This window comes from Niabella hirudinis (assembly GCF_051201075.1).
GTDB classification, from domain to species: domain Bacteria; phylum Bacteroidota; class Bacteroidia; order Chitinophagales; family Chitinophagaceae; genus Niabella; species Niabella hirudinis.
This window is the reverse complement of record NZ_JBPEHJ010000005.1, coordinates 346028-403698: the sequence shown is the minus strand read 5'-3', so window position 1 is coordinate 403698 and position 57671 is coordinate 346028. Positions and strand designations below refer to the sequence as shown.

Annotated in this window: 51 protein-coding genes (2 of these 51 running past the window's edge); 13 read left to right on the top strand and 38 right to left on the bottom strand. The window is 45.8% G+C overall.

Going from position 1 to position 57671, the window contains the following annotated elements:
- Both GGU45_RS12570 and GGU45_RS12565 read right to left on the bottom strand, forming a co-directional pair.
- On the bottom strand, positions 1-1654 hold the 5' portion of the coding sequence (locus tag GGU45_RS12570; RefSeq protein WP_435225209.1) for a C45 family autoproteolytic acyltransferase/hydrolase. 11 nt of this gene lie to the left of the window's left edge; 1654 of the gene's 1665 nt are visible here — the first part of the coding sequence; its start codon is at positions 1652-1654; the stop codon falls past the left edge of the window.
- 189 nt (positions 1655-1843) lie between these two features.
- Entirely contained in the window at positions 1844-2071 is a 228-nt protein-coding gene (locus tag GGU45_RS12565) for a UPF0175 family protein (protein ID WP_435225207.1), read from the bottom strand.
- A gap of 147 nt (positions 2072-2218) precedes the next feature.
- Between GGU45_RS12565 and GGU45_RS12560 the strand changes: the two genes are divergently transcribed.
- Positions 2219-2452: a hypothetical protein gene (locus GGU45_RS12560; RefSeq protein WP_435225205.1), complete on the top strand. Its 234-nt coding sequence runs from the start codon at positions 2219-2221 to the stop codon at positions 2450-2452.
- Entirely contained in the window at positions 2442-2762 is a 321-nt protein-coding gene (locus tag GGU45_RS12555; protein WP_435225203.1) for a type II toxin-antitoxin system RelE/ParE family toxin, read from the top strand. Before GGU45_RS12560 ends, GGU45_RS12555 begins: the two co-directional genes overlap by 11 nt.
- Positions 2763-2781: 19 nt before the next feature.
- Here the strand turns inward: GGU45_RS12555 and GGU45_RS12550 are convergent, their stop codons facing one another.
- The 14 genes from GGU45_RS12550 to GGU45_RS12485 form a co-directional block, all read right to left on the bottom strand.
- Positions 2782-4284: a phytoene desaturase family protein gene (locus tag GGU45_RS12550; protein ID WP_435225201.1), complete on the bottom strand. Its 1503-nt coding sequence runs from the start codon at positions 4282-4284 to the stop codon at positions 2782-2784.
- Positions 4285-4334: 50 nt separating this feature from the next.
- Complete coding sequence (locus tag GGU45_RS12545; protein WP_435225200.1) at positions 4335-4820, bottom strand: hypothetical protein; 486 nt, start codon at positions 4818-4820, stop codon at positions 4335-4337.
- Between the two features lie 7 nt (positions 4821-4827).
- The gene (locus GGU45_RS12540; RefSeq protein ID WP_435225198.1) at positions 4828-5343 is read right to left on the bottom strand and encodes a hypothetical protein; all 516 of its coding nucleotides are present in this window, start codon (positions 5341-5343) and stop codon (positions 4828-4830) included.
- Positions 5344-5903: 560 nt separating this feature from the next.
- Entirely contained in the window at positions 5904-7091 is a 1188-nt protein-coding gene (locus tag GGU45_RS12535; RefSeq protein WP_435225196.1) for an ATP-binding protein, read from the bottom strand.
- A 90-nt stretch (positions 7092-7181) separates the two neighbouring features.
- The gene (locus GGU45_RS12530) at positions 7182-11030 is read right to left on the bottom strand and encodes a 1-acyl-sn-glycerol-3-phosphate acyltransferase (RefSeq protein ID WP_435225194.1); all 3849 of its coding nucleotides are present in this window, start codon (positions 11028-11030) and stop codon (positions 7182-7184) included.
- A gap of 338 nt (positions 11031-11368) precedes the next feature.
- Positions 11369-12574: a DUF2062 domain-containing protein gene (locus tag GGU45_RS12525; RefSeq protein ID WP_435225192.1), complete on the bottom strand. Its 1206-nt coding sequence runs from the start codon at positions 12572-12574 to the stop codon at positions 11369-11371.
- Between the two features lie 266 nt (positions 12575-12840).
- Positions 12841-13362 carry a hypothetical protein gene (locus GGU45_RS12520; protein WP_435225191.1) on the bottom strand — a complete coding sequence of 174 codons (522 nt, stop codon included), beginning with the start codon at positions 13360-13362 and terminating at the stop codon, positions 12841-12843.
- Between the two features lie 45 nt (positions 13363-13407).
- Positions 13408-13923 (bottom strand): hypothetical protein, encoded by a 516-nt coding sequence (locus GGU45_RS12515; RefSeq protein ID WP_435225189.1) that lies wholly within the window; start codon positions 13921-13923, stop codon positions 13408-13410.
- An 82-nt stretch (positions 13924-14005) separates the two neighbouring features.
- Positions 14006-16933, bottom strand: a complete 2928-nt coding sequence (locus tag GGU45_RS12510) for a serine hydrolase domain-containing protein (RefSeq protein WP_435225187.1) — start codon at positions 16931-16933, stop codon at positions 14006-14008.
- Between the two features lie 122 nt (positions 16934-17055).
- Positions 17056-19458 (bottom strand): hypothetical protein, encoded by a 2403-nt coding sequence (locus tag GGU45_RS12505; RefSeq protein WP_435225185.1) that lies wholly within the window; start codon positions 19456-19458, stop codon positions 17056-17058.
- A gap of 16 nt (positions 19459-19474) precedes the next feature.
- A complete protein-coding gene (locus GGU45_RS12500) occupies positions 19475-20182 on the bottom strand; it encodes a response regulator transcription factor (protein ID WP_435225183.1) in 708 nt (235 codons plus the stop codon).
- Positions 20183-20206: 24 nt separating this feature from the next.
- Positions 20207-21193, bottom strand: a complete 987-nt coding sequence (locus tag GGU45_RS12495; RefSeq protein ID WP_435225181.1) for a sensor histidine kinase — start codon at positions 21191-21193, stop codon at positions 20207-20209.
- 1 nt (position 21194) lies between these two features.
- Positions 21195-21668 (bottom strand): gliding motility lipoprotein GldH, encoded by a 474-nt coding sequence (locus GGU45_RS12490; RefSeq protein WP_435225180.1) that lies wholly within the window; start codon positions 21666-21668, stop codon positions 21195-21197.
- 51 nt (positions 21669-21719) lie between these two features.
- Positions 21720-22595: a YicC/YloC family endoribonuclease gene (locus GGU45_RS12485; protein WP_435225178.1), complete on the bottom strand. Its 876-nt coding sequence runs from the start codon at positions 22593-22595 to the stop codon at positions 21720-21722.
- A 542-nt stretch (positions 22596-23137) separates the two neighbouring features.
- On the opposite strand from GGU45_RS12485, the gene GGU45_RS12480 reads away from it, so the two are divergent.
- From GGU45_RS12480 to GGU45_RS12465, 4 genes are all read left to right on the top strand, one after another.
- Entirely contained in the window at positions 23138-24094 is a 957-nt protein-coding gene (locus GGU45_RS12480) for a UDP-3-O-(3-hydroxymyristoyl)glucosamine N-acyltransferase (RefSeq protein ID WP_435225176.1), read from the top strand.
- Positions 24095-24148: 54 nt separating this feature from the next.
- Positions 24149-26506 carry an ATP-dependent helicase gene (locus GGU45_RS12475; protein WP_435225174.1) on the top strand — a complete coding sequence of 786 codons (2358 nt, stop codon included), beginning with the start codon at positions 24149-24151 and terminating at the stop codon, positions 26504-26506.
- 188 nt (positions 26507-26694) lie between these two features.
- The gene (locus GGU45_RS12470) at positions 26695-27339 is read left to right on the top strand and encodes a hypothetical protein (protein WP_435225172.1); all 645 of its coding nucleotides are present in this window, start codon (positions 26695-26697) and stop codon (positions 27337-27339) included.
- A gap of 59 nt (positions 27340-27398) precedes the next feature.
- A complete protein-coding gene (locus tag GGU45_RS12465) occupies positions 27399-28190 on the top strand; it encodes a glycoside hydrolase family 25 protein (protein WP_435225170.1) in 792 nt (263 codons plus the stop codon).
- A gap of 420 nt (positions 28191-28610) precedes the next feature.
- Here the strand turns inward: GGU45_RS12465 and GGU45_RS12460 are convergent, their stop codons facing one another.
- The 5 genes from GGU45_RS12460 to serS all read right to left on the bottom strand — a co-directional run bounded on the left by GGU45_RS12460 (position 28611) and on the right by serS (position 31875).
- Positions 28611-28940 carry a hypothetical protein gene (locus GGU45_RS12460; RefSeq protein WP_435225168.1) on the bottom strand — a complete coding sequence of 110 codons (330 nt, stop codon included), beginning with the start codon at positions 28938-28940 and terminating at the stop codon, positions 28611-28613.
- Between the two features lie 99 nt (positions 28941-29039).
- Positions 29040-29357, bottom strand: coding sequence for a c-type cytochrome (locus GGU45_RS12455; protein ID WP_435225166.1), 318 nt, complete (start codon positions 29355-29357; stop codon positions 29040-29042).
- 64 nt (positions 29358-29421) lie between these two features.
- Positions 29422-30012: a mobile mystery protein B gene (locus GGU45_RS12450; RefSeq protein WP_435225165.1), complete on the bottom strand. Its 591-nt coding sequence runs from the start codon at positions 30010-30012 to the stop codon at positions 29422-29424.
- Positions 30003-30461, bottom strand: coding sequence for a mobile mystery protein A (locus GGU45_RS12445; RefSeq protein WP_435225163.1), 459 nt, complete (start codon positions 30459-30461; stop codon positions 30003-30005). The genes GGU45_RS12450 and GGU45_RS12445 overlap by 10 nt, the downstream gene beginning before the upstream one ends.
- A 133-nt stretch (positions 30462-30594) precedes the next feature.
- Positions 30595-31875, bottom strand: coding sequence for a serine--tRNA ligase (gene serS / locus GGU45_RS12440; protein WP_435225162.1), 1281 nt, complete (start codon positions 31873-31875; stop codon positions 30595-30597).
- Between the two features lie 181 nt (positions 31876-32056).
- Here serS and GGU45_RS12435 point away from each other — a divergent pair, with 181 nt between their 5' ends.
- Positions 32057-33145: a COX15/CtaA family protein gene (locus tag GGU45_RS12435; protein WP_435225161.1), complete on the top strand. Its 1089-nt coding sequence runs from the start codon at positions 32057-32059 to the stop codon at positions 33143-33145.
- Here GGU45_RS12435 and GGU45_RS12430 read toward each other — a convergent pair.
- Both GGU45_RS12430 and GGU45_RS12425 read right to left on the bottom strand, forming a co-directional pair.
- A complete protein-coding gene (locus GGU45_RS12430; protein ID WP_435225159.1) occupies positions 33136-34236 on the bottom strand; it encodes a DUF5700 domain-containing putative Zn-dependent protease in 1101 nt (366 codons plus the stop codon). The two genes, GGU45_RS12435 and GGU45_RS12430, sit on opposite strands and share 10 nt — an antisense overlap.
- 214 nt (positions 34237-34450) lie before the next feature.
- Positions 34451-35077, bottom strand: coding sequence for a helix-hairpin-helix domain-containing protein (locus GGU45_RS12425; RefSeq protein ID WP_435225157.1), 627 nt, complete (start codon positions 35075-35077; stop codon positions 34451-34453).
- 157 nt (positions 35078-35234) lie between these two features.
- Between GGU45_RS12425 and GGU45_RS12420 the strand changes: the two genes are divergently transcribed.
- Both GGU45_RS12420 and GGU45_RS12415 read left to right on the top strand, forming a co-directional pair.
- Entirely contained in the window at positions 35235-35948 is a 714-nt protein-coding gene (locus GGU45_RS12420; RefSeq protein ID WP_435225155.1) for a ThuA domain-containing protein, read from the top strand.
- Between the two features lie 50 nt (positions 35949-35998).
- On the top strand, positions 35999-36589 hold the full coding sequence (locus GGU45_RS12415; RefSeq protein WP_435225153.1) for a Crp/Fnr family transcriptional regulator: 591 nt from the start codon (positions 35999-36001) through the stop codon (positions 36587-36589).
- Between the two features lie 20 nt (positions 36590-36609).
- On the opposite strand, the gene GGU45_RS12410 is transcribed toward GGU45_RS12415, so the two are convergent.
- From GGU45_RS12410 to GGU45_RS12400, 3 genes are read right to left on the bottom strand one after another with little or no spacing between them, the layout of a single operon-like run.
- Entirely contained in the window at positions 36610-36975 is a 366-nt protein-coding gene (locus GGU45_RS12410; RefSeq protein ID WP_435225151.1) for an Hsp20/alpha crystallin family protein, read from the bottom strand.
- A 50-nt stretch (positions 36976-37025) separates the two neighbouring features.
- Entirely contained in the window at positions 37026-37367 is a 342-nt protein-coding gene (locus tag GGU45_RS12405; RefSeq protein ID WP_435225149.1) for a hypothetical protein, read from the bottom strand.
- An 11-nt stretch (positions 37368-37378) separates the two neighbouring features.
- A complete protein-coding gene (locus GGU45_RS12400; RefSeq protein WP_435225147.1) occupies positions 37379-37930 on the bottom strand; it encodes an RNA polymerase sigma factor in 552 nt (183 codons plus the stop codon).
- A gap of 668 nt (positions 37931-38598) precedes the next feature.
- On the opposite strand from GGU45_RS12400, the gene GGU45_RS12395 reads away from it, so the two are divergent.
- Positions 38599-38934, top strand: a complete 336-nt coding sequence (locus tag GGU45_RS12395) for a cupin domain-containing protein (RefSeq protein WP_435225145.1) — start codon at positions 38599-38601, stop codon at positions 38932-38934.
- Between the two features lie 19 nt (positions 38935-38953).
- On the opposite strand, the gene GGU45_RS12390 is transcribed toward GGU45_RS12395, so the two are convergent.
- The 8 genes from GGU45_RS12390 to nadB all read right to left on the bottom strand — a co-directional run bounded on the left by GGU45_RS12390 (position 38954) and on the right by nadB (position 46478).
- Entirely contained in the window at positions 38954-39703 is a 750-nt protein-coding gene (locus GGU45_RS12390; RefSeq protein WP_435225143.1) for a LytR/AlgR family response regulator transcription factor, read from the bottom strand.
- A 9-nt stretch (positions 39704-39712) separates the two neighbouring features.
- Positions 39713-41401, bottom strand: a complete 1689-nt coding sequence (locus tag GGU45_RS12385; protein ID WP_435225141.1) for a sensor histidine kinase — start codon at positions 41399-41401, stop codon at positions 39713-39715.
- Between the two features lie 22 nt (positions 41402-41423).
- Complete coding sequence (locus GGU45_RS12380; protein WP_435225139.1) at positions 41424-42098, bottom strand: DUF5041 domain-containing protein; 675 nt, start codon at positions 42096-42098, stop codon at positions 41424-41426.
- A gap of 24 nt (positions 42099-42122) precedes the next feature.
- The gene (locus tag GGU45_RS12375) at positions 42123-43217 is read right to left on the bottom strand and encodes a redoxin domain-containing protein (protein WP_435225137.1); all 1095 of its coding nucleotides are present in this window, start codon (positions 43215-43217) and stop codon (positions 42123-42125) included.
- A 100-nt stretch (positions 43218-43317) separates the two neighbouring features.
- Positions 43318-44193: a lysophospholipid acyltransferase family protein gene (locus GGU45_RS12370; RefSeq protein WP_435225135.1), complete on the bottom strand. Its 876-nt coding sequence runs from the start codon at positions 44191-44193 to the stop codon at positions 43318-43320.
- A gap of 9 nt (positions 44194-44202) precedes the next feature.
- Positions 44203-44547, bottom strand: a complete 345-nt coding sequence (locus GGU45_RS12365; protein ID WP_435225133.1) for a DUF5615 family PIN-like protein — start codon at positions 44545-44547, stop codon at positions 44203-44205.
- Positions 44544-44771 carry a DUF433 domain-containing protein gene (locus GGU45_RS12360; protein ID WP_435225132.1) on the bottom strand — a complete coding sequence of 76 codons (228 nt, stop codon included), beginning with the start codon at positions 44769-44771 and terminating at the stop codon, positions 44544-44546. The genes GGU45_RS12365 and GGU45_RS12360 overlap by 4 nt, the downstream gene beginning before the upstream one ends.
- Before the next feature lie 90 nt (positions 44772-44861).
- Positions 44862-46478 carry an L-aspartate oxidase gene (gene nadB, locus GGU45_RS12355; protein ID WP_435225130.1) on the bottom strand — a complete coding sequence of 539 codons (1617 nt, stop codon included), beginning with the start codon at positions 46476-46478 and terminating at the stop codon, positions 44862-44864.
- A 205-nt stretch (positions 46479-46683) separates the two neighbouring features.
- Between nadB and GGU45_RS12350 the strand changes: the two genes are divergently transcribed.
- Together GGU45_RS12350 and GGU45_RS12345 are read left to right on the top strand one after the other, a co-directional pair.
- Positions 46684-47577 carry an alkaline phosphatase family protein gene (locus tag GGU45_RS12350; RefSeq protein ID WP_435225128.1) on the top strand — a complete coding sequence of 298 codons (894 nt, stop codon included), beginning with the start codon at positions 46684-46686 and terminating at the stop codon, positions 47575-47577.
- Between the two features lie 467 nt (positions 47578-48044).
- A complete protein-coding gene (locus GGU45_RS12345) occupies positions 48045-50849 on the top strand; it encodes an outer membrane beta-barrel protein (RefSeq protein WP_435225126.1) in 2805 nt (934 codons plus the stop codon).
- A 169-nt stretch (positions 50850-51018) separates the two neighbouring features.
- Here the strand turns inward: GGU45_RS12345 and ispG are convergent, their stop codons facing one another.
- A complete protein-coding gene (gene ispG, locus GGU45_RS12340) occupies positions 51019-53016 on the bottom strand; it encodes a (E)-4-hydroxy-3-methylbut-2-enyl-diphosphate synthase (RefSeq protein WP_435225124.1) in 1998 nt (665 codons plus the stop codon).
- A 90-nt stretch (positions 53017-53106) separates the two neighbouring features.
- Between ispG and GGU45_RS12335 the strand changes: the two genes are divergently transcribed.
- Positions 53107-53802 (top strand): lysoplasmalogenase, encoded by a 696-nt coding sequence (locus GGU45_RS12335; RefSeq protein WP_435225123.1) that lies wholly within the window; start codon positions 53107-53109, stop codon positions 53800-53802.
- A gap of 44 nt (positions 53803-53846) precedes the next feature.
- Here the strand turns inward: GGU45_RS12335 and GGU45_RS12330 are convergent, their stop codons facing one another.
- From GGU45_RS12330 to GGU45_RS12320, 3 genes are all read right to left on the bottom strand, one after another.
- A complete protein-coding gene (locus GGU45_RS12330) occupies positions 53847-54536 on the bottom strand; it encodes an SMI1/KNR4 family protein (protein ID WP_435225121.1) in 690 nt (229 codons plus the stop codon).
- 59 nt (positions 54537-54595) lie between these two features.
- Positions 54596-56512, bottom strand: coding sequence for a RecQ family ATP-dependent DNA helicase (locus GGU45_RS12325; RefSeq protein WP_435225119.1), 1917 nt, complete (start codon positions 56510-56512; stop codon positions 54596-54598).
- 305 nt (positions 56513-56817) lie between these two features.
- Positions 56818-57671, bottom strand: partial view of a heavy metal translocating P-type ATPase gene (locus GGU45_RS12320; RefSeq protein ID WP_435225117.1) — the 3' portion only. 1306 nt of this gene lie beyond the right edge of the window; only the last 854 of its 2160 coding nucleotides appear in the window; the start codon falls outside the window, past its right edge; the stop codon is at positions 56818-56820.

Genomic DNA, 57671 nt, shown 5'->3' with positions numbered 1-57671 from the left:
ATTTTTCCAGGGACTTTTTCAACATGGTTTCCGCATGCTCCCGCTCGCCGTGATTGGCAATTTCCAGCGTTAATGCCTTCTGGTAAAAAGCCGCCGCTCTTTTATATTCTTTATTTTTAAAGCAATAATCACCTGCAAGAATATAGCTGTTATAGAAGGCAGGATTATCGGCCACCAGGCTGTCGGGATTGATCTTTTTACCCTCCTCGATCGCAGCGCGGTAATGACGGAACTGTTCAAAACGTTTAAACTCCGGGGTGTAAATGAACGGGTCCGCCGGGATGGAGTACTGCGCCTCGTTGACCTCCCGGTTCTGTTTCATACCCTGCAAAGCAAATACTTTTTTAAGATCATAACATACATAGGGCCCCAACTGCCAGGGAGATGTGGAGACCCATACCAGTAGCTTCTGCGGCTCAAATACAATGGAATGGTGCGCAATAAACTGGTTCACGGCCTTTTCATTACCCAGGCCGATATCTGCATTGTTCATGCCCCTATAGTTGCGCAGGATATCAATGGTTTTTTGCACCGAGTTTTTACCGTTTTCCGTCAGCAGCTGGTTCAGCCGGTTGTAGCGGTATACCGAAGAGCTTTTCTCCCGCATTTCTTTATTGGGCTCCGAGTTCCAGAAAGCATTGCTCTGGAAATGATTGGTGCAAAGGATCTCGTTTTTATTGGGGTCGTAAACCGACAGCGAGTCCGGTGTTTTTTCAATGATCACCGCCTTGTTATCGGCTGCGGACCCTACCAGGAAGGATTCGGAAACAAACATTTTCCGCTTTTTGGCAATGGCAATGGCTTCGCTGATATTTTTTGCATACTGAACAATTTCGCGTGCCACCAGCGAAACAGGGGTGGCGGCTCCCGTAGGATAGCTGCTTTTGGCGGCATTAATGGTAACGGTAAGCCCTTGCTCATTCATGCCGGAAACCACGCCGATAAACCCGCCCCAGGTAACGCTCATGAATTTATGACCGGAGGAGGGGCTGACAAACGCAACGATCTTATTTTTTGCAAAATCATCACCTACATAAAAATCAAAATTGCGGCCAATGATCATCGTGCTGTCTGCAGATGCCGTGCCCCAGGTACCAAAGGAGGTACAGCCCACCAGGGCCAGGTTTTGCAGGGCATGACCAATATCGTGCGCCGAATGGTAATTGAGGATGCGCTGGTATTTATCGCCGATATAGCCGTAGTTATCGGAAGCCGACCGGGATACGCCATAGATCTCTTCCTTAAACTCTTCGGTTACATAATCCGGCAGTTTCCGGTTAAAAAAGCCGATAAAATATTTTAAAAAATGCTGGTAGAACTTTGAGGGCACCATTTTATTGATCTGAGCACTGAAATAGTCTTCCTGCAATTGTACCAGCTCCTTACTCAGTTTTCCGTTGATCACGCCCCGTTCAAAAGGAGCGCCTTCCACATACAATTCATACAAACCGGAATTGCTTTTCCGGAACCAGCTGTTGTTGATAGTGTATAAACCGGTATCCGGTTGTTGTCGTTGCAATTGCAGTGCCGCAGTATCTTTTATTTTAGGCTCAGGAATATCGGAAACCCATACGAGGTAGGCAAATAGTAAACCGAACAGCAAAACGATCACCGCCAGTACCCGTAATAATCTTCGTAAAAATCGTTTCTTCATCCCTGTATTCGATTACGGCGTATAAAATATTAACCCCAACTATTATTTATTCGTTTGCTGCCTTCAATGCCTGAAGCTCCACGTCCGGGGATAGGCGTACTGATAATATGCCCATAAACTTTGTGCAAAAGCTCCAATTCGCCAATATTGCTTAGAATAATGAAACAGCTGGTGTCCGAGATAATTGTCTTAAGCATTCGCTACATCTCTTGAAAGGTCCGGGGCGGGGAAGTTAAAAAGAGAAACATCATAACTGCCTAATAGTTCTGCAAAGGTCCTTTTTGTTAACCCCGCAAGTTCAGCAGCCTGCCCTAATGAAAGCTTCCCTGTTTCGTAAAGCCGGCTTGCAACCAGCATCGCAAGCTGCCGGTTATCTACGTCTACATTATCCGGTATACTGAGTGTCAAAACTTTCATATTGCAAATTTACTACTTTTATTGAGGCGTTTCTTATTTTCTCCATGGAGGGATGAGTGCTGGTTTAGAAAATAAATAATAGTGTTATATTTGTAGATGCTTTTGAATTGTTTCACATGAAGGCCTCAAATAAAATTATTTTCAGTTATGCGATTACAGATGATCCAGGACAGTAAAGGGAAAACTACTGGTGTATATATTCCTATTAACGAATGGAAAGAGCTCAAAAAGCAATACCGGGATCTGGAGTCTTTGGAATATGAAGCGCCGACTAAAGAAGAACTTATGCAAGAATTGAAAGAAGCGGTTCAGCAGCTTAAACTGGTAGAACAGGGAAAACTGAAAGGCCGTCCGGTGAAAAATTTGCTGGATGAGCTATAATATTGCGACCATCCCACTTTTTGACAAACAGGCAAAAAGGCTGGCCAAAAAATATCCTTCACTTAAAAGTGAGCTGATAAAGCTTCTGTCAACCCTTGAGGACGATCCCGAACAGGGAACTGCATTGGGTAATAATTTTTATAAGATCCGCTTAGCAATTGCATCTAAAGGAAAAGGTAAGTCTGGTGGAGCAAGGATCACTACCTATGTGAAAGTTACTACTACATCTGTTTATCTTACTTCCATTTACGATAAATCGCAAAAAAGCACGATCACTGATAAAGAGCTCGAACAGATTTTAAATTACTGACTTGATGCATTGCAGGGGTTTAAGCATTTCTTATTTTATTCACCAGGGTATTATCGTTCAGCAACAAGGTGCAGGTCAATACCGCGGAAAGCGAAGTTCCTAAAATTCCGTGCAAATTGAGACTTTGTCCTGTTAAAAACAGGTTGGGGGTCTTGGTACGCGGACTGATCACTGTTTGCAAAGGATTTTTATAATCTTTTTGTATGCCATACATCGAACCGTCTTCCAACCCGATATAATCCCGGTTGGTGAGCGGGGTAGCGGCATAGCTGTGTTGGATGTTGGCTACAATGTCCGGGAACCGCTCCTGAACCAGCGTCAGCAATTTTTCTGTTTTTTGCTTTTTAAAATTTTCATAATCCGCTCCGCGTTCTGCTTCCTTTCCCACCCGGTTATAGGTATCGCTCCATTGTTCCACGTCCCGGAACCACATAGGGGTGAGGATGGAAACGGTAGCGGCATACCGGGGATCTTTCCGCTCCGGCGTAAAATAGAGCCCATAGCCCAGTGGCCAGCTGGCTTCCGTGTAGTCATTCATGTGCCATAAACACCTCTCTTTATGAAAATAGTAATTGTGGTTTTTGTACGGAACGGAATGGGGTTTTAAAACAAGATGGAGGGAGAAGGAAGATACCGTATTGGGCAGTCCGGTGATCCGTTTGCGATATACATTTTTTAAAAGGGATGAATCTGTCATGTTTAACGTGGCGGCCGGGTTGACATTGGAAATGAAGTACCGGGCGGAAATTGTTCTCCCGTTTTCCGTTTCAATATGGGAAATGACCCCGCCGGTTTCCACGATCTTTTTTACTTCGCAATTTCGGACGATGGTTCCGCCCTGTTTTTTTATTTCAGCGGCCAGCAGTTTTGCGATCTGTGAACCGCCATCCACGCATTTCCAGCTGCTTTCGATATAGCTGTTCACGATCAGCGCATGTACGTGAAACGGCGTTTTTCCGGCCACACCCGAATAGAGCAGGTTATTGCCGGCCAGTACTGCCTGTAATTTTTTGTTGGGGGTAATGGATGCGATAGTTTCCTCGGCACTCAGTCCCAGTACTTCATCTTTGGCTGAGGCATCATCGGTGGTTAAATGATAGAGAGGGAACTTGCTGCATACTTCTTTTATTTTCTCACAATAACGGATAACGGCTTCCTCTTCCTCCGGGAAAGCTGCTGCAAGGTTGCTGATAAAGGCATCATAGCCCTGGCTTTGCATATATACCTCCGGATCATTTTCCAGCAGGATATGATCAAAGGAAGCCTCCATTTTTTTGAGCCGAAGGCCGTCCATAATACCCGCGTATTTAAACACCTGGTAAAGGTTCTGTCCTTTGCCCAGTCCGCCAATATAATGCACCCCGGTATCAAAGAGCTGCTTGTTGCGGGCGAAGGTTTGCAGGTTGCCGCCCAGCTGTTTGTTCTTTTCCACTACACAAACCCGCAGCCCTTCCTTACCCAGGATGCTGCCGCATAAAAGGCCGCCAAGGCCGCTTCCGATGATGATGACGTCAAATTGCACTTGAAAAATATCTTAATAATATGCCCTGGAAGAATGAATAGCTTTGCCAATTAACGGATAGATAGGTGCTTGAACTCGTGAGTATTGCTTATCTCCTGGCAAACCAGGAACTCGCTTTTTATGTCAATGTCGTACAAATGACAAAAGTGATTAATCACGCGCTCCAGGTGCCGCAGGCTTTTAGCCAGATGCTTTTCAAAAATCAGAAAAGCCTTTTGCTCTTTTAAATTATCATCTTTTTCATTTACCAGATATCGACTGCGTCGCGATAAGGATTGCAGTGCCATATAAGATATGTATATATCCTGTGGCAATTTGGCTGGTGAATAAGTTGCAAAATTTATGGCATGATTCACATCAGAATGTTTGCGGTATTGCAGTTCAAATCTGCTTAAATGAGCATTCACAAAATGCAAAGCCGTATAAAAGCAAACGGTTACCTGCCAGTCATAACAATCTTTAACGGTATTATTAATACCTCCAAGAAAAGAAAGGTTACGTTTTGCCTGCAAAATATGTTCATCAAAAGTAGCCAACCGGGTATTACTTGAGTCGTTGATAATGATTGGGAACGGATAAATGATCTGATGTCTCAACAATCGTTGTCTCCATATCGAATCCGTAGTTGTGGTATTTTGCGTTAATTTTTGCCTCTGTAACCAATAATACCTCTTCCATTTTGTTGTTATTGTCCTCAATTTCTGCCCAAACCAAAACTTCTGAATCATTATAGTTGACAGCCAGTTTTGAAGGTAAATCGGCACCAAGTGCTTTAAGGTAATCGATCAGAATGCTTTTGACAAAATGCATTTGAGCCAGCAGTTTACTGTGGTAGTTGATATCGTGCTCGGTACCATTTACCAAGATATCATAGGTGTCTTTTATTTCCTTTGAAGCAGTATTCGTCTCTAACATTAATTGGTGTGAACGTAACGCCGCAACAGTTTCCTCAAACCATTTCCCTAAATGAGTTTCTTCAGTTTTTAGCGTTGATGATTGCATAACAAAAAGCGTTTTATTAAAAAACCGGTGTGCAAAGGTATAAATTATTATTTCCAAATTAACGATTTTTAGTAAATGCACCAAAAACAATAGTGCCAACCAATAGTCTGTTAACCATCTTTTTCATTTTTAAGCAGTTAGCTTAATCTTGTTTATTGCTTGCGAACAGCAACCTTTAACGAAAAAAAGATAAGACATAGTTCCTGATTTCTTTTCGTTGTTCGTCATTGGCATCGTTGTCCATTTCATTAGCCTATCCCGGAACCGGTATAAAAGGCTTGATGAGGCGATAAGTAAAACAGGCCGCCCCTCCGGGGCTGTAGAAAGTGCCGGTGCATGTATGTTACCATTATATCGCCCCCATGGGGCTAACAACAGACGGTATTTTAAGTTTCCCATATTTGTATAATAACAAAGTACCGGTTGAAGGGGATACATGAAGCCAGTACCCGATACATGTTTGCTACTTCCCGGAGCGTTGAGGGCGCGAATAAATCTGAAGTCCGTCTCTAAATGAACCATAAAAATTTAATATTTGATTTTAAATTTTCATGGTTATATTTCCATATTGTCAGGAAATATTTTTGGCTGCGGAATCCTTGCTGTTGGTGAGTTTTTTATTTTTGTGCATTGTGATAAGCTAATAGTTCTTTCATCAAGTCTGGTAAAGGGATTGCAATGATGTTGTGGCCTAATGGAAATTGATCCTTGCCGGCATAAACCACAAACCGTTTATCTGCCTTAATATCATCACAGGCCATATAAAAGCCTTTGGACAGTTTGGGTACGGAGTTGCGCTTGATTTCGATGGCCCATTTTTCTTTTCCTGAAAACTCCAGTATCAGATCGATCTCTGCCCCGGCGGAAGTGCGGTAATAGTAAGGCTGTACATTGGAGGGGGCCACAGATAAAAGGTTCTCAACAACAAAACCTTCCCAGCTTGCTCCAACTACCGGGTGCCCCAGGAGGTCGTTGTGTTGGGATATGTTCAGGAGCGCATGTGTAATACCGCTGTCCCTGACGATAATTTTGGGTGCACGTACCAGCCGTTTGCCTATATTAAACGTCCAGGGTTGTAATCTTCGTACCAGCAAAAGATCCACCATAAGGTCCAGGTAACGTCCAATAGTGACACTTGAAACCTCCAGGTTCCGTGCTAACTGTGAGGCGTTCAGTATGCCTGATTGATTATGTGCCAGCATTGTCCAGAAGCGTTCTAATGTTTGTGCAGGAATGCGGGGCCCTAATTGCGGAATATCCCGTTCGAGGTATGTTCTTATAAAATCGCGCCGCCAGTGAAGACTGTCGCTGTCAGAGCTGGCGAGGAGGCCTTCCGGGAACCCGCCCCGTAGCCACAAGCGGTTTAATAATTGTGGATCATCCCCGGCATATTCCAGCACATCAATGCCATGTAATTCTGTATAGGCGATCCTGCCGGCCAGTGATTCGCCGGATTGTCGCAGGAGATCGAGCGATGCAGAGCCAAGGAACAGGAACAATCCCGTTTTATTGCCTTTTCTTCTTTCCCTGTCTATGATACCCCTGAGTTGGGTAAAGATTTCAGGTGTACGCTGAACCTCATCTAAAATGATCAGTTTGTCCGTATTTGCAGCGTAAAAAGCTGCCACATCTTTTATCTTTTCAAGACCCAGCGGATCTTCCAGGTCCAGGTAAATGGCAGGTGTTGATGCTGTTACATCCAGCGCAAGCGTAGTTTTCCCCACCTGGCGGGGGCCCATAAGCGCTACAGAGGCACTGCGCTTTAAAATTTTTGGAAGCTCTGTTTCCAGTCTGCGTTTAATCATCCTTGCAAATTTAATATTTAATGTTAAATTTGCAAGGATGATTGGTGTTTTTTAGAACAAAATTTCCTTAATTTACTGATAAACAATTTATTACATGCTTTTCGTTTTTCTCAGCGCCCAAATTACATTAGAAGTATACTTTGTATGATCGATCCGCTCAAAAGAAAGCCCGTATTTGTTTGCCAGGTCCCTGATCATTTGCCCGGAAAGGAAATGCAGCCGGTTCACCGTTTTATTAAAGGAAAACACCCTGGTGGAAAAGAATTCGGTTAGTTTGGTGCCTTTATGCTTTTCCTTCAGGTCCTTATCTCCATCGCGGATCACCAGGATGCCGCCCGGTAATAAGCTGTGAATGGCTTTTTCAATAACGGCCACCTGTTGCTCCGGTTGCAGGTAATGCAGCACATCACTGATCACAATGCCATCATACTGGTCAAAAACAAATTGACTGATATCTGCATGTATAAAATGCACATCTTCCGTTCTGCTAAAGCAGTGATGGGCGGTTTCGATCTTTTCTTCATCATAATCCACACCGGTGATTCTGCGCTTTTCCTGGCTGCTCCAGTACAGGATATAACACATGAACCCGTAACCACAACCCAGGTCCAGGATGCGGCCTTCCAGGGGCATCAGCTCATGAAAGGGTTGGTAATAATTTTCCAGCCGCAGCTTTATTTTTAAATACCATTCCAGCACGGGGCCTTTATAAATGTAGTTGAAGAACAAGTGCTCCTTAAAATATTTGGGTTGTTCCAACTCTTTTGTGAGTTGGGTATGCTGCTCTTTAAAATATTTTGAAACGGATTTAGTGCGCTCCTGGTAGTTGGTGCCCCAATTGGGATCGTCTGCCTTGATCCTGGGCAGGTATTGTGCCGTTATGGGCCCATTCTTTAAGAGGTAATCACCCTTGGTCATGGTATAGCCCAGGCCATGTAATAATACCGGTACGATATCCAGCTGCAATTTTTCCGCCAGGTAAAACGCTCCTTTATGGAAACGTTTCATGGGCGGCCGGGTGCTGCGGGTACCCTCTGGAAATACAACGATCGAATACCCTTTGTCGGTAAGCGTCTTCAGCAGCGAAACACTATTTTCGATGCCGTTGGCAACGGGGTAAAAATCGGCCATGCGGATAGCCCAGCCAAATACCGGTGACTTCCACACCCATTGGTTGGTTAACAGGACCAGTCGTGGATTCAGCATGGCCATTTTTAAAATATCCAGGAATGACTGGTGGTTGGCGATCACCACTGCCGGTGTTTTAAAAGTTTCCTGCAGGGGGTTATTGATTTTTTTACGAAAATTGCCCATGATGTACAAGACCGACATACAGAATTTGGACAGCAGTACATGATAGATGTATTTCCCTTTTTCTTTGTTGAAAGGATTGAGTTTAATCAACACGAATCCTACCAATGTTAACAAAAGGCTGGTAGATGCAAAATAGACAAATGAGAAGGAAGACCGGTGCCAGCTCCAAAGGGTCCAGGGGTGGAATTGTTTTTTTATCCTGCTTTTTATAAAAAGGTTAAACAGGAAGGGGATTAATATCTGCGACATCAGCACCACGCAAACGATACCGGTTACGGATATAAAGGCAATGGACCGCAGGGCCGGATGTTTGGCAAAGACCAGCACGCCCAGCCCGGCAACGGTGGTGATGGCGGAGATCAGGATCGATGATTTATAGGACCCCAGCAATTTTCTTCCGGTTTTGTATTCCGATAGCAGCCCGTCCATTACAAACAAACTGTAATCATCACCCAGTCCGAAGATAAGGGTAGATACAATGATGTTGACGATATTGAATTTGATGCCCGCGATTCCCATAATACCCAGGATCCATACCCAGCTGATGAGCATGGGGATAAAGGCCATCAGCATCAGCTCCAGCCTTCCAAAGGTGAGGAACAATACCACGGCTACCAGGATGGAAACGATCCAGGCGATGCGGTTAAAATCCTGGTTTACCATCTGGGTTAAGCGGCTGGTAAGGTATTGGCGGTCCAGTATGGTAGCATCATTGCCGATTTTCAGGCTGTCTACAATGGTTTGCCGGAAGGCTTGCGGAACCTTGAGTACCGTAACCACGGAAGCCCGGCCGGGTGTTTCGGTAATATAATCGTCCAGGTAGCTTTTGCGGATACCCGAAAGCTGTGCAGGATCCAGGGGTTCAAAGGAAGTAGTAAGCAATTGTTCAAAATTCTGAAAGGCATCGGCTTTAAAACCCAATGCGGTTCCCTGGGTCTTAATGTTGGATAGCAGCTGCGCCTTTTTATCTGCTGTCCAGTAAGCGTTCCATCGGGCAATACGCGCGCGTTGCAGGGAGTCGGACATAAACAGGGAGGATACCCCTCCGGCACTACTGATCTTTCCTTCGGTACGGAGGCGGTCAATATCCGGTTGCAGGCGCTCGCTTTTTAAGAGGGCTTCATCCAGGCTGCGGCCTTCGGTAACAACGTATACAGACTTTAACGCCGCTCCGCTGATCCGGTTCAGCTGCTGTTCGGCCTGCTTTAGTTCGCCCGACGTATAATTCAGCTGCATCATGTCCGGCTCAAACTGCACTTTGCCGGCAAAGAAGGCAAATACAATGGTCAGTAGAAAGATCAGTCCGACCAGCCATTTGTTCGACTCTAAACGGATGGCGGCTACGCGGTCGATGCCGGAATGCTTTTGCACAGGACCTGCTGCCGACCGGCCAATAAAATGCGGCAAAAAGATCAGGGAGCACAAAACCGCGCCGATCAGGCTTAACCCCGCAAACAATCCCAGGTCTTTCAACATATCCGAAGTGGCAAACTGCAGCGTCAGGAAGCCGGCAATGGTGGTAAAGCTGCCGATGGTCAGCGGGAATGAAAGGTCTTTGATCACCTGGCGCATATCTCCGGTATGGCGGTAATGATTAAAAACGTGCAGGGAATAGTTAATCACGATGCCCAGCACGATGGAGCCGGTTCCTAATGCAATAATGGAGATACTGCCTTTGATCAGTGCGATAAAGCCCAGCGCAAATGCCGCCCCGTAAACCACGGGTACCAGGATCAGCACCGGTGCCCGCTTCTTTTTGAAGTAGATGCTGATAAAAAATACAAGGAACAGGATGGTAATGGTCAGGGTAAGCTGTGTATCTTTTTTTAGCTGCGCGGCGTTCCCTTCGGAAACAAGCGCACCGCCAAAATATAGCGTCCTGATCTGCGGATGGGTTTTCCCGATCGAGTCGATGCTCCGGTTCAGCGCCTCGAACAGCAGCTTGTTCTTACCGGTATTGCCCGCGGTAAAATTGGGCGTAATGAACAGCAGCAGGGTCTTTTGATCTTTGGTAATGATATGACTGTCGTACAATTCAAAATTATCATCCACCTGCAGTTCCTGCAGTTTTTTTAATGCGATGAAGGAGATGCCGCTGGGATCTTTGGTGATCACTTCACTAATGGCAAAACTGCCGGGGCTGCTCAGTAATTTTATGTCATTCTCCAGCGTGGTTTTTAAAACAGCAGGCTGTACCAGCGTATCGATCTTTACATAATCTTTTTCTGAAAGGAACACGGGAAGATGTTCCTGGATGGTCTGGAAGAGTTCCAGGGTAAAATCATCTTCTACACGGTAACGCAGGTTCTTTATATAGGGGGCGGCGGACTGTTCCAGTGAGGCACCTAATGCATCGGCATAAACCACCAGACTATCGGGTGCTGTTTGTGCAGTGTCCTTTAGGGAGACCATTACGGCCAGCTTGTCGGCAAATTTTGAGTTCCCGAAAACTTCTGCAACTTTTTCGGTCTTTTTATCCTTTGGAATGATGGCATAAACGTCTTCAATAAACCGGATGCGGCCGGCCAGCAGCAGGAACAAACCAAGCGTAGCTGCAAAAAGAATATACAACAGCGGTTTGCGTGTAAGAAAATACTGATATATTGTAAGAAAGATTTTCTGCATATCTAACCGGCAAAGATAATTGAAGAAGGGTCAATCCGGGCTTCTCCGGCTGATTTTCAAGAGTAGGGGAATTTCATGCCATGACGCAAAGGGGTGGAGATCGCAAAGGTGGTTGATATTGAATTTTAGCTTGCGCTTTTTTTGCATTTTCCTTTTTGTAATTAATTGCAGGATGTCATGGATGGGATGATAGCTCGTTTTAAAGTATATGCATTTCAGAAGCAATCAAAAATCCTCCATATATTAAGGAACAAGCTGGCAGGAAAGATGCGGTTTCTCAAGATTTATTACACCGTTGCGAGAAGTCCGGCCACGAAAAATCGGCAACCATTGCATCCTTACTCCTTTGCATCCTTGCGGGAAATCTTTAACACCAAAAACGCAATCACCCAGAAAAGAACGGCTGCCACAACTGCCAGCGTAATGCTTCCGTAAAGGTATTGTTCCAGGTTTTGACCCATATACTTTAAAGTGAGTTGTTTGTTGAAGGAGATGTCCACTGCGCGGCTCCCCATCCAGGGTTTTCCCATTTTATAGCTGAGAAAAATGATCAGCGGGATCATGGGCGGGATGCTGATATTGGCAGCGAGGATAAAAAGCGCCTTGTTCAGCCGCATCCAATGTGCCAGTGGAATGCCCACCAGCAGCTGGAATCCCCAGATGGGTACAATGCCCATAAAGGCTCCAAAGGCCATGGAGTTGGCCTTGGCAACGGTTGATTCACCAGGATTCCGGAGCAGCAGCTTCAGTTCCTGTTTCCAGTTTTTTTTTGTAAACCGCCGGAAAAAATCCCGGGGTTTTATGTATAAGAAGGTGATCAGCACCAGCACGGTATTTAGTACACTGATGCGACTAAAATCCTTAAAAGGCCTGAAATGGGTAATGCGTTCCTCTTTGGGAGGGTAATAAACGGTGATGGGTACTGAGTGCACCGGTACCCCGGCCCATGCCAGCCGTACGATCACTTCAATTTCCAGTTCATATTTACGGGTGTACAGCTTCATCCGGCTAATGGGATCCAGCGGGTATAACCGGTAGCCGGTCTGGGTATCCGGACAGTCAATGTCTGTTTCTACCTTAAACCAGAAATTGGAAAATTTATGTCCGAAACTGCTCTTGCCCGGCACGTTGTCGGCTGTTTCCATATTCCGGCTACCCATGATCAATGCCGGTCCGGCTGCTTCCAGCTGATTAAGAAATAACGGCAGGTCTTTTGCAAAATGCTGTCCGTCTGAGTCGATGGTAATGGCATATCTGTACCCCATTTCAACGGCTCGTTTAAACCCGGCGCGCAGGGCCATTCCTTTTCCCCTGTTAGGCGAATAGGATACGACTGTTATCTGTGGAAATTTTTCCAGGATCCCAGGCGTCGCATCTGTGGAGCCGTCATTGATCACGATCACTTGCATGGTATATTGGAGCACATCGGTGATCACCTGCTCAATGCTGGTGGCATTGTTATAAGTGGGGATCATAACACATGCTCCTAACGTGGAAAAGCGTTCTGAAATATCAGCAGGTATGATTGATTGATCCAGTTTCACAAGGGGGCAAAAGTAAAACTTCTATTGTATTTCAGTAGCTAATAAATTCTGGTAGTTGTATTTTTTATACGCGCTGATCATGTTTTTTTCCCGGGTTATTTCAAACAGTTCATTCTTTATCTCTATCCGCAGCCAATATTCCGGCTCCGTGTGTGAAAAAGAACTCAGCTTGAGCAGCAAATCTGTATTTCGCCGGCGTTCTCCCGTCAGATACTTATGCAAACCCCGCTTTAAAGAGTACCGGCGGGAGGATAAGCTGATCCTCCTTAAAAGCTATAACGCGCAGCCAGACCAAAGGTATGCGCATGAAAAGTACCAAAGCCGGAAGGGGCCGCAATGTGCAGTACCGGCCGGAAATCCGCCGAAAGATTCAATGGGGCATTGCTAAACTGGTAGTCTGCACCTCCGGTTGCAAAGATGCCCGCACCAAAACCATCGTAGGCGCTTGCTTTTGAAAAGGAATTGAATACCAGCAATCCGCCGCCCAGGAACCATTTGAGTCCCTCAACGGCATCGATCTTAAAGTGATGCTGGTAGGCACCGGAAAGGCTGACGCCCGTAGTGTTCCAATACCGGTAGTTGCTGGTGGAGTACCGGTTTCTTCTGCCAAAACCGGCATTGAGCTCAATAGCCCCCGGCTCCGAAATATAAAATTTATAAGAAGCAGCAAGGGTGGCATAATCCACATGAGAGCTGATCCGTAAGCCGATAGCTTTTCTGCCTTTCTCCTGGGCGTGAAGGGAAGTTGCTACTGCAAATGCTGTAAGGAAGAGGACGAGTTGCTTCATTTAAAGCGGGGTTTAGAAGTGTGCTGCGCAAAGATATCTTTTTATTTAGAAAGTATAGCGGGCCGCTATTCCCACATCGTGTCCGTGGAAGGTGTTGTACGCATCCGGTGCGGTAATATGGAAGGTGGGCCTGAAATCGGCTGAAAGATTCAGCGGGATCTTTACAAATTTGTAATCAACCCCTCCCGTTGGATAAATGCCCACACCAAAACCGTCATACCGGTCCAGTTTGGAGCTGGTATTAAAAAACACCATACCGCCCCCTACAAACCACTTCAGCCCCGGAACGGGCTTAATAGGAAAATGGTGCTGGTAGGTTCCGGAAAAACTAACACTGGCAGCACGTCTCCTGTCGCCATTATACCAATACCGCTGATCGCCAAACCCCAGGTTTAATTCAATGGCCCCCGGCCGGGAAACAAAGAACTTATAGGACGCTGCAAAGGCTTCATATTCTGTATGAGTACTTAAGCGGGCGCCAATAGCCTGCTGGTAGCTGGATTGTGCATGTGTGGTTATGGCTGCAATAGTAACAGCTGCTATAAAAAGTATTTTTTTCATTTGTACTGGATTTAACAGGAACGAGTTATCAATAAACATACCAAAGCTGCTTATTATCGCTTGTTTTTGTACAAAATAAAAATCAGAGATGGGGGATCAATTCTTTGTATAGGGTATCCAGGATGTTCCGGCGAATGGCTAACCGACTGAGGCCCGGACTGTTGCGTGTAGGATATACCCGGTTGGAGAGAAATACATATACCATATTGTACTTAGGGTCTACCCATACACAGGTGCCGGTAAACCCGGTATGACCATAAGTTTGAGGCGACACATACGTACCGGGATAGGGGTCGCTACTGGTAGCATTGTCTTTCTCGGGTTTGTCGAACCCATAACCTCTGCGGCTGATGGAGCTATGATAGCCAATAAAATATTGAATGGTTTCCCATCTCAGAAAGCGCTGCCCGTTTAGTTCGCCTCCATTGAGCAGCATCTGGTACAATTTGGCCAGGTCATAGGCATCGGAAAATAATCCGGCATGTCCGGCAACGCCACCGGCCAGTGCCGCTCCTTCGTCATGAACGGTTCCCTGTATCAGCTGGTTGCGAAAACCCGTCTCTTTTTCGGTGGGCATGATGCGGTTCAGCGGAAAGCGTTCCAGCGGATGAAAGCCCGTTGTGGTCATGTGCAGCGGCTCATAGAATGTTTTTTGCACATAAACTTCCAGGGGCATTTTTGTAATGGTTTCTACGATCTTGCCCAGGAACCAGAAATCATTGTCGGAATAAATATATTTTTTACCAGGAGGCTCTGCCGGGCTCTCCAGGATGGTTTTCCAAATGCTGTCCTTGTAATCGTCCCGCAGATAAAGATCGCGTGCAACCTGGGTGGTGAAGTGCTCCATTGCTTTGTTTCGGTACAATTCGGGTCGTACGGTTCTGTCAGGATTCAGCGTTGCTTTATAAAAAGGGATAAACGGTACCATTCCTGCCTGGTGGAGGATGATGTCTTCGAGGGTGAGTTTGGCTTTATTGGTTTTTTTTGTCCAGGGGAGATAATCGGATAGTTTTTTTTTGAGATCGATTTTGCCTTCTTCATACAGCTTCATAATAGAAACGGTAGTGGCCGATACTTTTGTAACGGAGGCCAGGTCAAAAATGCTGTTAAGCGTTGTTGGCTGTGCAGGGTCATACTCATAGTTGCCAAAAGCTTTATGGTAAATGATCTGCCCGTCTTTAGCGGCTAAGACCACGCAGCCGGGGTAGGCTTTTTTTTTAATGCCTTCCTCGGCAATGGAATCCACAGCTGCAAAGCGTGCGTCTCCGATGGGCTGCATATAGCTTACATCCGTGCCTTTCTGAATAACCCCGGTCCCATATTTCCAGGTACAAACGGTAACGGGCAATGTACCCGTAGCGTTAAATTTGGATGCCAGCCAGTCGGCTGCCGTATTTTGAAAGACGGCATCATCCTCATAGGCGGCCACCAGCGATTTAGCCATGCAAAAATTCCCTAATGCAAGGGGGTTGCCAAAGACAAGCGTTACAGCATTGTTCCGGTTCAAAAGCTGCCAGTTTTGAAGCGCCGTTTGCGAAATGCCATAATTGCTGCTGCCTTTGCGCAGTGCCACATCATGAAAGCCCAGGATCACTGCATCATATTTGCCTTCGAGTATTTTTTTAACAACCGTACCGCCCTTTCCTGCCGCATCACTATACCGGATATAATAGACATCAGCATTCAGATCCTGTTTCAGCCGTTGTGCCAGAGCTGTGGAGCCATCGCTGTTGAAGCCCACATACGCTACTTTTTTGCCGGTTAGCGGCCGCCCAAAGAATTCGTTTCTGAAGCCATTGGGATTGATCAGTTTGACTACTGTGAGCGCCTGGCGGGCTATTTTTTCACGTACTTCATTGGTAGCAGCGTTAAGATCTTCTGTAAGGTTGCCGGTGCTTATGGGCGACAGCTGGTTAAGACCCAGGCGATATTTTGCCAGCAGCACTTTTTTTACTTTCAATTCAATATCGTTCCAGCTCAGCCGTTTCTTTTTAATGGCTTCATTAACGGCCTTAATGGTGCCGGGAACGCTTTCCGGAAGGCAAAGCATATCGTTACCGGCAATCAGTGCTTCTACCGCAATGGTGCCGCCGGGAAAGTATTTGGCAACGCCCTGCATTTCCAGCGCATCGGTGAACGTAAGTCCCTTAAACCCGAGCTGGTTCCGCAACAAACCGGTAACGGCGTTCTTTGAAATGGATGTGGCCCGGTGTGGGGTATTATCAATAGAGGGAACAAACAGGTGTCCGACCATCACACTTTGCACGCCGGCTTTGATCAGTTCTTTAAATGGATATAATTCCAGCTCCTGCAGCTGATCTACGGTTTTATTGATCACCGGAAGGTCCAGATGCGAGTCTACCGCCACATCGCCGTGCCCGGGGAAATGTTTGGCGCTGGCCATGATACCAGCGTCCTGCATGCCCCGCATATAGGCCACGCCCATACGGGCAACTTTATATTTATCTTCACCAAAAGAACGGTAACCGATCACCGGGTTGTTGGGATTGTTGTTGATATCAACCACGGGCGCATAGTTTACATGTACGCCGAGGCGCTTATGCTGCCGCCCCACAGCCAGCCCCATTTCATAGGCCAGTGCTGTATCGCTCAGGGCACCCACAGTCATTTGATAGGGGAATTTAATCACGCTGTCCAAACGCATACCCAGGCCATATTCGCCGTCAATGGTGATCATGATCGGGGTTTTGGCCAGTTGCTGATAGTAATTGGTAAGCTTTGCCTGGCGGATGGGGCCGCCCTGGAAAAAACAAAGCGCGCCAACATTGTATTTTTTAACATCGTTGGCCACGGCTGCAATATGATCGGCTCCCTTGTTGGAGTGGGCTCTTACGATGATGAGCTGGGCAATGCGCTGGTCTTTGCTCAGGCTTTTATATACACTGTCTACCCATTTGTTGGCGGGGAGCTGACTGTTGTATTGAGCATTGATAGATTGGCATGTGAAAAGGATCAGGATCCATAGTGCATACAATCTTCTATTTTTCATGCGTTGCTATTTTTCAGTTACAGATGGTTGCAAATTTAGGATAATTGGGCGTGCAAAGGGTTAAGTTTGAAGCCCGGTCTGTATTTGCGGGTTTTTGCGGGTGGACTCACCGCATCGGGTTCTTATTGTACCCGCAGTAGTTTCTGTCCAAAGATCAGGCTTCCATCGGCTGCTATTCCCTGGACGGTGAGTAAGTAAGGACCTTTCAGGTCGGCCGTAAAAAACGAAAACTCCAGTTTGCCGGTGTTGTCTGTATAGGAAAGTGGTTTCCAGCAGATCGTGCTCATCATTTCTTCGGTGTCCTGTTTCCGGAGGGTACTATCCATACCATAAAACTCGCGGGCCTGGTATATCAGGTAGTTCGTACTGATAACAGGCCCGTCCTGGCAGCCCTTGTACACCACCGTCCTGGAAATTCTGTTTGCATTGGTGATATAAGTACGCCCCAATACTGGTTTTTCAAAAGGATAGGGATGATTGATGCAGTTTAAAATACCATACTGGCAAACATAGTCGCCACATTCATTGGAACCATATCCACTAAAGTTTTTCCGCGAATTTATAACTACCGTTTCCAGGGTTTTACCTCTTTCCTGTTTATCCATATCGTTTAACGGGTCATCTTCCAACCGGATCCTGACCACGGGAGGATCAATATTTTGATTACGGGCTGCATCGGCCGTAAGCTTTGTCAGGCTGTCGGTAATTTTATATTGAAAACCTTCCTTCTTTTCTCCCATAACTTTTATAAATAGCTTTCTTCCGTCCTTAACCAGCAGGTCGCGTTCATCTAACAGGAAATTTCCTTCAGCATCCGCATCGGCCATACCCAGGTTGCCGTCTTTGATTAATACCAGTTGCTCCGGTTTTCTTACTTTTTTTTCAAACCGGAGAAGCTGGCCTGTTACGGTCGATTTTACAGTACCGGCAGTATCGCCTCCGATGTTTTGCAACTGCTGCCATTTATAACGCCGCCATCCTTTCAGCAGGAGTGCCTCCTCCAGCAAAGGCTTATTATCAATCAGCCGCCCCTGTTGATTATACAGGGAGATATCTTTCAGTTCATTTCCCAGGTAAAATATACTTTCAAGATCGCTTCTCAGATCGGTTGAGAGGCGGTTCATGGCCACACAGCTAACCGTTACCGCAGCAGCCACAGGCTGGTGGGCGCTGCTGCTAACCTGCAATGTGGCATGTACGCTGTCCCTGGTGTTAAACGATTCCTTGTTTAGAAGGATGTCAGCATACGCTTTTTGATGATATTGTGCAAAAATGAGTCGCTCGGCCAGCGGGTGTGCCTGCTCATCGAACAGGGTGATTGTATAAATACCCCTGATTTCTTTTATTGGGATCAAAATGGTCGACGTGTTTTTTACCGTAATCATCGGTGTGCCGATGGCGATAACTGCATTATGCATGGTGATGAAGATGTTGCGCGGAATATTGCTTTGTATGGCTATTTGCACCGAGTCATCGACTACCGCTGTGGGTACCGTTATAACCACGCCTTCATTCAATATACCGGGCAGGTCAAAATAATAGCTTCTATTTTTCCAGGTGGCCTTCAGCGAGTAGCGGGATCCCTTTTGCGGTCGAAGGGTGAAACTACCTTTTCCATCCGCATTTATAGATACCGGAGAAAGCGCATTTCCGTCCTGTAATAATACAGCGGGAGCCGGTACCGGGCTGCCGGCAACCCGGGCTTCGCATATCACGCGGCTTTCCAACCCGTAAACCAGGTTGCCTCCTTCGGGATAAAAACGGATACGGATGGAATCCTCAACTTTTTGTATTACCGGCAATTTTATATTCACGGCGTATGCTTCATTGTTAAAATAGGTAGTGGTGTACAGCGTATTATTGCCGGGGCGGATTCCTTTTTTATCAATATAGACCACCCCCTTTCCCAGGTTGTCTAATGCGATGCGCAGCGGTTTTTGTCTGCTCAGCCAGTATGTAAATTTTGCTCCGGGCATCAGTTGTTTATATACAGTGGGAACTAATGCAATGCCTACACCTATCTTATCCGTCTGGTTTAAACTGTCGGGCAACGTAAGTGCTGTGGTATAGTTAAGGGCTAAATTGGTTTTAACAGAAACGGGGAGGCTGTATGTTCCTGCGGATGTGTTGTGGTGCAGCAGGTTGGTACTGAATATTACGTGGTGGGCACCAGGCATTGTACTATCGGGGATCAGGAAGTTCCCTGTTGAAAATTGGTTGTGGATCGGAAACTTCTTTTGCAGCAATACCTTATTGGTTATGTCATCTACCAGAGTAGCTATTAATACAGTAGCTGTATCCTTTGTATAGCCCGGACCCTGAAAAATATAGCCGGCGAACCACAGCATTTCATTTTTTGCGTATACATTTTTGTCGGCAACAACGATCAGCGTTTGGTCGGGATGCCCGGTATTGAATGCGTCCAGTTTGTTTTGAAGTAGTGTAACAATGTCTGGCTGCGTCTGTGCGGTTGCAAAAAAGACGTGAAACAAAAGTACCAGCAGTATGGAGGCATGGCGAAGCATACCACAAAATAAACGACTATTCCGTATACTTATACCCCACGCCTCTTACAGAATGAAAAAATTTGGGATTACGGCTGTCTTTTTCAAAGTATTTTCTGAAGTTGAGAATGAAGTTATCGATGGTGCGGGTGGTAGGATATACATTGTAGCCCCATACTGCCTGCAGGATCTTTTCGCGGGGTACTACCTCGTTTTTGTTTTCGATCAGGAGTTTTAACAGCATGGCTTCTTTTTTGCTCAGCTGAATCTTGCCGGCATATTTGGTTACCGCCTCCTGGGCTTTAAAATCAATGATGTTGTCGCCAAAGGTATAGGAGTTACCAACCGTGCTTTTGTCCTGCAGTTTTTGATTTTTGTTGATGAGTTTCTGTACCCGGAGTAGTAATTCTTCAAGGTTAAAGGGTTTGGTAAGATAGTCGTCTGCGCCTTTTTTCAGGCCAAGCACTTTGTCGTTGCTGGTGTTTTTGGCACTCAGCATCAGGATGGGCACTTCATTGTTGCCCAAACGGATGGTTTCCGCAACGGCGATGCCATCCATTTCCGGCAGCATAATGTCTAATATTACCAGGTCAAAGTACTCATTTTTTATTGCTTCTATTGCCTGCACCCCGTCAAAGGCCGAAGTAACCGTATAGCCTTCCAGTTCAAGGTTTAATTTTAACGCCTCATGAAGATTTTCTTCGTCTTCTACCAGTAATATAGTAGCCGTTTTATCTCCGTTCATAGTTTGTTGTCTTTTATCGAACGACTAAGTGTGAAATTTAACCGCAAAAGTACTTCCGTTCGGGTCATGATTTGTCACTGAAATGTCTGCATTGTGATCTTTGGCTATTTTATCACATAGGTAAAGTCCCAGCCCTGTTCCTTGTTTTTTCCGTGTGGCTTCATTGCCAATGCGGTAAAATTTCGTAAAGATCATTTTCTTTTCCTCATCGGGGATGCCTGGCCCTTCATCGGTTACGGAAACGATAACCTGTTGGGGTTGTTTGAGTAGCCGGATGGTGATGAGGCTTTCTTTAGGGCTGTATTTTAGCGCGTTTTCTATAAGATTATTGGTTAGTATCTGCAAGAGGAGCGGATCTCCGTTTATATCTGCTTCGGGATCGATGAATGCTTCAAACCGGCGATCCTGGAATCGCTTTTCGAATTCGGCAATACGGTCGGTCAGCAGGTTGGAAAGATTCAGTTCTTCCTTGTTGATTTTGTGCCCCTGCCCCTCCAGTTGTGCCGATACCAGGATATTACTGGTCAAAAAATGAAGTCGCGCCGTTTCTTCAAGCGTCATTGCGATCAGCTTCCTTCGCTTTCCTTCATCGAGGTTGTGCTTTAACAGGGTTTCAAGGTTCAGCGTGGCTACGGCAATGGGTGTTTTTAATTCATGGGTTACGGCCATTGTAAAATTCTGCTGCTGCTGCTGCAGGCGGGCCTGCTGGGTAATGTACCGGTAAATAAACAGCGCACCTGTAAGGAGCAGCCCAAGGAACACAATTCCTTCCCCGGCATATTTAATACGGTTTCTCCGATACTCGTCTTTAATAAAATAGAGCTGGTTTTTATAGCGTGTGGAAACAGTGTCCGGTACTGCAATTTTTAAATGTTCGATCTTGGATTGATGAAGCCGGTTGTTTTGCTGTTCGAGGGAAATGAACCACCATACAAGCGCTGCCAGGATATAAACGACCAGCAAATAAAAAATAATAGTTGCTTTTTTTGAATGTCGTTTCCGCTTTTGCATATCAACGCTGGTTTTCTGTTTTTTGAATGCCGATGCCGGCATTAAGGACAAAGTCAAGCGGATCATCCTTCATCAAATGGCTGATGGCAAAACGGTAGCGGTTTTTTGTTAATGCTACGTTGGTGTGCAAACGGATCCGGTGGTCATACAGGTCATCGATATTGTTGCCCGCCCATTTTCCCGAGGGTGTCACAAGCGATGCGTTCACTTTGAAGGATGCCAGCGTGCGGTTAGCAGTATCCCGGATGGCAATCCGGGCAACGAGATTGTTATAACGGTATTGTTGTGTATGCCGCACCAGCAGGTACAATTCGTAAGTAGAGCTGCCCGGAATGTCTATTTCTACGACCGCCGGCATTTTTTTGCTCCATGCATGCCGGGGAATATCTGCAACCCGTTCTGTTACCTCAATATGCTGGCAGGACAAAACAATACTGGTCAAAATAAAAAGTACAACATAAACGAACCGATTCATCGGGGTACATTTTTGCAAATGTACTATTAATACGGTTCACAGATAAGGCTGTTATAAAACATTCAGCACCTGCTCTTTTGCTTTTTCCAGTTCATCTTTCATCATTACCACCAGTTTTTGAATAGCCGCATGATAGGCTTTTGATCCCGTAGTATTAATCTCCCTGCCCACTTCCTGGAGTATAAAGGACAACTTTTTGCCCTTGATGTCTGCCGCTTCGCGGGCCGTTTGTTTAAAGTATTCGCAATGGTTTTTGAGCCGGACAAGTTCTTCGGTGATGTCAAGCTTCTCTATATAATAGATCAGTTCCTGTTCAAGACGGTTGGTGTCGAAGTTTTCCTTTCCCACTTTTTCTTCCAGCAGTTTTACAATGTTTTCCCGGATCATGGTTTTTCGGGTGGGGTCCAGCTTTTCTACTTCCTGCTGGAGTTTTTCAATATTGAGGATCCGGCCCGTCAGTTCCTCCTCCAGGATGCGTCCTTCGTTAAGCCGGTGCCGGTTCAGATCTGCAATGGCTTCTTTTAAAAGGGTGGTAAAAACGGCGGCATCTTCATCAGACAGGGTTTCGCTGGTAGGCGTAATAACCTCCGGCAATTTGATCAGCGCACTCAGGATGTTAGACGTGTCAATATCGAGTTCTTTGGAAAGGGTAGCCAGGGACTGATAATAGGCTTTGGCAAGATCCGTGTTGATGGTAACCGGCTTGGCATCTCCTGTATCTTTTAAACTGATGCTGCATTCCACGCTGCCCCGGCTCAATCCTTCCGCCAGCGTTTTGCGTATATTAAATTCCTGCGATTTTAGCAGCGCCGGCAACCGCAATGACAGGTCAAACTGTTTTCCGTTTAAAGACTTTATATCTACCAGGAAGGTTTTATTGCCAATCGTTTTTTCGGAGCGGCCAAAGCCTGTCATTGATTTAAACATACAGTGATTTTTGTAAAGATAAATATTCGTTTCATCTCTTCTCAAAATAATAAAGAGGGAGAATGGCTTACTGCTGCTCATAAAAAAATCCCTCCGAAAAAGAAGGGATTATTTTATAAAGATGGGTTAGTAAGTATGGGAAGTAAATTTCCCACCACAATATTAATTATTATTTTGTCGATACAAAAATTATTTACTACAAATTTTATTCACATTTTAAAATGACTTGTGGATATGTGGGAACTGCTTAAAGTCAATATCACCGGTAACTCATTTTCTAATGTGCCTTTACGCAACACACACCTTGTATAATGAACGGCTGAAATATTGATGAATACAGAACTTTTCAAGGATTGATGTTTGCGTGGCCTGGAGTGAAGCGGTTGTAGCAGAAGCTTTTCCCGATCCTCACATGCGCCTCCAACAGCGTATCCTTGTTGTCGTATCTTTTTATAAAAGGCCATCAAAAATTTCAGGAATGTGAAAAACTTTGATGTTTTGAACTTCAACAACCAGTTACGCCTAACTTTGAAAAAAAAGATATGCGATTTGAAAATCCTGTTCCGCTTTCGGAGATAGCCGCGCTTATTGAAGCAAGACTTGCTGGTGCTGTTACCGCCTCAGCAACGGGTATTAATGAGATTCACCAGGTGGAGGAGGGGGATCTTGTTTTTGTAGATCATCCTAAATACTATGAGGCCGCCATTCAATCAGCAGCCAGCTTTATCATTATCAATGCAGATCTTGAGGTGCCTGAAGGAAAGGCCTTACTGATTGTTGAAGAACCGTTTGAAGCGTACCTGCGGATTGTATCTTCTTTTCGCCCGTTTCGTCCTTCAATGAATGCCGTTTCGCCTACAGCGAAAACAGGGGCCGGTACGGTTGTGATGCCCAATGTTTATTTAGGAAATCATGTTACCATTGGTGCCAATTGCATCATTTACCCGAATGTGACCATTATGGACTATTGCACTATTGGCGATAACGTGATCATACAAAGCGGAACAGTTATTGGCAGCGATGCATTTTATTATAATAAGAAAACCAACCGTCCCGTCCATTATAAAAAAATGATCAGTTGCGGTACGGTAGTAATAGAAGCGGGTGTTGAGATTGGAGCGGGCTGTACCATCGACCGGGGCGTTACAGGAGTTACCCGTATCGGCGCCGGTACTAAGATGGACAATCTTGTACACGTTGGTCATGATACCCTGATAGGGAAAAATTGTTTATTTGCCGCCCAGGTGGGCATCGCGGGTGCCTCTGTTATTGAAGATGAAGTTATCTTATGGGGGCAGGTAGGCGTAAGTAAAACGCTCACGATCGGCAAAGCTGCCGTAATCGATGCCCAAAGCGGGGTACATGCTTCCCTTAAAGGAGGCGCCGATTATTTTGGAAGCCCGGCAGTTCCGGCGCGGGAAAAGATGAAGGAATTGGTTTGGATAAAACGGATTCCCCAGATATGGGAACGGTTAAATAAAAGCGAATCATCCAGTTAGCAAAAAAAAACCGGAATCTTTTTAAACCAGCGTTCTGCTTCGTACCTTGCGGCCATGCAGGATTATTTAGCAGGATTGAATGAACGGCAGAAGGAAGCTGTACTACATATTGATGGCCCATTAATGATTATTGCGGGGGCAGGAAGCGGGAAAACCAAAGTGCTAACCACACGTATTGCGCACCTGATGGCCAAAGGGATTGATGCCTTTAACATACTGGCGCTGACTTTTACTAATAAGGCCGCCCGGGAAATGAAGGAACGTATTGAACGGATACTCGCCAACAACGAAGCCCGCAATTTGTACATCGGAACGTTTCACAGCGTTTTTGCAAGAATCCTCCGCTCGGAAGCCCACTGCCTGGGATATCCTAATAGTTTTACCATTTATGACACGGATGACGCCAAGAGCGTAGTAAAGACCGTCATCAATGAAATGCATCTGGACGATAAACTGTACAAACCCGCTACGGTTTATAATCGTATTTCCTCTGCAAAGAACGCACTGGTAAGCCCGATGGATTATGTCACCGATTATCATATACAGCAGGAAGATCTGCGCGCTAACCGGCCGGCTATTGCGAAGATTTATGATGCTTATTGCAAGCGCTGCTTTAAGAATGGCGCGATGGATTTTGACGACCTGTTGCTGAAGTTTTATGAGTTGTTAAAAAGCTTCCCGGAAGTGCTCAGCAAATACCAGCACAAATTTCGGTACATCATGATTGATGAGTACCAGGATACAAACCCCGCCCAGTATGAAATTGTAAAATTATTGGGCGCCATGCACGAGAATGTTTGCGTGGTAGGGGATGATGCACAAAGCATTTATAGCTTTCGGGGAGCAACCATCCAGAACATTTTGCAGTTTCAAAAAGATTACGATGATGTGAAAGTAGTGAAGCTGGAACAAAATTACAGGAGCACCCAAACTATTATTCACGCAGCAAACGAGGTGATCCGGAATAATAAAGCCCAGATCCCCAAGGTATTATTTACTGAAAATGTGAGCGGCGAAAAAATCCGTATCGTACAAACGATGACGGATAACGATGAAGGCAAGTTTGTAGCCGATACCATCCAGGAGCAAAAACTCCGGTATCATTTTTCCAACAGGGATTTTGCCATTTTATACAGAACCAATGCGCAAAGCCGGGCGTTTGAAGAATCGTTGCGCCGCATGGGCATTGCCTACACCATGTATGGAGGCATTAGCTTTTACCAGCGAAAAGAGATTAAGGACTTTGTGGCCTACCTGCGACTGATCGTAAACAGCCGGGATGAAGAGGCGCTTAAAAGGATCATCAACTATCCCGTAAGGGGCATTGGGAAAACCACGATCGACAAGATTCTGTTATTGGCCAATACACACCAGCTTACCATGTGGGAAGTATTGGAAAAGGCCGATCAGATGGGTTTTCGTTCGGGAACACTCAGTGTGATCCAGGATTTTGTAACGATGATCAGGAGCTGCTCCAGCATGCTGGAGAAACAAAATGCCTACGATGTAGCTTTTCATGTAGGAAAGCAAACTAACCTGGTGAAGGAGCTTTTTAATGATAAAAGTACCGAGGGCCTGCAACGTTATGAAAACACGCAGGAATTGCTGAATTCTATTAAAGAATGGGTAGAAAGCCCCGATAATGATGAGGGTGAGGTAATTGATAAAAGCCTGGGCGCCTACCTGCAGCAGATCACCTTGCTGACAGATGCAGACAATAAGGACCCCGATGCCGATACCGTTAAGCTGATGACCATTCACGCTGCCAAAGGCCTGGAGTTCTCCTGCGTGTTTGCGGCCGGCCTGGAAGAACAGCTGTTCCCCAATGCCATGGCTATTAATACCAGGGAGGAGCTGGAAGAAGAACGGCGCCTGTTTTATGTGGTGGTAACCCGGGCTAAGGATAAATTATGGATCACTTATGCCAACACCCGGTACAAATTTGGCTCCCTGGTACAAAATGAGCCCAGCCGGTTTATTGAAGAATTGCCCAAAGACCATATTGATAATACCTACGCGGGCGGAGGTATCAAAATGCCGCGGCCTTTTGGTTTTGGCAACACCGGTTCTGCATACGAACGCATGAGCGGCGGTTGGGGCAGCGGTGGTAACAATGCAGCAGCCGCAGAAAAGAGATATGGCCCGCCTCCTGCAAAAAAGACAACACCCGAATACCTGGGGCCTAAACCGGAGGCAAAAAAGGTGATCGCACATACGCCGTCAGCAGATTTTCAGGCCAGCGATAGTAATGATATCACCGTAGGTCAGAAAGTGGAACATCAGAAATTCGGATTTGGCGAAGTGCTGAAATTAGAAGGAAGCCAACATAATAAAATGGCCCTCATCCGGTTTGACGCCAATGGTGAAAAAAAGATCCTGCTAAATTATGCCCGGCTAAAAATTTTATCCTGATTTTTTGATAATATTATAAAAAAGCACTATTCTTACTCCTTGATTATTAAGTAAATAAAATCAATTTCATCATCGCAGTGTTTGGGATGCGAAAAATTTGAACATTATTAAAAATAATTGGAACAAGTTTTGCCTTCATTAAAACATTAACATTTAATGAACATTCCCCAGAATGAACAAGGGTGTGATTGAATAAAGACGTCATGGATAATGAACGGGTTATATCATTTGATGATCACGGCTGTTACGTTTTAACATTAGAAACCGTTGATCTTACCGATATCTTCATCAGGCCGGTGTACAAACAAATTATTGTGCATACGCTGAATCACTATATCAGCAGCAAGGGGCTTGTTGTATATGGCTGGTGCCTGATGCCTAATAAACTGCATCTTATTTGTCAGGTTCAGAAAAATATACCCTTCAAAGAGCTAAGAAAGGCTTTTAAAGCATTCACTGCTGAAAAAGTAATGGAAGCCGTCTATAATGAACCGGAAGAGCGGAGGGATTGGTTGATTGACCATTTTCAAAGAACCTTCGGATTTTTGGGCGCACAGAAAAAGCTGGAATTGTGGAAACGGGTAAAAGAGATGCTTTCGATAGACCTGGCGCGGCCGGAGATCATGGCGGAACACCTGGAACTGATTCATAATATACCGGTACAAGAACGGATTGTGCGGTATGCATCAGATTTTATTTACAGCTCGGCCGCGGATTATGAAACGGGAACAGAGGGGCTGGTTAAGATAACGCGCCCTAGCGCTGTAGAACAGGCGCTGGATGATATTGCGAACCGGAAAAGCGTATTTAAGACAAAATTTTACAGACGATAAAGCGATATCTCCTGTAATCAGATAATTTTGCCGGGTCCGTATTTGGACCCGGCTTTTTTATGGCAGTCAGGAAAAAACGAAGAAGGAGAAAGAAAAAAACAGCCTACCGGTGGAGGCTGGTTTTGTCGTTGCTGGCCCTTGTTGTGTTGATCGGCGTATTGTTCGTGCTGGACTGGAACCAGCGGTTTGAGCTTGAGGTAAAACGATACCCGGAATTTGGTATCGAAATCCCCGTTGCCTACTCCATCCATGGTATTGACGTATCCCGGTATCAGAAAAACATTAACTGGAAAGAAGTAAAGGTTATGAAAATCGGGAACGTGGGCATCGGCTTTGCGTTTATCAAAGCTACTGAAGGAGAAAAGGACCTGGATGTGCAGTTTAAACGAAATTGGAAGCAGTCGGGTAAAAACGGGGTACCGCGCGGGGCCTATCACTTTTTTATTCCTTCAAAAGACCCTGTAAAGCAAGCCGTAAATTTTATAAAGAATGTTCAGTTATTGCCCGGCGATCTGCCTCCGGTGCTGGATGTGGAGCAAACCGGTAACCTGCCTGTGGCGGTGATTCAGGCCCGCTCTAAAATATGGCTGCAGCTTGTAGAGCGGCACTATGGCGTAAAGCCGGTAATCTATACCAATGCTGATTTTTATGATAGATATCTTGGAAAGGCTTTTGATGACTATCCTTTGTGGGTAGCCCATTACTATGAGAAACGAAAGCCACGCATCAAAAGAGACTGGACGCTATGGCAGCACAACGATGCCGGACATGTAAACGGAATTGATGCCAATGTGGATTTTAATGTTTTTAATGGCGATTCTGCCTCATTTCGCTCGTTTCTGATACCATAAATATGAGATTCTAATACTTTGTTTTGTCACAAAGATGCTGAAGCACAAAAAGACGGAATTAATCTGCCAGGAAAACCGTTGCGTCCTTGCTCCTTTGCGCCGCTGCGGGAAATAAACAAACATAGGAGGCTCTAAGTCTATATTTTGTCATGCCGTCCCGATCGGGATTGCTTCGGCGTCTAAAAATGATTGTTCGTCAATAGATGCTGAAACAAGAATAGACCCCGGGTCAAGCCCGGGATGACATCTTCAGCACGACATCATGCTGTAAAGCGACTTTTGAGCCTCGTTTAAAAATGAGCCCGAAAAAAATAGTAGCGGTGGATATTTCCAACTCCCGACAGTCGGGACGCTGATTTTCGCCGAAAAAGGAAGTGTGATCCGCACCTCGCCATTGCCGTCCCAAAGCTTTAGGGAGCATTATTTTTTTGCGTGCGCATTTACATACTGCGTTACCTGCGACACCTGCAGCTCGTTGAGCTTTGCTTTTTTAACCATTGAGTTCAGGATCGGCCTCCACTCATCCGTAGTCCAGTCTGCTGTATTCTTTGCCTTATGGCATTTGGTGCATTTGATTTCAAAGATTGCTTTACCGGCGACCAGTGGATTGCTGGAGTTAAAATCGGCAGTGTCCGTTTTATTACCGGCAACCGGCTCTACTGGCCTGTCCGGTATGGTGGGAGCCGCCTTCCGTGTACAACCAAAAATGATCATCATAGATACAAAAACTAAACCTGCTGCTTTCTTCATGTTTTCTGAAATGCTTTATGGAATATTAACTATTAGCCGTCAAAAATAAAAAAACCTCCTGTTAAAAGGAGGTGTGGTATCAAATAAAATTTTATCCTGTTATTTTTTAGCATTGGCATACACATAGGCCGAAACCTGTTGAACCTCTTCCTTGCTTAGTTTTGCTTTTTTAGACATAGATGCCAGTATAGGCCTTAGGGCTTCATAGGATTTGGATGCTACTGCCTTGTCTTTGGCCCCGTGACACTTGGTGCATTTGGTGGTAAAAATGATATGTCCTGCATCGATAGAAGCCTGATCGCTGCTAACGCTGGCGGCCTCCGGAATAACGGCGTCCGTGGAGGTGGGAGATGCTTTGGGTGTGCAGGCAACAACTGCTACCAGGGCAATGTATGCACAAAGAATAATTTTTTTCATACAATGATTGTTTTTATAAAAATAACAATAAATACGCCAACTTACAATTCTATGACAATTATTTTTAAGATCTGGCAAACAAAAGCAAGGGCTGTATTTGCCCCAGGTCCGCTGCTTTTAATGCCTGAAGATAACGCATTCTTACATCCGTTGGGGATGTGGCGGCGCCCCAGCTGAAAACAGGCAGACTGAAAATGTGCCCGGCAATTACATCGGCCAGCAGGCGACTGTGCCGGCCGTTTCCGTTTGCGAAACAATGAATGCTTACAATACGGTGCTTGAAACGGATGGCTATTTCATCCGGCACAAAAGTTTTGTTACGGATCCAGAACAGGCCATCATCCAATAGCTTTTTAAGCTCTATGCCGATCTGGTGTTTATCCACGCCAATATTTTTATTGGTTTTCCTGAATGCGCCCGCCCATGTCCAGGTATCGGAGAACATTTTCTGATGCAGGTTTTTAATAAACATTTCTGTAAGCAGGGTCTGCTGTCCGAATTGTTGCCCCATGGTCCATTGTACCGCATTTTCGATGTTTAACTGCTCAAATTCGTCCAGCTCGGCCTTTGTTGAAACGGTTTCAATTAACAGCCCTTCTTTTTCATCTTCATCCAATGGTGTTTGCCCCGCGGTATAGCTGATGGTTAGTCCCATAGTATTTTTGGTATTTCGTTTTTAAAGATCCGGGTTTTTTCTTCGATGGCTTTTTTGATCCGGGCATCCTTATTTTGTTGCCCTTCCAGTTTCATACTTTGTGAGGTACGTAGTACAATTGTTGTAGCGAGCTCTTTGGCTTTGCGTTCAATCAGCTGTTCCAGCGTTGTATCTTTAGGAACCAGTCCGTATACTAATTTCATATCTAATGCCTCTGCAATCATGCGCAGATTCTTAATAGAAATGGCCCCGTCTTTTTCGCGCCGCTCCATCATGGCGATGTTTTGTTTACTCGTTTGCAATCGATCGCTTAGCTGCTTCAGCGATATGCCCAATGTAGTGCGAACGGCTTTCAACCACCCTGTGGCAGGAGTTTTTATTTTCTGCAGGGCGTTGTAATGGTGCATTTTAGCATCCAACTGCTGTATTTGTAAATTTTTTTTTTGCATAAAAACGTCAATCTATATATTGACAAATATAAATAAAAAGTCAATATATAAATTGACAAAATAAAAAAAATGTCAACTTATAAGTTGACATTTTTAAGCCATGTTTAAAATTAAGTTTATTATAATCAGTATGTTATATATATTTTGTGATAACCTCTTTTCCAAAATAGGGAACTAGCGCTTTGGGCAAAATGATCTCATCTCCCCGTTGATTGTTCTCCAGCAGGCAGGCTACAATACGAGGCAATGCCAGGGAGCTGCCATTAAGTGAGTGCACCAGTTGAATTTTGCCATTTTCATCTTTAAAGCGGATCTTCATCCGGTTGGTTTGGTAAGCTTCAAAATTAGAGGTGGAGCTTACTTCCAGCCAGCGTTCCTGTGCCGCGCTGTATACTTCAAAGTCGTAGGTAAGTGCAGAAGTAAATGACATATCGCCGCCGCAAAGTCTCAGGATCCGGTAGGGAAGCTCCAGGCTTTGCAGTAGTTTTTCCACGTGAGCTACCATTTCTTCCAGGGCCTCATAACTTTTATCCGGATGAGTAAGTTGTACGATTTCTACTTTTTCAAACTGGTGTACCCGGTTAAGACCGCGCACGTCCTTGCCAAAGCTGCCGGCTTCCCGGCGAAAGCAGGGCGAGTAGGCCGTCATCTTCACGGGCAATTGCCCCGGTTTTAATATAGTGTCGCGGTAAATATTGGTTACCGGCACCTCCGAAGTGGGGATCAGGTAAAAATTGTCGGCAGGCATATAATACATCTGCCCCTCTTTATCGGGCAACTGACCGGTGCCGTAGGCCGATGCTTCGTTTACCATAAAAGGAGGCAGGTACTCTGTGTAACCGGCTGCTATATTCTGATCCAGGAAATATTGTACCAGTGCACGTTGTAACCGGGCCCCCTGGCCTTTATACAACGGGAAGCCGCTGCCGGTTATTTTGGCTCCGGTTTCAAAATCAACCAGATCAAATGTTTTGATAAGGTCCCAATGCGGCAGAGCATCAGCATTCAATGCAGGTTTCCTGCCATTTTCGCGCACTACTTCGTTATCTTCCGGACTATTGCCCGGAGGAACCAGGGGTGAAGGCAGATTGGGCAGCAGTACCAGTTTTTCCTGCAGCTCTTTTTCTGCCCGGGCCAGTTCTTCGCTGATGGGCTGTAATTTTTGTTTGGCGGCGGCCACTTCCGCTTTTTTTGCTTCGGCGGCTTCTTTTTCGCCTTTCGCCATTAGCTGACCGATCTCTTTCGAAGCACTGTTAACAAGGGATTGCGTGGTGTCGAACTCGAGCTGCGATTTTTTACGCAGATCGTCCAGCGAAATGATTTCATCCACCAGTCCGGGTTCCTTAAAGTTCTTTACTGCCAGCCGCTTTTTAACGGCTTCTGTGTCCTGTCGTAATACCTGTAATTGCAACATGCTTCAAAAAAATTTTTGCAAAGATAAACCAGAAACAGGGACCAGCTATCAGCGATCAGCATTTAGCCCGGTACTAAGGAAGATCGGGAAGTCTGTAACTATGAGCTGACCGCTGACCGCAAAAACGCCTGTGTTCAATTCCCCAACCCGAAACCCAAATTATTTAATACTTTTGCGCGTTATGCAATTACAAAAGAATAAACCGGTGGCCACCTGGCTATTTATTGGCGCCGGTATGCTGATCATACAGGTTCTGTTAGGGGGACTTACAAGACTTACCGGTTCCGGGCTTTCCATTACCGAATGGCAGCCGATCCTGGGGGCATTACCTCCTATGAATGAGCAGGCCTGGAATGAGGCCTTTGATAAGTATAAGCAGATCGCGCAGTTCCGGTACATTCATAACCATTTTACGCTGGCGGATTTTAAGGGCATCTACTTTTGGGAATGGCTGCATCGCGATTGGGCGCGGCTGATCGGTATCATATTCCTGATCCCTTTTATCTGGTTTGTTGTAAAGAAAAAGATCGGCCGGAGCATGCTGGGTCCCATGATCGTTCTCTTTTTACTGGGAGGCCTCCAGGGGGCCATTGGCTGGATCATGGTAAGCAGTGGTGTGGGTACCGACCTGGTGTATGTAAGTCATATCCGGCTGGCCGTGCATTTCCTGGCGGCGTTGCTGCTGCTGTGCTATGTGGTTTGGTTTGCATTGAAATTAACGGTGCGTGGGGCGCAGATTGCCACAGATGGCGGTACGCGCAGTTTTAACATCCTGCTACTGGTAGTTATTACCCTCCAACTGACCTATGGTGCTTTTATGGCCGGAACGCATGCCGGCAAGGCTTCTATTACCTGGCCAACCATCAATGGCAGTATGATCCCCACAGCATCCATGTTGAATGAAGGCAGTTTTTGGAGCGATATTACCCACAACCTCATTACCATTCAGTTTATTCATCGGGGACTGGCCTACCTGATCACCGTGCTGATGGTGTTTTTTACGCTGCGGCTTACAAAGCTACCGAAAACAACGCTACTGTATAAAATGCGCTTTTTACCCATGAGCCTGGTATTGGTACAGGTAGTACTGGGCATACTGGCACTGATGAATTACCTTACTCCTGATAAGTTACTGCTCAGCATCCTGCACCAGCTGGTGGGTATGCTGCTGCTGGTTTGTATGGTGGTTACGCTCTTCCTGGTGAGGAAGGTGCCGGTTTTGCAGGAACGTGCCGAAACAAAATCCGCTCTGCGCGAAACTTATTTATAGCAGTAACTTCTGATCTTCCGGAAATACGCAACAGCCGCTTTTGAAAAAACAGGCGGTTTTGTTTTGTCTGTCATTGCCGCCTTGTTGTATAGTTCCATAAAGACAAGCGGATCTCTGAAATCGGCAAGGAAGTATTTTAACAGCCCATTTTTCTGGATCACTTCGGCCATATACCGCCCGGGCCAATGGCCTCCCAGTTTGATGTACGGGGCCTGTTCCCCGAAAATGTCTTTATACGAGATCTCAATGGTTGAATCCGAGTTGAGGGTCTGTAACAGATGATCCCATGCTCTGATCATTGTCCGGGCAGAATCGGCATACCCGGTCTCGATATCCGACCATTCGCTTTTCAGCGGAGATCCGGAAGAAAAGAGGATCTTTTTATCAATAAGGTCGGCCATACCTTCTTCTGCAATAGCCACAAATACATTTAGTACGATCAACCTGTTGTCATTGGGATTAATATCTTGGTTGATTTTTTTATAGAAGGGATTATAGGTCAGTGCATGATAGGACTCATGAGCACTTAAGACCCCTAAAGCAAACCGGTCAATTTTATAAGAAACCAGCACGTCATTGACAATGAACCCGGGCCCGGCAGTAGCGTCTTCTGCTCCATAAACCACGTAATACTGTGGAACCAATGCCGAGTTGTTCCGTGTTGCTGCCGGGATCAGCGGAAACAGATACTTTTTAATGGCCTGTGAAATATTAGTGCTTTTCAGATAAGCCACGTGCTTTTTCAGGTCCTGCAGGTATTGCCGGTATTGTTTGTGATAGGAGAGCACATCCGGGTCAAGGCCGGTTGCAGGTATATTCCTGTATACCTGCATCATGGCAGCTTTAACCGCCGCTGTGTCCAGGATGCCTCTTTGAACCGGGATTTTATTTGCTTCACAGGTAAAGAACCCGCTCCAGATGGTATCCGGGGGTGTTTTGCCAGCTGTCAGCAGGTCGGCTATTTCAAAATACCGGTCAATCGCATCAAAATTCTTTAGCGTCTGGTTGATTCCGGTACTATTTTGGGCCCGGCAAACAGCAGGAACGTTTAAAAGCAGCCAAATACTTACCGCGAGGAACCGATACATCATAGGCGTAAAAGTTTACAGTACAAAAGAATGGATTTTTCTTTAGACCGCTGGTCGATATTTGCTTAACTCAACCGATAACACCGTGTATATGCTACCGCTTTGGGTAACCTGGTAAACCTGGACTAACTTTTACAGATTGATGCAGGGATACATGATATCCGGTATCTTGCCCTTTTTGGATAGCAGACCAATAATTCTTTTGCCTGGCAGCTGGTTATTTTCCTCCCAACAGTTCTTGCTGTAAAGCCTTCAGCTCTTCCCATTTTTCTGTGGCGGCCAGCTTTGCCTGTTTGGGCCAGCTTTTGGGGTCGTGCATGGCAAATTTGCTGCCTGCTGCGTCCAGAACGCCTTTTAATTTTTTAATGGTGGCTTTGGAAAGATCCTTGAAATTCTGAATGCCTTCCTGTTCCAGCAATTTGGCAATAGCAGGGCCTATTCCTTCAATTTTCGTAAGATCATGCTTTACTACGTCGGCCACTTTCTTTACAGCCTTGGATACTGTTTTGGCGGCTTTGTCGGCGGTGGTCCTGGTTTTTGTTTTTTTCTCAGCAACCAGCGCGTCTTCTTCAACAGTGATCACAGAGTTGTCGATCCCAAAGTGTTGTTTGTGCACATAACCCTGGGCTGCCCAGTCATTGACCCAGCGCCCGTCATTCAGTAAAAAACGGTATTCATAGGTTTGGCCCGGCTCCAGTTTAACCTTTGCCTTCAGGGTTCCGTCCTTGTGTGGTTTCAGGGCGATTGCCTTGTCCACATCCCAGTTATTAAAATCTCCCACTAAAACGGCCGAATTTGCGGTTCCGAGGGCCTCACCAGGCAGTGAGAAAACGACATCTTTCATATTCAATATAATTTATATAAACCGCAAAATTAAAGGTTTTGAGGGGATTTTTTCCCCTGAATTTATATTTCCTGCTAAGATTATGAGCCTTACAGGGTTATATTTAGGTTAAGCGTATTATCTTTAAAACCGATTTGGTAATGAATTAAAATTTAATATGAAAAAAATTGCACTTTTAGGGATGTTGCTGGTAATAGTAAGTACGGTTTGGGCTTCCAAGCCGAAGGTTCTGGTTTTTTACAAAACGGCCGGCTTTTATCATAAGTCAATTGAAGCCGGGTTGCCCGCCATCTATAAATTGGGCACGAAGAATGGATTTGTGGTAGATAGCACAAAGGACTCCGGCGCCTTTACGGATGCCAATCTCAAAAAATATGCAGCTATTGTTTTTTTAAGTACCACCGGTACGCTGTTTGATGAAGCGCAGCAAAAAGCGCTGCAGAACTATGTTCATAAAGGCGGCGGCATTGTAGGGATCCATGCGGCTACGGATGCCGAGTACGACTGGCCCTGGTATAACCAGATGATGGGAGCCTGGTTCCTCAGTCATCCGCAACAGCAGACGGCTACCCTGGATGTGGTAGACCGGAGTCATATCAGTACAAAGCATCTTCCGGCACAATGGATCCGGAAAGATGAGTGGTACAATTTCAAAAATATCAGCAAGGATGTGAAAGTGCTTATTACGATCGACGAAAAGAGCTACGAGGGGGGCAAGAACGGTGCGTTGCATCCAATGGCCTGGTATCATCAATTTGAAGGCGGCCGTGTTTTTTATACCGAGCTGGGACATGTAGATGAGTCCTATACCGACCCCTTATTTCTGAAGCATATCCTGGGAGGGATCCGATATGCGCTCGGAAAGAAATAGAACCGATATTTTTCCTGTGATTTTACACCTGTTATTTAAGATAAACCCCGATGTTTACGAATCTCATTAACAACCTGGAAAATTATCTTCATTTTGAGGAAGAAGACCTGGCGTTTCTGATTCCCCTTATGGAAATAAGAACCGTAAAGAAAGGTGAAGCGGTGATGCGTGTGGGTGACATTGCTAACTACGTTTATTATATCGATAAAGGGCTGATCCGTTTTTATCATGAAACGGAGGGTAAGGAGCATACCTACAGGATCTTTCGTGAAAATATGTGGGCGAGTGATTACGCCGCATTTCTTACCCGCTCCAAATCGGGCATGAATATCGAAGCCCTGGAAGATACGCTGTTGATCCAGTTGCACTATGATCATATGCAAAAAGGCTATGAGCGGGCAAAGGCCTTTGAACGTTTTGGCCGTAAAATGGCAGAATCCCTTTTTTTAGCCACGGTTCAGCGGACGGTAGATATCATGGTGAAATCGCCCGAGACCCGTTACCGGGAGTTATTGGAAAATGATGCGGAAATAATCAACAGGGTGCCGCTGAAATACATTGCCTCCATGCTGGGTATTGAACCGGAAAGCCTCAGCCGTATCCGGAAGAGAACGGCGCGCTTTCCGGTGAAGGAGTCATAGTGGCTGCCGGTTACGGGCACTTATCCGGGGAGCGCTGCTTCCAGTTGCCGGCGGATATGATGCAGCGTGGTTTCCTCTTTCTTAGGTAAGAATATGGTGAGTACTCCCTCATTAAACCGGGTGCTCACGCAGGCGGTATCTACCAGGCCGTTCAGATGCAGGCTGCGTTCAAAGCGCTTCACCGGAAATTCCTGTTTCAGAAATTCCATAAATACATCTTCTTCGTCGCTGCAACCCGTAATAATAAGGATATCATTGACGATGCGCGTTTGGATCTTGTTTTCCGGAAATCCCGCCACGTATGCTGTTAACCGGTAGCAATCGTCCCGTTCTTCAATATTGATGGGTACATTGTTTTTGGGCCTTCGGTATTCCTGTGTGTACATAAAAAGGGTTTATAAATTTGAATCATTCGGGCACTCCTGCCCGGTAAATTTTATTCTTCGCCGGGAAAACGCCGCCATTGCCCGCAGCGTTGTTTCCATGCTTCTTTGAACGCTGTTCGTTCTTCCTCGCTCATATTCCTGAACTTTTGGCGGAGCCGGTCAGAAGGCCCCTGGTGATGACGCGGGCCACCATGTCCAAAGCCAAAAATGATCTTTGAAAGGATCAGTAATCCTACTGACTGCCAGTAGGTGATTTGTTTTGTTCCCAGCAGATCGGGCAATACTGCATTCCATAAGAGCATCACGATCCACCCAAACAGCAGAAGGGCCAAAATGCCCAGCAACACGAATAAAAAAACGCGGGGCCGCCTGCCTCTTTTTTTATAGTTCATAATTCTGTTATTTAATAGTTCATTAATTCGTCATATAAATACTGTAGCCGGCTGCGCAGATGCAGCACCGCATACCGCTTCCGGCTGATGATGGTTTTGAGGTTCTCCCCGGCCTGGTCGGCGATCTCCTGCAAGGTCTTTTCCTCCAGCTCGTTCAGGATAAAAACGTCCCGCTGGTTTGCAGGCAGTTCCTCCAGGGCCGCAAACAGTTCTTCCCAAAACAGCTTTTTGATGTCGGCCAGTTCCGGGTCATTATCAAGAGTAAAAAATAGCTCACGGAACTGCATTTCGCCTTCTTCATTCTCATACTGGTAATCGTCGATCAGGTTGTCTTTTTTCTTCCGGTACCTGTCTGTGATCTTGTTGCGGGCTACCTTAAACAGCCAGCCACTCACCTGCCCGATGGTTTGGGTAGCTGTAGCATTAGCGTATTGATACCATACATCCTGCAGAATATCTTCGGCGTCTGCATCCGTATTTACATTTTTACGGATAAAACCGAAGAGGCGCTTACCGTAATCTTTTACGGTCTGAACAACATTTTGTTTTCTTTCTTCTGCCAATATTGCCAGTTTTTGCTCCTGCATCAGAAAGATAAGACGAACGGCTGGATAAATTACTTTAAAAAAAAGCGGTATTTTTTGATTTTTTATTTTCCCGCTCCGGCAGACCCGCGGCCTTCAGGTTTCGCAAAACGCGGATTCAGCATTTGTTTTTCTGCGTTAAAGAACATCAGCAGGAGGCGTCAGACTGGTCATCGGAGGGATTCGAAAAAATCTGGGTCTCGATGGTTATTGCATGTGCGCCAAGTTGATTTTGCTAACAGGAAAGCTGAGGGGCGGCGCTGATACCATTAGTGAACGGGGTTAAGAAGCATAAAAGGTGCAGCGCACCGGTAATAGCGCCCCGTGCATGAGATTACCGCCGCGCTGCGGCTGGAAATATCCGTTTTGTTACTTCAGGCTATAAATGCTATCGGCGCTCTGCGCCTTTGGCCATTTTCGTCTAATCAGATTAGATATAAGAGAAACTGCCAATTGTTGAGCTGTTTTATGCGAAAATGGTCTTTCTTAGCTTGACGTACATGTGATGGCTATCTGGATCAACGAGAAAAACAACAAGCTGTACCTGGGGAATGCTATTTTTAAAAGGCTTCTGAAAAAAGAAATGATTTTTTGGTAAATGATTCAAATAGGTCATTTTTGAAGCGGAACAGTAAAATTAAAGTGGTATGATGCAAAGTGATTGTTTCCAGAGCGAAGCAGAAACGCCCTGGGAGGATGCCGGGCCGGGTATACAGCGGCAGGTATATGGTTATGGCGACCCGCTGATGTTGGTAAAGGCGAAGTTTGAAAAAGGTGCGGAAGGAGTTCCGCATCAGCATCCGCACGCCCAGGCCACCTATGTAGCAAGCGGCTCTTTCGAAATGACCATCGGCGATCAAAAGAAGGTGGTGGTTGCCGGCGATGGTTTTTATGTGGCGCCGCATATCTGGCATGGATGTGTTTGTCTTGAGGAAGGAATGCTGATTGATGCATTCAGCCCCTGCCGGGAAGATTTTCTTTAAACGGCCAGCGCGTGCCGGGCTATTTTTTTAACAGGAGCTGCCGGATCTGTTCTTTCTTTTGCCGGGAGATGGGGAGCTGTATATTGTTCTCCAGCAACAGACTGCCCCCGTCCTCTTTGAGGATACTTTTGATAAAATACCGGTTCACCAGATAGGAGTTATGGCAGCGGATAAAGCCGTAGTCTTCCAGCAGTTCGTCATACTCGTAAAGGGGTTTGGCAATAACGAGTTTCTCCTGTGTTATTAAATAAAAAACAGTATAGTTGTTTTTAGCCTCACAATAGATAATATCTGCGGGGCTTACAAAGCGGATCTCCTTTGCTGAAGGCAGCGCTATTTTATGGTCCTTCCTGCTGCTTTTTTGCTGCAGAAGCAGCAATAGGTTTTCCAGCTGGCTGTTTCTGTGTTTGGCGTCTGTCCTTGAAGCAGCCTTATCAACCGCGGTTTTGAGTTCGGCAACAACAATAGGTTTTAACAGGTAATCGATCGCAGAAAATTTTACGGCCTGGATACCATATTTGTCGAAGCCGGTTACAAAAATCACTTCAAACCCCGGGGATGACAGGGATTGTAATAGTTCAAAACCGTTTTTGCCCGGCATCTGGATATCTAAAAATACCAGGTCGGGCTGATGCAGTAAAATAGCCTCCCTGCCGTCACTGGCATTCAGAGCCGTGGCAATGATCTGAACATTGCTGCAATGCTCCTTTAACAGCAGCTCCAGGTTGCGGATATTATTGGGCTCATCATCAATAATCATTGCTTTCATGAGTCGAAATTAAATCCAGTTCCGGAATTTGAGGCAGACTTTTGTTTCATTTTTTTGATTGGTAGCAAATGTAAGCTCAATGGGATAACCATTGCGTTTGAGCAGGGCGATCCGTTCTCTGACCAGTTTTGTTCCCAAACCGGTATACAGCTGCGTTGAAGCAAAACCTGAGCCGTTGTCGAGGATCGCTATTAAAAGAGCCCTTTCCTGTTGGCTGATCCGTATTTCAAGAAATCCCTTTTCGCGCAGGGGAGAGATGCCGTGTTTAATGGCATTTTCTGCCAGCGGCTGCAGGAGAAGGGTAGGAACGGGGATAGTGTCGGCGGTTATTGCCTTATCGATCGTACATTGATACCGGAACCCGAAACGCAGCTGCTCCAGGGCAATATAACTGTCCAGGACCTGTAATTCTTTAGAAAGCGGTATCATTTCCTTTTCGTTATTGCTGAGTGAACTGCGCAGCAGCGCACTGAATTCGGTCAGGTAATGATCGGCTTTTTGTTTTTCGTTATTGTGCATCAGGTACTGGACGGATCCGAGTGCATTGAACATAAAGTGGGGATTCAGCTGCGATTGGATGGCCTGCAGCTCCAGCCTGGTCTTTTGGGCTTTTTCACGGGCAGTGCGCAATCGCCTTCTGTTAACAAAGAAAAAAGCGATGCCGGAAACAACAACACCAAGCAAGATCGGCCAGAGGGGAGAGTCCCGGATCCGGGGGAGTACCTCGATCTCATAGGTAAAGACCGGTGCTTCATCCACCGGGTATTTTACCTGGAGCAAATGCTTTCCTGGCTTCAGATCTTCCAGTAAAATGGATGGTGTTGATGCCAACGGAGTGAGACTCCAGCCGGAAGCACTGTCTATGCGGTAGAACAGGTTATCCATATAATCCCACCGGTAATAATCAAGAAAGTGCTCAAAGGCAAACAGGATCTGCTGGCCTTTTTTGATCGTGGCTTTCTGTCCCTTCAATTTTAAGCTGTCATAGTTCTTATACCAGTTGAAACTGGGATCTGCCCTTTTTTTGTTGATAAGCAGGGTATCTGTTGTTACGCCCGCCAATTTGGGTTTGGGAAATTGGAATAGGAGCTTACATGTTATGACATCTTTTTTTGTTTTTTTATTCCAGATAATGAGCTCCGCAGCATATAAAAAAGGGTTGTAAGAGTATATTTTAAAAGCTTCTGTTTGCCGGTTTTCTTTTTTGATAATGAGGCTGTCGTAATCTCCTCCCATTGCATCAGGAGCGTTTAGTCCTCCGGTCATTTTACCATACCATGATGGTCCATAGTTATCGTTTTTCTTGCACGCAAAAAGGACTTCATAGGAAGGGGTATTAATGTATATCTCGTACAGGCTGTCATTGATTTTCCTGTAGGTGTTTTCCAGAGGCCTGCCATTGGAAAATTCTTCGTAACCCAAACTTTTATTATTCGTCTTTTTATGAAGAAAAAAAAGGTTAATGTCTTTAAACACTATGGAATCTTTTAGCAGCCTGCTCAGATCCTTTGCATCAACAATTATATTCTTATATTTTTTTGAATTATTGGGATTAAGCGAGAGAAGTCCGGCTTTTGTTTCTCCGCCACCTCTAAGTTCCTGGGCATAAGATTGATTGAAGCCCAATAGCGTGTATAACAGCAGTACTGCCGGAAATTGTATGCCTAAGCGTTGTTTTAACAAAAATTGAATGCTCACTATGATGTTAATGATTGGCTTTCTAGAGTTTTGAAACAATATAACTAATAAGAAAGTAATGTGGTGAGTTGCTGAGGAATATTTCTGTATTCTCTTCACCCGGCTCTAAAATTGAAGCGCCGCAGAATCTGTATTGCCCAATGTCCTTATCAAACCAGGAAGATGCGTATAGCATAACAGGCGTTTTTTTATCTAAATGCCATTTTAGAGGGATATAATCTCTCCAGATATAAAATCTTTTTAGGTCGGCTGTGTTTTTGTTTAATTGGATGCCGCCATTCGAGGACAGTTGATAAGTTTTAAAAAATAGCTTGCTGCCATTACTATCGTCTTTTGTTACAAATTTTGCCTGGTCAACGTAGTCAAAAAAAACAGAGTCGTGGTCCCAAAACCGGTAATAATTTCGATCTGAAAATAATATTGTCTTTTCTTTCAGCTTTTTATCCTCGAATTCCTCAACAATGAATGTTATTTTATATGAAGTATCAAATTCGGCAAAACGGAACTTATGAATCTTTATTCCGGCAAAATCGAGCGCTTCTAATATATCCAGTTGGCTTCTGTCTTCTGAATTTAGGACGTTATTTGCATCCTCTTTTTGAGATTGACGATTTGAATTTTTTCTAAAAGACTGGCTGTTTCCCTGTATGGTTGCCATTAACAGCACAAGTAATATTGATGAGGTTATTTTTATCATATTTTTTTCAATTATTAGTGAAAACTATTTTATTAATTCCTGTAGCTTCTTTTGCAGTGCTGTTTTATAGCTGGTACTGTATCCATTGAATATCTCAGCGATGTTTCCGTTTTTGTCAATTAAAAAGGATTTGGGAATGGCCCTTATTTTGTATTTGGCAGCCTCTTCGCTATAAAAGCCTTTTAAGTCGGAAATATTTGTCCAGCTGATACTGTCTTTTTGAGTTGCCTCTTTCCAATATTCAAAGTCCGTATCGATCGAAAAGCTGACAATCTCAAAGCCTTTGTCTTTATACCGGTTATACAGATCTACAAGTTGTTTGTTATTCCCTCTGCAGGGACCGCACCAGGCTGCCCAAAAATCGAGTAAGATTACTTTGTTTTTTATATCGGATAGCCTGATTTCCCTGCCATTTACCATTTTGCCTTTTATATCAACAAATGTCGCCCCCACTTTTAGATTATCTGCTGCTAAATACTGCGTAATTATTTTGCCATATTTGGTTTGCTGAAGGTTACGGGGAAACTTGTTAAATAATAATTGAAGGCTATCTTTTGTCAGGTCATTCCTGAGGAAGAACAATTCTTTAATGGTAATAAGAGAGGGCTTAAAAGTTGCAATTGTCTGAAGACGTATGGTTAGTACTTCTTTATCTATTTCCTTTATACTTGCTTCAAGCCCCGCTGATTTCGGACCGTCCTGTAAAAGCTGATCCATTAGCTTGTCTCTTACATTGTAAAGACCCGATGTTTTGTTGTTCACCGCCATGAAAATATCATTCAGGGACGATCCTTCAAATTGCAGATCACCGAATCGTTCTTTACTGCCCTTAAAATTGATAACCTGGTTGTTCACCCAAAGTGTGGTATAAATAAGGTCTTTGCTCTCCTTTGGATCCAGGTAGAGCCTGAAAGTAGCTGGTTCTGATACCTGCCCGTTAAATTTTATGACCCCATTCTTTAAAAATGCGGAATCTTTTTGTGTACTTAAATCGAGGTTTAATAGGTAAAATTTTGAGCCTTCCGGAAACCCGGTAAGGGTCGCTTTAATAATGAACCCCTTTTGCGCGAAAAGACTGTTTGCGGTAAACGCGATAAGTAGCAAGAAAATTTTCATCATTGCTGTCCTGTTTTGACAAAACTGGTCAGTTTGAAAGAATTGTTTCCTGTTAAATGTGTACCTGGCAGGGCCGGCTGTGTCAGTGTGCCATTTGGAGGGGCTAATCCCCCATTACATCCCCTTCTTTCCACTCATGCTTCCATCTCCGGTGGCTCCAGAGCCACATATCCGGATTGCTGGTAATCACGTTTTGCAAATAGCGGACGAACGTTGAGGTGAGCTCATTTTCGGTAGTGTGTTGCGGTTGTTCTGTTGCCACAGAAAACGTTACTTTATAATGTCCTCTTTTCGGACGTGCAATAAACGCAAAAATCACTACGGTATCATTGCGGATTGCGTTTTTGGCCGGGCCAATTGTAAAAGCAGTTTTTTTATTAAAAAAATTGAACCATTTGGCCTTGTGTACTTTCCCCGGGCTTTGATCTGCAACCAAACCGAGGCAGTACTGTTTGTCCGCAAATGGTAAAAACGCCCTGGCCATGTGATGGGCATCCAGCATCACCGTGCCGGAACGCGACCGGAGTTTTCTAAAAATCCGGTCCAGGGGCTTGCTGCTGATGGGCATATAGACCCCCAATACCTGGTAGCGCACCCTTTTAGCCAAAACGACATTGCCCCACTCCCAATTAAAATTATGACCAAGATGCAATTGTACAGAACGGCCCTGCTCGTAATATTGATCTACCAGCTCCCAATTACCGGTAAACCGTTTTTCAAAAAAGGAATCCGGAGCGGAAAGCAGTTTAACGGTCTCCACAAATGAATCGATGAATTTGTGATAGAAGTTTTTGGCAATACGTTCCCGTTCTGAGAGCGTTTTCTCCGGGAAGGCAATGGCCAGGTTTTGCATCACTACTTTTTTCCGGTATCCGATGAGATAATATACTACGGTATAAAAAAAATCGGATAGCAGGTACAGTACCGGCAAAGGCAGCAGGGAACATAGATATAAGAAACCGTAAACGATATAATACATTTTGTGGGCTTATAACTGGCGTAATCTAATTTTTTTGGTTGTAATCGTTATAAAAACGGGATGTCGAAGCAGTTGTGTTTTCAGAAAAGTAGTTACCGTCTCCGCAATTTTTTCAAATTCTGTAAATGAATATCGTAAAAACATTACACTAAGACCAGTAATATGATGTGCAAATATCCATTCTCCGAAATCCTTATCCTCGGTTAACAACAGGCAATTATTTTTTATAGCCCATTGTATTACTTCTTCGTCTTTTATTCCTTTGGCTACTTCACTCACTGCTATTACCTTAAAGCCCGATGCTCTTAGTGTTTTAATGATGAAAGAATGAATATTTTCATCGGCGAGAATCATGCCACCGCAATAACCTGTTCATGTGATATTACATCCGATGCGTAAGCTAAAGCCGCCAGGATAGCTTCCCGGGAGAGCGGGGGATAAGCATCCTGCAATTGTGGTATAGTAGCGCCCTCCGACAGGCGTAATATAATTTGCTCTACGGAAATACGCGTGCCTTTTATCAGCGGCTTGCCCAGCATAATGGACGCATCAGATTCAATAAATTCTGAATAATTCATGAAACGATTGTTTGTGTAAAGTTAGTAAAACAAATCCAACACAGCAATATGCTCAATGGTCTGTATGACATCAAACATTAAACTTTTTTATTACAGTACAACGTTCTGAACCAGCGCACTTTTTTCGGGGTAGTCGGTATTGTAGTTCAGCCCGCGGCTTTCTTTGCGGAAGATAGCTCCCTTTACGATCAGGTATCCGATCGTGATCAGGTTGCGGAGCTCCAGCAACTGGGGCGATACTTTGCTGGACCGGTACAATTGTTCCGTTTCCTCCCATAGGAGGTCCAGCCGTTTGGATGCCCGCTCCAGGCGAATGTTGTTGCGTACAATGCCTACGTAGTCCGACATTACCTGCCGCAGTTCCTTCAGGCTTTGGGTAATGAGGATCATTTCCCGGGGTTGCATGGTGCCTTTGGCATTCCATTCGGGTATTTCTCCTTCGTAGTGATGCTGATTCAGCGCACCATTGAGCGCTTTTTTTGACACCTGCTCAAAACAGCGGTGCGCAAATACCATGGCTTCCAGCAGGGAATTGCTGGCCAGGCGGTTGGCTCCGTGCAAACCGGTGCTGCTGCATTCCCCTACGGCGTACAGGTTCCGTATGGAGGTTTGGCCCCATTCGTCTACCTTAATACCCCCGCAGCTATAATGGGCCGCAGGAGCAACGGGGATCATCTGTTGGGTGATATCGATGCCAATACTTTTGCATTTTTCATAAATATTGGGGAAGTGCTCCAGAAATTTTTCCAGTTCAAAATGCCGGCAATCCAGCCATACGTGCTCTGTACCGGTACGCTTCATTTCACTATCGATGGCGCGCGCTACAATATCGCGCGGAGCCAGGTCTTTGCGTGCATCATATTTTTCCATGAAGGCTTCCTCATCCTTATTGCGCAGGATACCGCCATCGCCGCGCATCGCTTCAGTGATTAAAAAAGCCTGGCCGGTGAGCCCCGCTTCAAAAAGTGCGGTAGGGTGAAACTGGATGAATTCCATATTCTCAATACGGCCTTTGGCGCGGTACACCATGGCCACCCCATCGCCTGTTGCAATGCCGGGATTGGTGGTGGTACGGTAAACCTGACCATTGCCCCCGGAGGCCAGGTAGGTGGTCCTGGCCAATATGGTTTCGATCTCATTCGTGCGCAGATTAAGTACATACACGCCATAGCATTCAATATCAGGTGTAGCTTTGGTAACCAGGTAGCCCAGGTGGTGCTGGGTAATGAGGTCAATCACAAAGCAGTGCTTAATGAGTTCTATGTTGGGACAGGATTCCACAGCTTCCAGCAGGGCCCGTTCCATTTCCCACCCCGTAATATCCTTGTGGTGCAGGATGCGGAACTCACTGTGTCCGCCTTCTTTTCCGCGTTTGTAGTCGCCATCCGCTTCTCTATCAAAATTAGTGCCCAGGGCAATCATTTCATCAATACGGTCCGGCCCCTCTGTAACAACAATCTCTACGGTCTGCTTATTACACAGACCATCCCCGGCAATCAGGGTATCTTCTATATGTTTTTCAAAACTATCATGTTCCGGATCGTTCACCACGGCTACGCCCCCCTGTGCATATTTGGTATTGGTTTCATCCGCTGCGGCCTTGGTAAGCACCAGTATTTTTTTATCAGGAAACTGACGTGCCATTTTATAGGCGTATGTAAGTCCGGCTATACCCGTTCCAATCACGAGGAAATCTACCTGCTGCATGTATTCTATTTAAGCAGTAAAAATAGCATTTATTTGGTTTGGGCCATAAGGAGTCAGGCGCCGTTCATAAATTTGCCTTCGCAGATCTGCTGATTATTCTTACGCTTCAATAATACCAATGCAACCGATTGTCCTGCTCACAGGTAGTGCAGGTTGAGCTTCTTCTGTATCTTCGTTATATACGGTTGCAAATAAAAATATGATTATGACCAATATGCGTAGACTATTGATTGCGTTGATGAGTATATGGCTGCCTCTCGCTGCAATGGCCCAGCCATCCAAAGTAAAACATGTGATCCTGATAGGCTGTGATGGATTTGGTGCCTATGCGCTGCCTGATGCCAAAATGCCGCAGCTGCAAAAGCTGATGCAGGAAGGGGCCTGGTCCACAACCGCGCGTTCGGTACTGCCCTCTTCAAGTGCGGTAAACTGGGCTTCCTTATTAATGGGGGCGGGTCCTACCGTACACGGTTATACGGAATGGAACAGCGCGGTGCCCGAAATTCAATCGGCAGATACCAGTCGGTTTGGATTGTTTCCTTCTATATTTTCCTTATTAAAGGAGCAGCGCCCGGAGGCGGTTTCTGCACTCATTTACAGCTGGCAGGGGATAGGTCCGCTGGTGGAAAAAGCGGCCACTACCATACGCGTGGCGGGAAAGGATAATGACGATTTTTGTGTAGATACGGCTGTAGCGATCATTAAATCGCAAAAACCAGTGCTGACGTTTGTACACCTGGATGAGCCGGATGGTGTAGGACATAACATTGGCCATCGCACGCCGGAGTATTATAAAGAACTGCAAAAAGTAGATGCCCGTATTGGCCGGATTGTAAAAGCGGTGGAAGATGCCGGCATTGCGGGTGAATCGGTGATCCTTGTAACAGCAGATCATGGCGGTAAGGGCAAAGGACACGGTGGTAAATCGCTGGATGAAGTACAGATACCCTGGGTTGTTTACGGCCGGGGCGTGCAAAAAGGCCGGGCATTAAAGCAGCCCATTATTACGTACGATACGGCGGCTACGATCGCCTGGCTGTTAAGACTGAAGATGCCGGAAAGCTGGCGGGGCCAGCCGGTAAAGGAGGCCTTCCGGTAACCATTACCGGTTTTTTTTTTTAACCGCTGCCTGTATTCGTCGACAACCTTATCCTTTTTAATTTTTTTCCCAGCGCCCTGCGGGGGACAATTATCGTTATAACGGGTACCCCAATCCATCAGCTCAATGATGATGGGGAGCAGGGCAGCACCCTTTTGCGTAAGGTGGCAGATAAATTTCGATGGATTCCAAGAGCCACTGCTTTTGAAAGAATCTGTACCTTCTCCAGAAGCGCAAGGATATTGGTAGCGACCTTTTCCTCCAATCCCAAAAAATCAATATACGAACATTTGCACCGGTCTCAAAAGTTATCGTTTTCTTAAAAGCTATCTACGATTTTTTAATACGAATATTGTCGTATATTTTTACCCCCGCAATTTCCTCATTTTATACCATTGTTTTGCCGTTTCGTCACAGGGCATAAACTGAAGTTGTGTTTTTCAATAACCTTGCTTAAAAGAATGCTCATGAAGAAAACAGGAATGCTTGCCCTGATGTTGCTATGTGCCGGATGGCTGTATGCCCAGGGCAACATCAGCGGAAGGCTGCTGGATGCCCAAACTCAAAAGGGACTTTACCTGGCCACGGTTACAGTATACAATGCTGCGGATACCAGTGTTGTTACGTATCGTTTATCGGCAGCGGACGGCGTGTTTAAAATTCCCGGTCTGCCGCTGCATATACCCCTGCGGGTGATTGCTACATTTACTGGGTACAAAGTATGGCGAAAGGATTTTACACTGACTTCGGGCACCCTCAGCCTGGATACGTTGTGGATGACGCCGGACAGTACATCGCTGGACGAGGTGCTGGTGATAGCGGAGCGGCCGCCTATGACGGTGCGTAAGGATACGATTGAGTTTAACGCAGCGGCATTTAAAACGTTGCCTAACGCGCTGGTGGAAGACCTCCTGAAAAAGCTGCCCGGTGTACAGGTAGACCGGGATGGTAATATTACCGTAAACGGTAAACCAGTGAACCGCATTACCGTGGATGGAAAGGCCTTTTTTGGGGATGATCCGAAAATGGCCACACGCAATCTTCCCTCAAATGTGATCGATAAAGTACAGGTAACCGATGATAAGGAAGAACTGATGCGCAGAGGCGATGATAATATGAACAATGTGGGCAAAGTTATCAACCTTACTTTTAAAAAAGGTGTCAAAAAGGGGATGTTTGGAAAAGCTTATGCAGGTGGCGGTACGGCGGGTACTTATGAGGCGGGCGCCATCGCCAATGTATTCAGAGATACCTTGCAGGTAAGCGCGCTGGGCTATACGAATAATCTTAACCGCCCGGGGTTTAGTTTTTCTGAGCTGATGCAAACCGGGGGCATGCAGCGGAACGGCGATGTAAACAGCAATCGCAGCATCAGCATCTGGCGCAATGCCAGCGGGGGAACGGGTATCCGGATCAATAATATCAATTTTGGCGGCATTACGGAGTACGGAGGCATCAGCACCAGCTCGGGCCTGGGATTAAATATCAATCATTCGCCCAATAGCAAAAAATCTATTTTTGGACAGTATTTTTACGGGAACGTAAAAGTGGATGTACAGAACGATGGCTATACCGAATATAACAACGGCGATACTATTTTAAAAAGAACAGAAGACGAAAAGGCTAAAGTATTGATCAATGCCCACAATGTCGGTTTGGGTGCAAAGTTCCGGCCGGATTCCCTTACCAGTATCCTTACAGGGATCAACTATATGGCAGGGAATACCGTTGACGATCGCTATACGCTTGCAAACAACACCAGTTCTGTGCTGGGGAATCTAAGTGATGGCCGGGTAGACCTGGACCGGAATAATATCAGCAGGAATTACCGGCATTATTTCAATTACAACCGGCTTTCCCGGGCAAAAAAAGGACGGAAATTTAATTTGAACCACCAGCTGACCTGGCAGCTGCGGGATAATGAAGCCACTACGCATTCTGCCATCCAATACAGGTATCCGCAGGTTAATGACAGTTTGTTTGATCAGCTGCGGAATGAAAAAGTACCCACATTAAATGCCAGCATTTATGGCAACTATAGTGAGCCCGTCATTAAAAATCTTTCTGTACGGGTGGATGCCCGGTACGAATATGAACAATTGAGCAATACCATTCATACTTACGGCCTTGACGATTCGGGACAGTTTACCCACCTGAACAATGAGCTTAGCAACCGGTTTAACCGTACCAGCAACAGCTTTTCAACAGCCGCAGGGTTGGAATATAAATATAAAAAACTGGCTCTAACCCCAAGGCTCCGCTACCAGGCACAACGTTTTGTAAACCGGCTGGTATCCATGCCGGAAGATGTAGTGCAGCGGCTGAACAGCTTTTTGCCGGAGCTGGGCGTTGTTTACGGGAAGCTGAATATTGATTACCGGAAGGAGATTATCCTTCCGGACTACCGTTATCTGATCCCCGTTTTTGACAATACCAATCCTTATATCATTAATAAAGGAAACCCGGATCTGCTGCCAGCCATCCGTCACAGCGTACAACTTAATATGAACGCAAATGATCCCAAATTGGGGCTCAATGTATGGGGTTGGGCCAGGGCCGCCACTATAAAAAACGATGTGATCCAGAATGTGGTGCTACAGGGCAATGGTACGCAGCTTATCCTGCCGGTAAACGCCGATGGAGGAAAAAGTATAGCCGGCAACGGAGGCATCAATAAGCAGAATAAATTTTCACAGCGGTTTACAATGAATTCCAATGTCGGGTTCTATTATGAATATAATGAGAATTTTTTCAGCTATAATTACCAGAAGAGTAAGCAGTACCGGAATAATGTAAACCTCTGGGGTGGTATCGGCCTTAACTGGAATGATGTGTTTGAATGGAATAACAACATCAACTATGGCGGTCAAAAAGTGCGGAATTCCAATACCACATTGTTCCAGTCTTATAATGTTACCAATTATGAGATCAGCTCAGAGCAGATATTGCGCTGGCCCAAACATATCATTCTCGAAAACAATATAGCCTTTATACAAAACAGTGCTATTGTGGATCCCGCGCTGCGCCGGTTTGTACGCTGGAATGCGGCGCTGAATATTACCATGTTTAAGAATGAAGCCGGTGTGTTGCGACTGGGTGTATATGATATCCTGCGGAAAATGAATAACACCGATGTGGTACTGGCGCAGAACATGCTTAAGTACAGCAGGGGCAATGTACTGGGCCATTATTATATGGCCACATTTACCTATAATATACGTCCAACCGGGGCCAGGAAAAAAGTTGGGGGGCAGTCGCTGCTCTTGTTTTAAGAGTTTCAGGTTTAATGTTTAAGGTTTCAGGTTGGGATGGGATCGATATGACCGTTTCAAACGCGGGGTTTGGTATTTGATGCCCGGCCCCGTGTTTGAATGCTCCATCGGGAAAAGCAGGCGCAATGCCGGCGGCCACAAACGAATCACTTAAGGCTGATTGCTTCCCCTAAGGCTCAATCCATACCTCATTCTCTTTTAACAGGTCGATGAGTGCTTCCACGGCAATATCGCTGTTTACATTCCGTTTTACCACATCCTTGCCTTTGTACAGTGTGATTTTCCCCGGGCCGCTGCCTACATAACCAAAATCGGCATCGGCCATTTCGCCGGGGCCATTGACGATGCATCCCATGATGGCAATCTTTACGCCCTTGAGATGATTGGTAACGGAACGGATCTTTGTGGTGGTCTCCTGCAGGTCAAACAGGGTACGGCCGCAGGAAGGGCAGGAGATATATTCGGTTTTTGAAATGCGGGTACGGGTAGCCTGTAAAATACTAAAGGCGGTGTTGTTCATAAACTGCTCGGCAGCGCCTGTGTCAGCAGCCAAAGTATAGCGGCGCCCGCTCAGTTGGGTGTCATTGAACTGCTGGTAAGCCTGCTCATTCATACCCAGGCAAATACCATTGCCATAACCATCGAGGAACAGGGCGCCGGTTTCGGTTGCAAAATGGATCAGGTGCTCATCGGCCGTACTCCAGTTGCTGTCTGTAATAAAAATCAGCGGGTGGTTGATACCTCGTTCTTCCAATTCAATGCAGATGCGGCGTACCATTTGCATCGCGTTTTTTTGCGGGCTGCTGAGGCAAAGCACGATGTTTGTTTTCCCTGCTAAAGCATCCAATGCCGGCAAATAATCGGCATCGAGCATTACAAAATTCAGGACCCTGCTTGTTGTACTGGTATTCAGAAAGGTATCTGCCTCATACAGGGGAAAATATTTTGTATGATCTTTGGCAGCAGCCCAATGCTCTGGTGTGGTGATCACCTTCAACAGACCCGGTAAGGAAAAATCCAGTTCGGCCTTAGCCGTATAAATATAATCTGCAGCTGCATCGGCGATATGCCATTTATCATTGACGGCATCATAGGTATAACCTACTGCCTTTAATGATGCCGGTGTTATAGCAGGCAGCCTGCTGAGATCGGCCACTACTACGGGCACCTGTTCGCCGCCAATGTTTCCGATGCTGACGGTCCTATGTTTTTTGGATTGGAAAGGATTGTAGGCCCCTCCCCAACCCTCCCCGGAGGTGAGGGGGGGCTCCCTCCGGGGGGCAGGGGGGCAATACCTTTTAACAATATCCCGGCATACGGGAATTTCCAGCTCCGGGTCTTCGGTCAGCGAAACACGAATGGTATCACCGATCCCGTCTTCCATAAGGGTTCCGATACCGATTGCCGATTTGATGCGCCCGTCTTCACCATCGCCTGCTTCGGTAACGCCAAGGTGCAGTGGGTAAATTTCGCCAAATTCCTCATCCATGGTTTTGATCAGCAGCCGGTAAGCCTGCACCATCACAATGGGGTTGCTGGCCTTCATACTCAGCACGATCTGGTGATATTGTTCATCTCTTGCGATACGTAAAAATTCCATAGCGCTCTCCACCATGCCCATAGGCGTATCGCCATAGCGGCTCATGATCCGGTCGCTAAGGCTGCCGTGATTGGTGCCGATGCGCATGGCCGTACCATACTCCTTACATATTTTGAGTAAGGGTGTAAAACGATCGCGGATGCGGTCTATTTCTTCGGCATATTCCGCATCGGTATATTCGATCTGTTCAAACTTCTTTTTATCAACATAGTTACCGGGGTTTACCCGTACTTTCTCTACTATCCGCGCCGCAATTTCAGCAGCATTGGGTGTAAAATGAATATCGGCCACCAGGGGCGTGTTATAACCCCTTTTGTGCAGCTCATTTTTAATATTCAGCAGGTTCTCCGCCTCCTTTTTAGATGGAGCTGTGATCCGCACCAGCTCCGCACCGGCTTCAATACAGCGGATAGATTGCTCCACCGTGCCCATTGTATCCATAGTGTCGGTGGTGGTCATGGTTTGCACCCGGATGGGGTGATGGTTGCCCAGTAAAAGGTTTCCGATCTTTACTTCTTTGGTTAACAGTCTTTTATATGAAGTGAGTGATGCTGCGTATAATTCCATGGGGCAAAGATAACCAATGTTTGGGTGCTGTTGTTTTTCGTGGCGACCGGGGGGATGACATTTTTTACAGCAATTGCTTATTTTTAATTTATGATGAAACCAGCCTCATGGCATCGCATCTTTATGGGCGTAGTGTTTTTGTATTTTGCAGGGATGGCCTTGCAAAATAATATTCTGCAGTTTGTTTTGAAACCGTTGCTGGTAGGTGCATTGCTGGGGATTTTTATTTCAGAAACCGCCGGAATTGATTCGCCGTTTAAAAAGTGGATTATGGGTGCCCTGGTCTTCTCCATTGGCGGGGATACGCTGTTACTATTTGCCAATAACAACGAATTATACTTTATCCTGGGATTGATTTCCTTTTTAATTGCGCATGTTTTTTATATCCTGTGTTTTCATTTTATGAAAGTGCGGGAAGCGATTGCGGGCAAATGGTATACAGCCATTATTGTAGGCGTCTATTATTTTTTTATCATGAGCTTTTTAATTCCCCACCTGGGAGCGCTAAAGATCCCGGTATTGATTTATGGAATCGTGATCAGTTGCATGTTGTTGCTTGCTATGCATTTATATGACCTGAGGGATCATAAAACGGGGCGTACTATCTTAACCGGGGCTATTTTTTTTGTAGTGTCGGATTCCGTTCTGGCTATTAATAAATTCTACCATCCGGCAGTCTGGGGTGTTTGGGCCATTATGATTACCTATGTAGGCGCGCAATGGCTGCTTGTAAGCGGCCTGATCCGTTATATAAGGGATAGCCGGTCTTCCGGCAACAATGCTTAGATTTCTTACTTAAGAGGATCGGAAACCGGCGCCGCAAACCGGCCCTATACCCCGGTAAACACTGCCTGGAATTTGTTTTGCATTTTCCGGAGGCCGTTATCGAGCCACAATTCATACCAGTTCAGGAACGTTATTTTTTCGTTGTTGCCTAATTCTGTAGCCGGATGAATACCCCCGTCATTGATCCGGTTATCGGTCCACATATTGCCCTTCTCCTGCCCGTTTACGATCAGGCTCACCTGTACCCCGCAGCCATAGTCGGCCAGGTAAAGCCGGCCCTGGTCGTGCCCGGTGCCGCTGATAAGGTCCCATTTTCTTTCAAAAAGCTGTTCTTCCAGCGCTTCGCAGCCGGTTTCGCAGGCGGCTTCCAGCTGTTTGTCCAGTTCCTCCAGCTCCGTTTCCATATTCCATTTTTCCGTGTGCGGAAAGGGGTGGGCCAGGTCAAAATATTGATGCTCCCCCTGGCCGGTATGATCAAAAAAGCAAATCCGGGTGGTTTCCAGCGGGCGCAAACCATAAAAAGGACCGGCGCCGCCATCACCGAAGGAAGTGAGGAATGCTGCATAGTCTTCCGGAAGCTGCACCTGGTGCTCGGTTTCAAATTTCCGGACCTGCTCCGGCAGCAGTACCGGATTTAGCCGGTATTGATGCGTACTTGCGCCAAATAGTTCTCTTTTTTTATCAATATTCCTGAGTTGCTCAAATTTTACCCGGATTCTTTTTAATTGTTGCATGTGTTTGTTCACTATTTTTAGAGTGAGGGCTAAACATCATACTCACAATAACCAAGCCATTATGGGTTCCAGCAGATGGTTCCGTCTTCCAGCATCCGGATCTTTTCCTCCCGGGTAAGAAAGTTAATAACCGTCCAGATCTGCTCTTTATCGGCGCCCTGCAAACGGGTCATCAGCTGGGGAATGGTACTGGGTTCGGTAAGTGTTTCCCGTATCCGGGATTGGATAGTCTCAAAGGTTTCGCGTGTAAGCTGGCTGTTTTTTCGCTTTAGGCAGTTATCGCATACGCCGCAGTCTTTTATGTGGCTGTCGCCAAAATAGTTGCCAATCATTTTACTGCGACAGGCTGTTTCCTCCAGCACATAACGATTCATTTGTGCTATCCGCTCGGTAAACAATCGCTTGCGGGCGGTATAGTTCTTCATGTTGATATGAAGATCTGTGATCCGGATCCGGGTCCGGGTCAGCATCAGCTGCGGATCTTCCTTACGGGGCCGGTATTCGATAATGCCGTCTGCATCAAGGCGGAGCAATTGCTCTTTTATAAGCGGGGCATCTGTTTTCATCAGGTAGGCGATATAGCTTTCCGAAATGCCAATGGGATAGTCGTAAATGCCTTCGTAGGTTCTCAGCAACGTTTTTATAAGCGGCTCCAGGTCGGCGTAGGTTGCTTCGTATTCGTACAAAGCCTCCTTATAAACGCTGAAACGCACGGTGGGGGGTATAAAAACCTGCTCATTAAAGGTGAGCCAGCCATCCTGCTCCAGGGATTTCAGGCTATAAATGGCCGAGGTTACATCCAGTCCGAATTTTTTAATGAAGTCTTTCAAATCAAAATCGTAAAATTCGCCGGGAGGTTCTCCTTCAGGCAACTGCAGGTAATGCACAATACTTCCATATACCTTGCGGATGGTTTCCAGATTGGGAAAACGCTGGTCGGGCATTTTTTCGAGCGCTTCCAGTTCTGTAGGGCTATAAAGTAAAACAGCATAGGATTTTGCTCCATCTCTTCCGGCGCGCCCTGCCTCCTGGTAATAATTTTCCAGGCAATCCGGTACATCGGCATGGATCACTACCCGCACGTCCGGTTTGTCGATTCCCATGCCAAAAGCATTGGTACACACAATTACCCGGGTCTTGCTGCGGATCCAGTCCTGCTGCCTGCGGGTACGTTCTTCTGCAGGCAGGCCGGCATTATAATAGTCTGCCGCAATGCCTTCCATCAGCAGCAGCTCGCTGAGCTCCTTGGTGTGTTTGCGCGTTTTGCAGTAAATGATGGCCGAGCCCGGCACGTTTTCCAGCACTTCGGTGATCTTCCGGATCCGGCTGGCTACATTAAACACGCTGTAAGACAGGTTGGGGCGCTCAAAGGACTGCCGGAATACGGTGAATATGTTGTTCCCTTCGGGTGATAATTTTTCGCAAATGTCTTCCTGTACTTTTGGCGTGGCTGAAGCGGTAAGTGCCATCACGGGTATACCGGGCAGCTCCTCCCGCAGGCGGGCAATCCGGAGATAGGGTGGGCGGAAATCATAACCCCATTGGGAGATGCAATGTGCTTCATCTACCGCAATAAGGTTAACATTCAATGCAGGGAGGTATTCTTTAAACAGGTTTGTTTCTAACCGCTCCGGCGAAACATACAGGAATTTGCAATTGCTGTGGGCTGCTGTTTTGAGCACATGGATCACTTCCTTGCGCGACATGCCGGTGTGAATGGCAAAGGCGGTGATATTTTTTTTTCGCAGGTTTTGTACCTGGTCGTTCATCAGGGCGATCAAAGGGGAGACGACCAGGCAGAGGCCGTCCTTGTAGAGGCCAGGCACCTGGTAACAGAGTGATTTTCCGCCGCCGGTAGGCATCAGCGCCAATACATCCCTTCCTTTTACGGCTGCCTGAACGATTTCTGACTGCAGCGGGCGAAAATGGTCATAACCAAAATACTCCTTTAAAATTTCCCGCAACACCTGTTCCATAGATTTTGATCTTCTTATAACCTTTATTGCTGATCCCTCGTTTATTCACTATTCAAAGTTACATTGATTTTCTGTTTAATGTTACATTGAAGTTTTATGGAGCCATGCATTTTTTGTAGTCCTTTTTTAACGCACGTACCGGAATGGATGGCGGTTGAAACCTAACTCCAACGTCAAACATGAAACCCTCCTTTAGTTGTCAGATTTTATTTGCTTTCGGCCCTTCAGTCAATTCAAACGCATTGTGGAAGCCGGACATCAAGTTTGAAGCAGGGTCCAACGTGAAACCTTAAACCTGGAACAAATTATACCACCTTCTTCACCGCCAGCCTTCCGCTGTTGAGCGCCAATACTACATCGCTTAAGGCCATAACCAGTGCGCCGAACATCGGTGTAAGCAGCCCCACCGCCGCTACCGGGATGGCTACAATATTATAAGCAAAGGCCCAGAAAAGATTGCCCTTGATGGTTTTATAGGTGTGCTTACCCAAACCCATGGCCAGGGGCAGATTTTTTAAACCATGATTGGTAAGCACCACCTGCGCTGTTTGGAGGGCAATTTGCGTGGCATCGCTCATGCTGATGCCGATGGTGGCTTTTGCCAGCGCCGGTGCATCATTGATGCCATCGCCCACCATCGCCGTAGGCATCAGCGTATTTTTTTCGCCGATGATCTGTAATTTTTCCGCCGGTGTTTTTTCGGCAATCACTTCATCAATGCCCAGCTCTTCAGCAACCTGTCTGGCTTTTGACAAACGATCGCCACTGAGTAAAATGGTTTTAATTTTTTTGCTATGGAAATAGCGGATCACCGTTTGGGATTCCGGCCGCAGCTCATCGCTGAGTTCAACGGCACCTATTAGTTGCCCGTTGCACATCACATAGATATTGTGATGGTCGGAACCAGCCTGTCCGCCGGTAATTTCGTAGGACCCGGCTGCATACGCCATGCCTTCTTTATCGGTGGCAAACATGCCTTTCCCTTTTTCTTCTTTTATTTGTTTCCAGCGGATTTCATTTTTCGTTTTCCAGGTACGGGTAATGCTTTTGGCAATGGGGTGATTGGAGTATTTTTCCAGCGAATACACGATGTTTTTAAAGGCTTCTTCGGAGATATTGTTATCCAATATCTGAAAACCGGAAATGGTAAAGTTTCCGG

What these genes read in the sequence shown, in the direction of transcription:
- GGU45_RS12565 (WP_435225207.1), bottom strand. Translation starts at nt 2,071, where the DNA reads ATGAAAGTTTTGACACTCAGTATACCGGATAATGTAGACGTAGATAAC.
- GGU45_RS12560 (WP_435225205.1), top strand. Translation starts at nt 2,219, where the DNA reads ATGCGATTACAGATGATCCAGGACAGTAAAGGGAAAACTACTGGTGTA.
- GGU45_RS12555 (WP_435225203.1), top strand. Translation starts at nt 2,442, where the DNA reads ATGAGCTATAATATTGCGACCATCCCACTTTTTGACAAACAGGCAAAA.
- GGU45_RS12535 (WP_435225196.1), bottom strand. Translation starts at nt 7,091, where the DNA reads ATGATTAAACGCAGACTGGAAACAGAGCTTCCAAAAATTTTAAAGCGC.
- GGU45_RS12530 (WP_435225194.1), bottom strand. Translation starts at nt 11,030, where the DNA reads ATGCAGAAAATCTTTCTTACAATATATCAGTATTTTCTTACACGCAAA.
- GGU45_RS12520 (WP_435225191.1), bottom strand. Translation starts at nt 13,362, where the DNA reads ATGAAGCAACTCGTCCTCTTCCTTACAGCATTTGCAGTAGCAACTTCC.
- GGU45_RS12515 (WP_435225189.1), bottom strand. Translation starts at nt 13,923, where the DNA reads ATGAAAAAAATACTTTTTATAGCAGCTGTTACTATTGCAGCCATAACC.
- GGU45_RS12510 (WP_435225187.1), bottom strand. Translation starts at nt 16,933, where the DNA reads ATGAAAAATAGAAGATTGTATGCACTATGGATCCTGATCCTTTTCACA.
- GGU45_RS12505 (WP_435225185.1), bottom strand. Translation starts at nt 19,458, where the DNA reads ATGCTTCGCCATGCCTCCATACTGCTGGTACTTTTGTTTCACGTCTTT.
- GGU45_RS12500 (WP_435225183.1), bottom strand. Translation starts at nt 20,182, where the DNA reads ATGAACGGAGATAAAACGGCTACTATATTACTGGTAGAAGACGAAGAA.
- GGU45_RS12495 (WP_435225181.1), bottom strand. Translation starts at nt 21,193, where the DNA reads ATGCAAAAGCGGAAACGACATTCAAAAAAAGCAACTATTATTTTTTAT.
- GGU45_RS12490 (WP_435225180.1), bottom strand. Translation starts at nt 21,668, where the DNA reads ATGAATCGGTTCGTTTATGTTGTACTTTTTATTTTGACCAGTATTGTT.
- GGU45_RS12485 (WP_435225178.1), bottom strand. Translation starts at nt 22,595, where the DNA reads ATGTTTAAATCAATGACAGGCTTTGGCCGCTCCGAAAAAACGATTGGC.
- GGU45_RS12480 (WP_435225176.1), top strand. Translation starts at nt 23,138, where the DNA reads ATGCGATTTGAAAATCCTGTTCCGCTTTCGGAGATAGCCGCGCTTATT.
- GGU45_RS12475 (WP_435225174.1), top strand. Translation starts at nt 24,149, where the DNA reads ATGCAGGATTATTTAGCAGGATTGAATGAACGGCAGAAGGAAGCTGTA.
- GGU45_RS12465 (WP_435225170.1), top strand. Translation starts at nt 27,399, where the DNA reads ATGGCAGTCAGGAAAAAACGAAGAAGGAGAAAGAAAAAAACAGCCTAC.
- GGU45_RS12460 (WP_435225168.1), bottom strand. Translation starts at nt 28,940, where the DNA reads ATGAAGAAAGCAGCAGGTTTAGTTTTTGTATCTATGATGATCATTTTT.
- GGU45_RS12455 (WP_435225166.1), bottom strand. Translation starts at nt 29,357, where the DNA reads ATGAAAAAAATTATTCTTTGTGCATACATTGCCCTGGTAGCAGTTGTT.
- GGU45_RS12450 (WP_435225165.1), bottom strand. Translation starts at nt 30,012, where the DNA reads ATGGGACTAACCATCAGCTATACCGCGGGGCAAACACCATTGGATGAA.
- GGU45_RS12445 (WP_435225163.1), bottom strand. Translation starts at nt 30,461, where the DNA reads ATGCAAAAAAAAAATTTACAAATACAGCAGTTGGATGCTAAAATGCAC.
- serS (WP_435225162.1), bottom strand. Translation starts at nt 31,875, where the DNA reads ATGTTGCAATTACAGGTATTACGACAGGACACAGAAGCCGTTAAAAAG.
- GGU45_RS12435 (WP_435225161.1), top strand. Translation starts at nt 32,057, where the DNA reads ATGCAATTACAAAAGAATAAACCGGTGGCCACCTGGCTATTTATTGGC.
- GGU45_RS12430 (WP_435225159.1), bottom strand. Translation starts at nt 34,236, where the DNA reads ATGATGTATCGGTTCCTCGCGGTAAGTATTTGGCTGCTTTTAAACGTT.
- GGU45_RS12425 (WP_435225157.1), bottom strand. Translation starts at nt 35,077, where the DNA reads ATGAAAGATGTCGTTTTCTCACTGCCTGGTGAGGCCCTCGGAACCGCA.
- GGU45_RS12420 (WP_435225155.1), top strand. Translation starts at nt 35,235, where the DNA reads ATGAAAAAAATTGCACTTTTAGGGATGTTGCTGGTAATAGTAAGTACG.
- GGU45_RS12415 (WP_435225153.1), top strand. Translation starts at nt 35,999, where the DNA reads ATGTTTACGAATCTCATTAACAACCTGGAAAATTATCTTCATTTTGAG.
- GGU45_RS12410 (WP_435225151.1), bottom strand. Translation starts at nt 36,975, where the DNA reads ATGTACACACAGGAATACCGAAGGCCCAAAAACAATGTACCCATCAAT.
- GGU45_RS12405 (WP_435225149.1), bottom strand. Translation starts at nt 37,367, where the DNA reads ATGAACTATAAAAAAAGAGGCAGGCGGCCCCGCGTTTTTTTATTCGTG.
- GGU45_RS12395 (WP_435225145.1), top strand. Translation starts at nt 38,599, where the DNA reads ATGATGCAAAGTGATTGTTTCCAGAGCGAAGCAGAAACGCCCTGGGAG.
- GGU45_RS12390 (WP_435225143.1), bottom strand. Translation starts at nt 39,703, where the DNA reads ATGAAAGCAATGATTATTGATGATGAGCCCAATAATATCCGCAACCTG.
- GGU45_RS12380 (WP_435225139.1), bottom strand. Translation starts at nt 42,098, where the DNA reads ATGATAAAAATAACCTCATCAATATTACTTGTGCTGTTAATGGCAACC.
- GGU45_RS12375 (WP_435225137.1), bottom strand. Translation starts at nt 43,217, where the DNA reads ATGATGAAAATTTTCTTGCTACTTATCGCGTTTACCGCAAACAGTCTT.
- GGU45_RS12370 (WP_435225135.1), bottom strand. Translation starts at nt 44,193, where the DNA reads ATGTATTATATCGTTTACGGTTTCTTATATCTATGTTCCCTGCTGCCT.
- GGU45_RS12365 (WP_435225133.1), bottom strand. Translation starts at nt 44,547, where the DNA reads ATGATTCTCGCCGATGAAAATATTCATTCTTTCATCATTAAAACACTA.
- GGU45_RS12360 (WP_435225132.1), bottom strand. Translation starts at nt 44,771, where the DNA reads ATGAATTATTCAGAATTTATTGAATCTGATGCGTCCATTATGCTGGGC.
- nadB (WP_435225130.1), bottom strand. Translation starts at nt 46,478, where the DNA reads ATGCAGCAGGTAGATTTCCTCGTGATTGGAACGGGTATAGCCGGACTT.
- GGU45_RS12350 (WP_435225128.1), top strand. Translation starts at nt 46,684, where the DNA reads ATGACCAATATGCGTAGACTATTGATTGCGTTGATGAGTATATGGCTG.
- GGU45_RS12345 (WP_435225126.1), top strand. Translation starts at nt 48,045, where the DNA reads ATGAAGAAAACAGGAATGCTTGCCCTGATGTTGCTATGTGCCGGATGG.
- ispG (WP_435225124.1), bottom strand. Translation starts at nt 53,016, where the DNA reads ATGGAATTATACGCAGCATCACTCACTTCATATAAAAGACTGTTAACC.
- GGU45_RS12335 (WP_435225123.1), top strand. Translation starts at nt 53,107, where the DNA reads ATGATGAAACCAGCCTCATGGCATCGCATCTTTATGGGCGTAGTGTTT.
- GGU45_RS12330 (WP_435225121.1), bottom strand. Translation starts at nt 54,536, where the DNA reads ATGCAACAATTAAAAAGAATCCGGGTAAAATTTGAGCAACTCAGGAAT.
- GGU45_RS12325 (WP_435225119.1), bottom strand. Translation starts at nt 56,512, where the DNA reads ATGGAACAGGTGTTGCGGGAAATTTTAAAGGAGTATTTTGGTTATGAC.